The sequence below is a fragment of the Frigoribacterium sp. CFBP 8759 genome (assembly GCF_014841655.1).
Taxonomy (GTDB): domain Bacteria; phylum Actinomycetota; class Actinomycetes; order Actinomycetales; family Microbacteriaceae; genus Frigoribacterium.
The window spans coordinates 403380-458668 of the sequence record NZ_JACYUH010000003.1 but is presented as its reverse complement, the minus strand read 5'-3'; the positions used below and the strand labels follow the sequence as shown (position 1 = coordinate 458668).

57 protein-coding genes (1 of these 57 only partly in view) are annotated in these 55289 nt (G+C 73.8%); 23 read left to right on the top strand and 34 right to left on the bottom strand.

Features of this window, described 5'->3' with window-relative positions:
- From IFT79_RS12325 to IFT79_RS12315, 3 genes are all read right to left on the bottom strand, one after another.
- Window positions 1-314, bottom strand: the 5' portion of a protein-coding gene (locus IFT79_RS12325) for an OsmC family peroxiredoxin (RefSeq protein WP_056046752.1). 127 nt of this gene lie to the left of the window's left edge; the window shows 314 of its 441 coding nt (coding positions 1-314); it begins with the start codon at window positions 312-314; its stop codon lies beyond the left edge, outside the window.
- Window positions 315-401: 87 nt separating this feature from the next.
- Complete coding sequence (locus IFT79_RS12320) at window positions 402-887, bottom strand: MarR family winged helix-turn-helix transcriptional regulator (protein WP_173151509.1); 486 nt, start codon at window positions 885-887, stop codon at window positions 402-404.
- Between the two features lie 90 nt (window positions 888-977).
- Entirely contained in the window at window positions 978-1553 is a 576-nt protein-coding gene (locus tag IFT79_RS12315; RefSeq protein WP_082460336.1) for a CGNR zinc finger domain-containing protein, read from the bottom strand.
- A 92-nt stretch (window positions 1554-1645) separates the two neighbouring features.
- Between IFT79_RS12315 and IFT79_RS12310 the strand changes: the two genes are divergently transcribed.
- On the top strand, window positions 1646-2695 hold the full coding sequence (locus tag IFT79_RS12310; RefSeq protein WP_342211841.1) for a DMT family transporter: 1050 nt from the start codon (window positions 1646-1648) through the stop codon (window positions 2693-2695).
- Window positions 2696-2748: 53 nt separating this feature from the next.
- Window positions 2749-4254, top strand: coding sequence for a serine hydrolase (locus IFT79_RS12305; protein WP_192124455.1), 1506 nt, complete (start codon window positions 2749-2751; stop codon window positions 4252-4254).
- Window positions 4255-4302: 48 nt separating this feature from the next.
- On the opposite strand, the gene IFT79_RS12300 is transcribed toward IFT79_RS12305, so the two are convergent.
- The gene (locus IFT79_RS12300) at window positions 4303-4872 is read right to left on the bottom strand and encodes a manganese efflux pump MntP (RefSeq protein WP_192124453.1); all 570 of its coding nucleotides are present in this window, start codon (window positions 4870-4872) and stop codon (window positions 4303-4305) included.
- 206 nt (window positions 4873-5078) lie between these two features.
- A complete protein-coding gene (locus tag IFT79_RS12295; RefSeq protein ID WP_192124451.1) occupies window positions 5079-6008 on the bottom strand; it encodes an acetamidase/formamidase family protein in 930 nt (309 codons plus the stop codon).
- Between the two features lie 348 nt (window positions 6009-6356).
- On the opposite strand from IFT79_RS12295, the gene IFT79_RS12290 reads away from it, so the two are divergent.
- Together IFT79_RS12290 and IFT79_RS12285 are read left to right on the top strand one after the other, a co-directional pair.
- Window positions 6357-6902 (top strand): winged helix-turn-helix domain-containing protein, encoded by a 546-nt coding sequence (locus tag IFT79_RS12290; RefSeq protein WP_192124449.1) that lies wholly within the window; start codon window positions 6357-6359, stop codon window positions 6900-6902.
- Window positions 6899-8263 (top strand): MFS transporter, encoded by a 1365-nt coding sequence (locus IFT79_RS12285; protein WP_192124447.1) that lies wholly within the window; start codon window positions 6899-6901, stop codon window positions 8261-8263. Before IFT79_RS12290 ends, IFT79_RS12285 begins: the two co-directional genes overlap by 4 nt.
- Here IFT79_RS12285 and IFT79_RS12280 read toward each other — a convergent pair.
- From IFT79_RS12280 to IFT79_RS12265, 4 genes are all read right to left on the bottom strand, one after another.
- Entirely contained in the window at window positions 8250-9569 is a 1320-nt protein-coding gene (locus IFT79_RS12280) for a Y-family DNA polymerase (protein WP_192124445.1), read from the bottom strand. The two genes, IFT79_RS12285 and IFT79_RS12280, sit on opposite strands and share 14 nt — an antisense overlap.
- Complete coding sequence (locus IFT79_RS12275; RefSeq protein ID WP_143048573.1) at window positions 9562-9993, bottom strand: LexA family protein; 432 nt, start codon at window positions 9991-9993, stop codon at window positions 9562-9564. Before IFT79_RS12275 ends, IFT79_RS12280 begins: the two co-directional genes overlap by 8 nt.
- A gap of 727 nt (window positions 9994-10720) precedes the next feature.
- Window positions 10721-11953 carry a DUF2254 domain-containing protein gene (locus IFT79_RS12270; RefSeq protein WP_192124443.1) on the bottom strand — a complete coding sequence of 411 codons (1233 nt, stop codon included), beginning with the start codon at window positions 11951-11953 and terminating at the stop codon, window positions 10721-10723.
- 74 nt (window positions 11954-12027) lie between these two features.
- Complete coding sequence (locus IFT79_RS12265; protein WP_056046766.1) at window positions 12028-12630, bottom strand: TetR/AcrR family transcriptional regulator; 603 nt, start codon at window positions 12628-12630, stop codon at window positions 12028-12030.
- A gap of 62 nt (window positions 12631-12692) precedes the next feature.
- On the opposite strand from IFT79_RS12265, the gene IFT79_RS12260 reads away from it, so the two are divergent.
- Window positions 12693-13343 carry an NAD(P)-dependent oxidoreductase gene (locus IFT79_RS12260; RefSeq protein ID WP_056046768.1) on the top strand — a complete coding sequence of 217 codons (651 nt, stop codon included), beginning with the start codon at window positions 12693-12695 and terminating at the stop codon, window positions 13341-13343.
- A 24-nt stretch (window positions 13344-13367) separates the two neighbouring features.
- Here the strand turns inward: IFT79_RS12260 and IFT79_RS12255 are convergent, their stop codons facing one another.
- On the bottom strand, window positions 13368-13964 hold the full coding sequence (locus tag IFT79_RS12255; RefSeq protein ID WP_056046770.1) for a TetR/AcrR family transcriptional regulator: 597 nt from the start codon (window positions 13962-13964) through the stop codon (window positions 13368-13370).
- A 51-nt stretch (window positions 13965-14015) separates the two neighbouring features.
- Here IFT79_RS12255 and IFT79_RS12250 point away from each other — a divergent pair, with 51 nt between their 5' ends.
- The 4 genes from IFT79_RS12250 to IFT79_RS12235 all read left to right on the top strand — a co-directional run bounded on the left by IFT79_RS12250 (window position 14016) and on the right by IFT79_RS12235 (window position 18445).
- On the top strand, window positions 14016-14486 hold the full coding sequence (locus IFT79_RS12250; protein ID WP_056046772.1) for a GNAT family N-acetyltransferase: 471 nt from the start codon (window positions 14016-14018) through the stop codon (window positions 14484-14486).
- A 252-nt stretch (window positions 14487-14738) separates the two neighbouring features.
- Window positions 14739-15749, top strand: a complete 1011-nt coding sequence (locus tag IFT79_RS16945; protein ID WP_173151550.1) for a helix-turn-helix domain-containing protein — start codon at window positions 14739-14741, stop codon at window positions 15747-15749.
- Window positions 15750-15891: 142 nt separating this feature from the next.
- Window positions 15892-17469: an MFS transporter gene (locus tag IFT79_RS12240; RefSeq protein WP_342211840.1), complete on the top strand. Its 1578-nt coding sequence runs from the start codon at window positions 15892-15894 to the stop codon at window positions 17467-17469.
- Window positions 17462-18445 carry an alpha/beta hydrolase gene (locus IFT79_RS12235; RefSeq protein ID WP_199736218.1) on the top strand — a complete coding sequence of 328 codons (984 nt, stop codon included), beginning with the start codon at window positions 17462-17464 and terminating at the stop codon, window positions 18443-18445. The genes IFT79_RS12240 and IFT79_RS12235 overlap by 8 nt, the downstream gene beginning before the upstream one ends.
- A 60-nt stretch (window positions 18446-18505) precedes the next feature.
- Here IFT79_RS12235 and IFT79_RS16710 read toward each other — a convergent pair whose 3' ends face one another.
- The 3 genes from IFT79_RS16710 to IFT79_RS12220 form a co-directional block, all read right to left on the bottom strand.
- Window positions 18506-21967 carry an SdrD B-like domain-containing protein gene (locus IFT79_RS16710; protein WP_192124441.1) on the bottom strand — a complete coding sequence of 1154 codons (3462 nt, stop codon included), beginning with the start codon at window positions 21965-21967 and terminating at the stop codon, window positions 18506-18508.
- A 130-nt stretch (window positions 21968-22097) separates the two neighbouring features.
- The gene (locus IFT79_RS12225) at window positions 22098-23489 is read right to left on the bottom strand and encodes an LCP family protein (RefSeq protein ID WP_192124439.1); all 1392 of its coding nucleotides are present in this window, start codon (window positions 23487-23489) and stop codon (window positions 22098-22100) included.
- 112 nt (window positions 23490-23601) lie between these two features.
- Window positions 23602-23937, bottom strand: coding sequence for a hypothetical protein (locus tag IFT79_RS12220; RefSeq protein ID WP_123570612.1), 336 nt, complete (start codon window positions 23935-23937; stop codon window positions 23602-23604).
- Between the two features lie 155 nt (window positions 23938-24092).
- On the opposite strand from IFT79_RS12220, the gene IFT79_RS12215 reads away from it, so the two are divergent.
- Window positions 24093-24377, top strand: coding sequence for a hypothetical protein (locus tag IFT79_RS12215; protein ID WP_043595140.1), 285 nt, complete (start codon window positions 24093-24095; stop codon window positions 24375-24377).
- 153 nt (window positions 24378-24530) lie between these two features.
- Here the strand turns inward: IFT79_RS12215 and IFT79_RS12210 are convergent, their stop codons facing one another.
- From IFT79_RS12210 to IFT79_RS12195, 4 genes are read right to left on the bottom strand one after another with little or no spacing between them, the layout of a single operon-like run.
- Window positions 24531-25367 (bottom strand): galactosyltransferase-related protein, encoded by an 837-nt coding sequence (locus IFT79_RS12210; protein WP_192124436.1) that lies wholly within the window; start codon window positions 25365-25367, stop codon window positions 24531-24533.
- The gene (locus tag IFT79_RS16940) at window positions 25364-26530 is read right to left on the bottom strand and encodes a glycosyltransferase (RefSeq protein ID WP_192124434.1); all 1167 of its coding nucleotides are present in this window, start codon (window positions 26528-26530) and stop codon (window positions 25364-25366) included. Before IFT79_RS16940 ends, IFT79_RS12210 begins: the two co-directional genes overlap by 4 nt.
- Window positions 26527-27774 carry a glycosyltransferase gene (locus IFT79_RS12200; protein ID WP_192124432.1) on the bottom strand — a complete coding sequence of 416 codons (1248 nt, stop codon included), beginning with the start codon at window positions 27772-27774 and terminating at the stop codon, window positions 26527-26529. Before IFT79_RS12200 ends, IFT79_RS16940 begins: the two co-directional genes overlap by 4 nt.
- Entirely contained in the window at window positions 27771-28988 is a 1218-nt protein-coding gene (locus IFT79_RS12195; RefSeq protein ID WP_192124429.1) for a glycosyltransferase, read from the bottom strand. The genes IFT79_RS12200 and IFT79_RS12195 overlap by 4 nt, the downstream gene beginning before the upstream one ends.
- Window positions 28989-29196: 208 nt before the next feature.
- Here IFT79_RS12195 and IFT79_RS12190 point away from each other — a divergent pair, with 208 nt between their 5' ends.
- From IFT79_RS12190 to IFT79_RS12180, 3 genes are read left to right on the top strand one after another with little or no spacing between them, the layout of a single operon-like run.
- Complete coding sequence (locus tag IFT79_RS12190) at window positions 29197-30144, top strand: WcbI family polysaccharide biosynthesis putative acetyltransferase (protein ID WP_192124427.1); 948 nt, start codon at window positions 29197-29199, stop codon at window positions 30142-30144.
- Complete coding sequence (locus IFT79_RS12185) at window positions 30141-31379, top strand: hypothetical protein (RefSeq protein WP_192124425.1); 1239 nt, start codon at window positions 30141-30143, stop codon at window positions 31377-31379. Before IFT79_RS12190 ends, IFT79_RS12185 begins: the two co-directional genes overlap by 4 nt.
- Window positions 31376-32962: a glycosyltransferase family 2 protein gene (locus tag IFT79_RS12180; protein ID WP_342211839.1), complete on the top strand. Its 1587-nt coding sequence runs from the start codon at window positions 31376-31378 to the stop codon at window positions 32960-32962. Before IFT79_RS12185 ends, IFT79_RS12180 begins: the two co-directional genes overlap by 4 nt.
- 102 nt (window positions 32963-33064) lie before the next feature.
- Here the strand turns inward: IFT79_RS12180 and IFT79_RS12175 are convergent, their stop codons facing one another.
- Complete coding sequence (locus IFT79_RS12175; protein ID WP_192124423.1) at window positions 33065-33652, bottom strand: acetyltransferase; 588 nt, start codon at window positions 33650-33652, stop codon at window positions 33065-33067.
- A gap of 73 nt (window positions 33653-33725) precedes the next feature.
- Here IFT79_RS12175 and IFT79_RS12170 point away from each other — a divergent pair, with 73 nt between their 5' ends.
- From IFT79_RS12170 to IFT79_RS12155, 4 genes are read left to right on the top strand one after another with little or no spacing between them, the layout of a single operon-like run.
- Entirely contained in the window at window positions 33726-34448 is a 723-nt protein-coding gene (locus tag IFT79_RS12170) for a DUF805 domain-containing protein (protein WP_192124421.1), read from the top strand.
- 58 nt (window positions 34449-34506) lie between these two features.
- Window positions 34507-35103, top strand: a complete 597-nt coding sequence (locus IFT79_RS12165; RefSeq protein ID WP_192124419.1) for a hypothetical protein — start codon at window positions 34507-34509, stop codon at window positions 35101-35103.
- Window positions 35100-35366 (top strand): hypothetical protein, encoded by a 267-nt coding sequence (locus IFT79_RS12160; RefSeq protein ID WP_192124417.1) that lies wholly within the window; start codon window positions 35100-35102, stop codon window positions 35364-35366. The genes IFT79_RS12165 and IFT79_RS12160 overlap by 4 nt, the downstream gene beginning before the upstream one ends.
- Entirely contained in the window at window positions 35345-35866 is a 522-nt protein-coding gene (locus IFT79_RS12155) for a GNAT family N-acetyltransferase (RefSeq protein ID WP_192124415.1), read from the top strand. Before IFT79_RS12160 ends, IFT79_RS12155 begins: the two co-directional genes overlap by 22 nt.
- Window positions 35867-35877: 11 nt before the next feature.
- Here the strand turns inward: IFT79_RS12155 and IFT79_RS12150 are convergent, their stop codons facing one another.
- From IFT79_RS12150 to IFT79_RS12140, 3 genes are all read right to left on the bottom strand, one after another.
- Window positions 35878-36597, bottom strand: coding sequence for an acyl-CoA thioester hydrolase/BAAT C-terminal domain-containing protein (locus IFT79_RS12150; protein WP_056046797.1), 720 nt, complete (start codon window positions 36595-36597; stop codon window positions 35878-35880).
- Window positions 36598-36728: 131 nt separating this feature from the next.
- Window positions 36729-37679, bottom strand: a complete 951-nt coding sequence (locus tag IFT79_RS12145) for an alpha/beta fold hydrolase (protein ID WP_192124413.1) — start codon at window positions 37677-37679, stop codon at window positions 36729-36731.
- Window positions 37680-37907: 228 nt separating this feature from the next.
- On the bottom strand, window positions 37908-38537 hold the full coding sequence (locus IFT79_RS12140) for a maleylpyruvate isomerase N-terminal domain-containing protein (RefSeq protein ID WP_192124412.1): 630 nt from the start codon (window positions 38535-38537) through the stop codon (window positions 37908-37910).
- 77 nt (window positions 38538-38614) lie between these two features.
- Between IFT79_RS12140 and IFT79_RS12135 the strand changes: the two genes are divergently transcribed.
- Together IFT79_RS12135 and IFT79_RS12130 are read left to right on the top strand one after the other, a co-directional pair.
- Window positions 38615-39250 carry an SRPBCC family protein gene (locus IFT79_RS12135; protein ID WP_192124410.1) on the top strand — a complete coding sequence of 212 codons (636 nt, stop codon included), beginning with the start codon at window positions 38615-38617 and terminating at the stop codon, window positions 39248-39250.
- Window positions 39247-39930 carry a DUF4166 domain-containing protein gene (locus IFT79_RS12130; protein WP_192124408.1) on the top strand — a complete coding sequence of 228 codons (684 nt, stop codon included), beginning with the start codon at window positions 39247-39249 and terminating at the stop codon, window positions 39928-39930. The genes IFT79_RS12135 and IFT79_RS12130 overlap by 4 nt, the downstream gene beginning before the upstream one ends.
- A gap of 653 nt (window positions 39931-40583) precedes the next feature.
- On the opposite strand, the gene IFT79_RS12125 is transcribed toward IFT79_RS12130, so the two are convergent.
- The 3 genes from IFT79_RS12125 to IFT79_RS12115 all read right to left on the bottom strand — a co-directional run bounded on the left by IFT79_RS12125 (window position 40584) and on the right by IFT79_RS12115 (window position 42509).
- Window positions 40584-41270, bottom strand: a complete 687-nt coding sequence (locus IFT79_RS12125; RefSeq protein ID WP_192124405.1) for a DUF6518 family protein — start codon at window positions 41268-41270, stop codon at window positions 40584-40586.
- Between the two features lie 228 nt (window positions 41271-41498).
- Window positions 41499-42188: a DUF4232 domain-containing protein gene (locus IFT79_RS12120; RefSeq protein ID WP_192124403.1), complete on the bottom strand. Its 690-nt coding sequence runs from the start codon at window positions 42186-42188 to the stop codon at window positions 41499-41501.
- 144 nt (window positions 42189-42332) lie between these two features.
- The gene (locus tag IFT79_RS12115; RefSeq protein ID WP_192124401.1) at window positions 42333-42509 is read right to left on the bottom strand and encodes a CsbD family protein; all 177 of its coding nucleotides are present in this window, start codon (window positions 42507-42509) and stop codon (window positions 42333-42335) included.
- Between the two features lie 179 nt (window positions 42510-42688).
- Between IFT79_RS12115 and IFT79_RS12110 the strand changes: the two genes are divergently transcribed.
- Window positions 42689-43858: a LysM peptidoglycan-binding domain-containing protein gene (locus IFT79_RS12110; RefSeq protein WP_192124399.1), complete on the top strand. Its 1170-nt coding sequence runs from the start codon at window positions 42689-42691 to the stop codon at window positions 43856-43858.
- A 39-nt stretch (window positions 43859-43897) separates the two neighbouring features.
- A complete protein-coding gene (locus IFT79_RS12105; RefSeq protein WP_277959710.1) occupies window positions 43898-44602 on the top strand; it encodes an alpha/beta fold hydrolase in 705 nt (234 codons plus the stop codon).
- Here the strand turns inward: IFT79_RS12105 and IFT79_RS12100 are convergent.
- Complete coding sequence (locus IFT79_RS12100) at window positions 44589-46322, bottom strand: RecQ family ATP-dependent DNA helicase (RefSeq protein ID WP_192124395.1); 1734 nt, start codon at window positions 46320-46322, stop codon at window positions 44589-44591. The genes IFT79_RS12105 and IFT79_RS12100 overlap by 14 nt on opposite strands.
- A gap of 238 nt (window positions 46323-46560) precedes the next feature.
- Between IFT79_RS12100 and IFT79_RS12095 the strand changes: the two genes are divergently transcribed.
- The gene (locus IFT79_RS12095) at window positions 46561-46758 is read left to right on the top strand and encodes a hypothetical protein (protein ID WP_192124393.1); all 198 of its coding nucleotides are present in this window, start codon (window positions 46561-46563) and stop codon (window positions 46756-46758) included.
- A gap of 61 nt (window positions 46759-46819) precedes the next feature.
- Window positions 46820-47044 (top strand): hypothetical protein, encoded by a 225-nt coding sequence (locus IFT79_RS12090; RefSeq protein ID WP_159828029.1) that lies wholly within the window; start codon window positions 46820-46822, stop codon window positions 47042-47044.
- 18 nt (window positions 47045-47062) lie between these two features.
- On the opposite strand, the gene IFT79_RS12085 is transcribed toward IFT79_RS12090, so the two are convergent.
- From IFT79_RS12085 to IFT79_RS12045, 9 genes are all read right to left on the bottom strand, one after another.
- Entirely contained in the window at window positions 47063-47914 is an 852-nt protein-coding gene (locus tag IFT79_RS12085) for an alpha/beta fold hydrolase (protein WP_159828026.1), read from the bottom strand.
- Window positions 47915-48048: 134 nt separating this feature from the next.
- On the bottom strand, window positions 48049-49173 hold the full coding sequence (locus tag IFT79_RS12080; RefSeq protein ID WP_056046815.1) for an AI-2E family transporter: 1125 nt from the start codon (window positions 49171-49173) through the stop codon (window positions 48049-48051).
- Window positions 49174-49351: 178 nt separating this feature from the next.
- Window positions 49352-49951: a DUF3618 domain-containing protein gene (locus IFT79_RS12075; protein WP_192124391.1), complete on the bottom strand. Its 600-nt coding sequence runs from the start codon at window positions 49949-49951 to the stop codon at window positions 49352-49354.
- Window positions 49948-50382, bottom strand: a complete 435-nt coding sequence (locus IFT79_RS12070) for a phage holin family protein (protein WP_233568373.1) — start codon at window positions 50380-50382, stop codon at window positions 49948-49950. Before IFT79_RS12070 ends, IFT79_RS12075 begins: the two co-directional genes overlap by 4 nt.
- A complete protein-coding gene (locus tag IFT79_RS12065) occupies window positions 50379-51341 on the bottom strand; it encodes a hypothetical protein (protein WP_159828020.1) in 963 nt (320 codons plus the stop codon). Before IFT79_RS12065 ends, IFT79_RS12070 begins: the two co-directional genes overlap by 4 nt.
- A 240-nt stretch (window positions 51342-51581) precedes the next feature.
- On the bottom strand, window positions 51582-51737 hold the full coding sequence (locus tag IFT79_RS12060; protein ID WP_192124389.1) for a hypothetical protein: 156 nt from the start codon (window positions 51735-51737) through the stop codon (window positions 51582-51584).
- Window positions 51738-51773: 36 nt separating this feature from the next.
- Window positions 51774-52046: a hypothetical protein gene (locus tag IFT79_RS12055; protein ID WP_159828017.1), complete on the bottom strand. Its 273-nt coding sequence runs from the start codon at window positions 52044-52046 to the stop codon at window positions 51774-51776.
- Window positions 52047-52048: 2 nt separating this feature from the next.
- Window positions 52049-53209, bottom strand: a complete 1161-nt coding sequence (locus tag IFT79_RS12050; RefSeq protein WP_192124387.1) for an inorganic phosphate transporter — start codon at window positions 53207-53209, stop codon at window positions 52049-52051.
- A 437-nt stretch (window positions 53210-53646) separates the two neighbouring features.
- Window positions 53647-55236 (bottom strand): 3'-5' exonuclease, encoded by a 1590-nt coding sequence (locus IFT79_RS12045; RefSeq protein ID WP_192124385.1) that lies wholly within the window; start codon window positions 55234-55236, stop codon window positions 53647-53649.
- Window positions 55237-55289 lie beyond the last annotated feature (53 nt).

The following is a 55289-nucleotide window of genomic DNA, read 5'->3' as shown; positions in this document are numbered from 1 at the left end:
CGGACGGTGAGGGCGATGCCGGTGAGCTTGAAGCCGCCGGCCGAGTCCGGGCCGAGCGAGACGTCGGCCTTGACGTCGAGGGCCTCGACGGTGCCGCCGGCCTGGCCGAGGACGGCCGAGAACTGCATGGCGTAGCAGGCCGAGTGGGCCGCGGCGAGCAGCTCTTCGGGGCTGGTGGAGCCGTTGGCGTCGTCGGCGGCACGCTTGGGGAACGAGACGTCGTAGGTGCCGAGCTTCGAGCTCGAGAGCTCGACCTGACCTTCGCCGGTCTCGAGGCTGCCGTTCCAGGCGGTGCGTGAGGTGCGAGTGGGCATGTGGTGCCTTCTTTCGTGGAGGGGCCGACGTCGGGGTCGGCCCGGGGTGGGGTGTTCGGGGGTGTTCTAGTCGGTCGGTGAGGCGGGTCAGAGGTGCTGGTCGGTGAGGGCGGCCGTGTTCGCCCGGACGGCGGCGGCGAGCGCGGCGATGTCGGCTCGCAGCGTCTGCAGGTCGGTCAGCTCGAGACCGGTGGCGCCGCAGATCTGGTCGGCGAAGCCGGCGGCCTGCTCGCGGAGCGCGACCCCGGCGTCGGTCAGGGCGACGTCGACGGTGCGCTCGTCGGAGGCCGAGCGTGTGCGCGTGACCAGGCCGTGGGCCTCGAGCCGCTTGAGCAGGGGCGACAACGTGCCCGACTCGAGCTGCAGCTGGTGACCGAGCTCGGAGACCGTCGTCGGGCCGCCCTGCCAGAGGACCAGCAGCACGAGGTACTGCGGGTAGGTGAGGCCGAGCGGCGCGAGCAGGTCGCGGTACCGCGCCGTGACGGCACGCGAGGCGTTGTAGAGCGCGAAGCAGATCTGCTCGTCGAGCACGGGCGCCGGGCCCGGGGTCGTCGTCTCGGCTGCTGTCGTCATGTCGGCGACTGTAGCACGTCGCGCACGACTTGGTTGTGCACAACCAATGGCCCCCCCGCGTGACGCGGGACGGGCGGCGACGAACCCGCCTCAGTCGACGTCGAACCCGCCTCGGTCGACGTCGGCCCGGCGTTCCCGGAAGGCGATCATGTTGACGCGGTTGCCGCAGCGGACGCTGCAGAACCGCTTGGACCCGTTGCGCGACAGGTCGACGAAGACCCCGTCGCAGTCTTCCGCGGCACAGGCCCGCAGCCGGCCGGTCTCGTCGGTGCGGATGACGTCGACCAGCGCCAGGGCCGACTCGACGCGGATGCGGTCGGCGAGGGGCGCGTCGTCGCTCGTCGCGTGCAGGTGCCAGTCGAGGGCGTCGTGTCGCACGAGCCGGGGCGACGAGACGCTGTCGGCCAGCATGCGGTTGACCTCGGCGGCGAGCAGGTCGCGCTCGAGCGTCCAGATGCGTCGCAGTTCGGCCCGGACGCCCTGCACCGAGGCCAGTTCGGCGTCGTCCCGGTCGAAGCGGCCCGAGAAGGCGAACGAGTCGAGCAGGGCCGTCAGCTCGGCACGGGTCGAGAGCTCGTCGCCACCGGACCGACTCGCGCCGGCACCGGTGTTGACCAGGGCGACGTTGAACTCGAGGACGTCTTCGGTGTCAGGGGCGAAATGCAAGTTGACTCCTTGTCAGAGGCGGTCCTACGCTCGCTACAGAGACGGCGAGTCAGCACCCATTGTGCACGACGGCCCTGACACAAGGAGTCCTCGTGAGCACCGGTGCGACCACGACCACGATCGCGACGACACCCCTCGCCGCGGGGCGCCCCGCCTCGACCACCGCCGGCCTGCTCGTCGCCCTGCTGGCCGCCGCCTCGTTCGGATTCTCGGGCCCGTTCGTCAAGCCGTTGCTCGAGTCGGGCTGGAGTCCCGTGGCCGCCGTCACGGTCCGCGCCCTGATCGGCGGGGTCGTGCTCGCCCCCGTCGCCCTCTTCGCCCTCCGGGGCCGCCTGGGTCCGATCTGGCGTGCCCGGTGGCGCGTGCTCGGCATGGCGGTGGTCGGGGTCGCCGGCACCCAGGTCTTCTACTTCGCCGCGGTGGTGCGCATCCCGGTCGGCACGGCGATCCTCGTCGAGTACCTCGCTCCGCTGCTGCTCGTCGGTGTGGCCTGGGCGACCTCGCGACGCGTCCCGCAGGCCGTCGTGCTCGTGGGCTCCGTGATCGCCTTCGCGGGCCTCCTGCTGGTCGTCGCCCCGAGCGGAGGCGTGGCCCTCGACCCCGTCGGGCTCGCCCTGGCGGGGGCGGCGATGGTCTGCTGCGCCGCCTACTTCGTGCTCGCCGCCCGGCCGAGCGGCGACCTGCCCCCGGTCGCCCTGGCGGCCTCGGGCCTGCTCGTCGGCGCCGGGCTGCTGGGACTGCTGGGACTGACCGGCCTCGTGCCGTTCACGACCTCCGCGGCCGACGTGCCCCTGTTCGACGCGATCGTGCCGTGGTGGGTGCCGATGCTCGTGGTCGGCGTCGTCGCCACCGCGGTCGCGTACGCCACGAGCATCACGGCGAGCAGCATGCTCGGCTCCCGCCTGGCGTCGTTCGTCGGCCTGCTCGAGGTGGCGGCCGCCGCGCTCTACGCCTGGCTGCTGCTCGGCGAGGCCTTGACCCCGCTGCAACTCGGCGGCGGCCTGCTGATCGTGGTCGGCATCGGCTTCGTCCGGGCCGAACGCACCCGCGAGGCCGTGGTCGTGGCCGACGCCGTGGCCGAGACGCCCCTCGGCGACGCGGTGGCCGAGCCGCCCGTCGTCGACACGACCCGGGCCTCCTGACCCTCTCGACCCGACCTGACCCGCGCCTCCGGGGCCGGGCATAGGGTCGAGGGGTGACTCCGACGACGCTGCCGCGCAGCACGCCCTCCGCCCAGAACGTCGACGCGGCGGGCATCGCCGCGTTCGTCGACGCCCTCGAGACCACGGCCGGCGTCGAGCCGCACAGCATCATGCTGCTGCGCCACGGGCAGGTCGTCGCCGAGGGCTGGTGGGCTCCGTACTCGGCCGACCGCGCCCACCTGCTCTACTCGCTGAGCAAGAGCTTCACGTCGTCGGCCGTCGGGTTCGCCGTGGCCGAGGGCCTGATGGGGCTCGACGACACCGTGCTCGGCCACTTCCCCGAACTCGACGACGAGGTCACCGACCCGCGCAGCCGCTCGATGCTCGTGCGCCACGTGCTCGCGATGGCCAGCGGTCACCGCGCCGAGACCCTCGACCGTGCGCTCGCCGTCGACCCGGTCGACGTCGTCCGGGGCTTCCTGCTCACGCCGCCCGACGACGAGCCCGGCACCGTCTTCGCCTACAACCAGCCCTGCACCTTCGCCGCCGGCGCGATCGTGCAGCGCGTCACGGGCCAGCCGCTGAGCGAGTACCTGCGACCACGCCTGCTCGACCCGCTCGGCATCGGCGAGGTCGGGTGGCAGCGCGACGCGTCCGGCCGCGAGCTCGGCTTCAGCGGACTGCACGCCACCACCCACGCGATCGCCGCCCTCGGCCAGCTCCACCTGCAGCAGGGCGAGTGGGACGGCGTGCAGCTGCTGCCGCGCGAGTGGGTCGCCGAGGCCACGCGCTCGCACGTCTCGAACGCGGGCGAGTCGAACCCCGACTGGGCGCAGGGCTACGGGTTCCAGTTCTGGATGGCCCGCCACGGCTTTCGCGGCGACGGCGCCTACGGGCAGTTCGCCGTCGTGTTGCCCGAGCACGACGTCGTGCTCGCCCTGACCGGCCAGTCGCTCGACATGCAGGCCGTGCTCGACGCGGCGTGGGCGCACCTGCTTCCCGCCTTCGGCACGGACGCGGCGCGCGCCGGCGACGCCCCGGCCGACGCCGCCCTGGCGTCGCGCCTCGCCGACCTGGCACTGTCCGGGGTCGCCGGTCCCACCGAGCACGACGCCGCACCCGTCCGGCCGGCGGACGAGGAGGCGCGGGACGGCGACCAGGACTCCCCCGGCACCGACCGGCTCGTGTCGTTCACCGCGGCCGACGGCAACGACCAGCCCGACCTCACCCTGGTCGACCTGCGCGCCTCGGCCGACGCCGCGACGACGCTCACGCTCGTCGAGGGCGACTCCCGCCTCGTGGTCCGGGTCGAGGCCGAGGACTGGGTCGTCACCGACGGCTCGGTCGGCGGGGCCGGCTCAGGCGCCGGCTCCGCCGCGCCGGTCGCGGCGAGTGCCACCCGGTCGGCCGACCTGCTGCACGTCGACCTCGTCTTCCTCGAGACGCCGCACCGCCTGCACTTCACGCTCGACGAGTCGGACGGGACCTTCACGGCCTTGTGGGAGACCCAGCCGCTCCACGCACCCGCGCTGGCGCAGCTGCGCATGCCGCGCGACTGACGCGACCCGCGCCTCCGAGGCGCCGACCCGGCTGGGTCGGCGCACGACTCAGCCGAGGACGCCCGTGTGCTCGAGCACGATGTTCACGCCGATGAGGATGAGGATCACGCCACCGGCGATCTCGGCCGGCTTGCCGAACCTCGCACCCACCCGGCGCCCGACGAGCACGCCGACGAAGGTCAGGACGGTGGTGGTCACACCGATCAGCAGGACCGCCCAGCCGATCGAGACCGGCAGGAACGCCAGGGTCACCCCGACCGCGAGGGCGTCGATGCTCGTGGCGATCGCGAGCACGGCGAGTTCGCGGAGGTTCAGCCGGTCGGTGTCCTTCTCGTCGTCCTCGCCCGACGAGAACGCCTCGTAGAGCATCTTGCCGCCGATCAGGGCGAGCAGTCCGAAGGCGACCCAGTGGTCGAACGGCGCGATGTACTGCGCGAACGTCGAGCCGAGCAGCCAGCCCAGCAGCGGCATCAGCGCCTGGAACGCGCCGAACGTCACGGCGATGACGACGGCATGACGAGCGTTGAACCGCGTCATGTGCAGGCCCTTGCCGAGGGCGACGGCGAAGGCGTCGGCGGACACGCCCAGCGCGATGAGGAAGAGGGCCCAGAACGACATGGGGGCAGCGCCTTTCGAGACGGTCGGGTGGAGACACCGCTGTCTCGGAACCTGACGATCCTGCCATGCTCGACGCGCCTCCTCGGCCGGAAAAGCCCTGATCAGAGGTATTCGGCGCGCCGAATCCGTGGTGTCGGCGAACCGTCGCGCGGGGCGTCGCGCGCCGAATGCCTCCCCCGGCCGACGGTCAGGAGGCGCGGCGCGGCTCAGGCGGGGACGAGCACGTCGCGGGGCAGCACGGCGTGCACGCCCCAGGTGCGGTTGGCGACCTGGGTGACGCGCAGGTCGACGACCGTGCTGGCGAAGGCCAGCGCCGTGGCGGCGTCGAGCGAGTAGAGCTGACGCATCCACTCGACCATCGCGGCGAGTGCGTCGCCGCTGGCGACGTTGAGGTCGGCGTCGAAGCCGAAGGTGATGCGCGCCTCGGGGGTCTCGGCGTGGATCGTCGAGAGCGGGCGGTCCGTGGCGAGGCCGACCCGCGCCTCCGTCGTCATGCCGGTCTCGATCGCGGTGCCACCGACCTCGCCGTCGCCCTGGGCCGCGTGCCCGTCGCCGAGGTAGAGCAGGGCGTCGTCGACCGCCACCGGCAGCCAGAGGGTCGTGCCCGCGACGAGGTCACGGCAGTCGATGTTGCCGCCCACGGAGGTGCGGGGCGGGATGGTCGAGTGCTCTCCGGCCTCGGCGGGGGCGAGTCCCATGACGCCGAGGAAGGGCGCGATCCGTCGACGCAGGCCCCGGCTCTCGGTGGCCGTGCCGGCGTCGCGGTCGATGCTCCAGAGCAGCCAGGCGGCCTCGGCGTCGACCAGGCCGAGGTGGCGGGTGATCGGGGTGTCGGCGGCCGCGGCGACCGTGAAGCCCCAGTCGTCGGGGGTGAGCGCGAGCAGGTCGAGCTGGAGCATGTCACCCGGTCGTGCCCCGCGGACGGCGATCGGACCGGTCAGGGCGTGACCCCGCCGCGTCGGGAACAGGTACGGGGTGACCTCGCCGGGCACGGTCTGCGGCTCGAGGTGGCCCGATGCGTCGAGCGAGCGCACGACGACCGTGTCACCGGGGTCGATCGTCAGCACGGGGGCGTGGTCGCGCGAGAAGACCTCGTGGGCGGTGTCGGTGCGGGGGTCGAGGCGGTGGGTCGTCATCGTCCGAGCGTAGGCCGCGACGCCGACACCGACACCCCGCCGGACGTGCCGCGCCCAGGGGCCGTCGGTACGATGGAGCCCTGTTCCGCCCAGACCCCGCCCCACCTGCTCACAGAGAGACCGACGCCCCCATGGTCCTGTTCTTCCACGTCCTCATCATCGCCATCTCGGTCGTCGGCGCCGGCCTCATCTCGGCCGCTCTCGTGGGGCTCGCGACCTCGAAGTAGCGCGAACCCCCTCGGCGTCCCTCACCCGGATGGAGGTCGTCGACCATCCGGTCGGCGGTGGCGGCGACGACCCCCAAAGACCCGTTTGACGGTCGGATGCCTCGGCCTGCACGATGGCCGCATGTCCGCACTCGACGAACTCCGCGCCACGGCCCACCCGATCCGCCTGCGCCTCCTGTCGCTCCTGACCGGCGTCGCGATGAGCGCCGCCGAAGCCGGTCGCGAGCTCGGGCTGTCGCAGGCGACGGCGAGCTACCACCTGCGCGTGCTCGAGCGCGTGGGTCTCGTCGAGGTCGTCGAGGTGGTCACGATCCGCGGCGGCGAGGCCAAGCGCTACCGGCACCTGTCGTCGGCGCAGCCGTTCCCCGTCGTCCCGCCCTCCGTCGACGGGACCGACGACGACACCGACGCCGACACCGACGCCGAACGCGCCCGCTACGTCGACGCCCTGGCCGACGAGCTGCGTCGCCGCTCCCCGCGGCGGGCGGATGGCCCCCAGATCTCGACCGACGCCGAGCTCTGGGTCGACCCCGAGACCTGGCAGCGGGTCGTGCGCCACGTGGGTCACGCCTCCGCCCTCCTGCACGCGGCCGCGCAGCGCCCCCGGACGCCCGGCACGAACCCGGTGTCGATGACGGCCGCCCTGTTCCCGATGAGGCGACCGTGACCGGGGACGCAGGAGGCGCCTCCTCGGTCCGCCGGGCCCCTCACGACCGCCGGGGTCCCCTCGCGCACGGCCCGTTCCGCTGGCTGCTCGCGGCTCGGACGACGGGCGTGCTCGGCAACGCCGTCGCCCCGATCGCCCTCGCGTTCGCCGTGCTCGACCTGACCGGGTCGGCGGCCGACCTCGGCCTGGTCGTCGCGGCCCGGTCGATCGCCAACGTCGCGGTGCTGCTCTTCGGCGGCGTGATCGCCGACCGGCTGCGGCGCGACGTCGTGCTCGTCGGGACGTCGCTCGCCGCCGCCGGGACGCAGGCCGTCGTCGCCTCGCTCGTCGTCTCGGGGTCGGCGACGATCCCGCTGCTCGTCGTGCTGAGCGTGCTGAACGGGGCGGTCGCGGCCGTGAGCCTGCCCGCGGCGGCGGCCCTCGTGCCCGAGACGGTGCCCGACGCCCTGCTGCGGCCCGCCAACGCACTGCTGCGCCTCGGCCTCAACGGCGGCAGCGTCGTCGGGGCGTCGGCGGGGGCGGGGATCGTGGCGGTGGTCGGTCCGGGCTGGGGCCTCGCCGTCGACGCGGCGGGCTTCGCCCTCGCGGGCGTGCTGTACTCGCGGCTTCGGCTGCGGCTGCCCGTCCGGCCCGGCAGCCCGTCGCGCGGCGGGGTCGGCTCCGGCGCGGGCGCGGGCGCGGGGGCGGGGGCGGGCGCTGGGGCGGGCGCTGGCTCAGGCCCGGGCTCGGGCCCGTCGGTGATCGCCGATCTGCGCGAGGGGTGGCAGGAGTTCACCCGGCGCTCGTGGGTCTGGATCGTGGTGGCGCAGTTCGCGGTGCTGAACGCCGCGTTCGTGGGGGCGACGACGGTGCTGGGCCCCGTCGTGGCGGACGGGTCGTTCGGGCGGGCGGCCTGGGGGTTGGTCGTCGCGGCCCAGACGGTCGGCCTCGGCCTCGGAGCCGTCGTCGCCCTGCGCTGGCGGCCCCGGCACGGCCTCGCCGTGGGCGTGGGGCTGATGGCCGTGACGGCGGTGCCGGTGGCGACGCTCGGACTGGCTCCGGTGGTGCCCGCGCTGGTGGTGGCCTTCCTGCTGGGCGGCGTCGCCCTCGAGATCTTCGCCATCTCGTGGGACCAGTCGTTGCAGAGCCACGTGCCCCGCGCCTCCCTGGCCCGGGTCTACTCGTACGACATGGTCGGCTCGTTCGTGGCCGTGCCGCTCGGCGAGGTGTTCGCGGGGCCGGCGGCGCAGCACGTCGGCACGCGACCGACGCTGATCGTCTGCGCCGCGATCATCGTGGCGGCGACCCTCGCGGCCGTGTCGACGCCGGGCGTCCGCCGACTGACGACCGACGAGGTGCGCCCACGGGTCACCGAGCCCTGACGGTCGCCAACTCGTCCCAGTGGGTGGTGGCGCGGGGCGACACCATGTCGCGCTTCATCGACCACCCGCGACGGTGGCGGAGACCCGCGATGCCGAGCCCCAGGGTGTCCTCGCCGAACTTGCCGGCGATGCGGTCGATGACCGCGCCGTAGGCGGGCGGTGCCGCGTCGGCCTCGCCGAAGACGTCGAGGCTCGCGTGTTCGTCACGGGGGGTGAGCTCCATCAGGGTGACGCCCGCCCGGACGTAGCGCTTGCCGGGTTCGAGCTGCGGCCCGAGGGCGGCGATGGCCGAGCGGTACAGCAGGGCGGCGTCGTCGGTGGGCTCGGGGAACGCCACCGACACCGAGTGGTTCGTGTGGGCGGCGCTGTCGGAGAACGGCGAGGTCGCGGTGAAGCACCGCATCATGCGCGTCAACGACCCCTGCCCGCGCAACCGGGCCGCGGCTCGCTGCGTGTAGACCGACAGGACCTCTTCGAGCTCGGTGACGGTCGTGATGGGCACCGCGAACGACCGCGAGTGGTAGATCTGCTCACGGTCGGGCTGCACCTGCTCGATCGGCAGGCAGTCGACGCCTCGTAGCTCGTGGACCACCCGGGCCTGCACGACGCCGAAGCGCGTGCGGATGCGGGCGGCGTCGGCGTCGCGGAGGTCGGCCGCGGTGTGGATGCCGAGCGGCGCGAGCTTCTTCGCCGTCCGGCGACCGATGCCCCAGACGTCGCCGACGTCGACGCTCGCGAGGATCGCCGTCTGCTGCTCGGGGGCGTAGCTGCCCAGGTGGCAGACGCCGGCGAGGGCGGCGTTCTGTTTGGACCCCCGGTTGGCGAGTTTGGCCAGGGTCTTGGTCGGGGCGATGCCGATGCTGACGGGCAGCCCGATGAGCTTGCGCAGGGCGCGGCGGATCTCGCGGGCCTGGTCGATCGTGTCGTCGAGCGAACCGGTCAGCTCGATGAACGACTCGTCGATCGAGTACACCTCTTGGTCGCTGGTGTACCGACTCAGGATCTCGGCCGACCGCGCCGACATGTCGCCGTAGAGCTCGTAGTTGCTCGACACCGCGACCACGCCCTGCATCGCCGCGATCGGGGCGATGCTGTGCCACGGTGCCGCCATGTCGACGTTCAGCGCCTTCGCCTCTTGCGAACGGGCGATGACGCAGCCGTCGTTGTTCGACAGCACGACCACCGGCCGCCCCTCGAGGGCCGGGTTGAAGACGCGCTCGCACGACACGTAGAAGTTGTTGGCGTCGACGATGGCGACGCTGCGCTCGGACGCGGTCGACCGGGATGTCGTAGCGGACTCAGACACGGTGCAGGCACCTCGTCACGACGCCCCAGATCGTCGCCTCGTCGAGCTCGGACAGCACGATCTCGGGGTAGGCCGGGTTCTCGGGGCTGAGCACCATCCGCCCCTGCCGGTACGAGAGGCGCTTGACGGTGAGCTCGGCGTTGACGACCGCGACGACCACGTGGCCGTCGTGGGCGTCGAGCCCCCGGTCGACGACGAGCTCGTCACCGTCGAAGATGCCGGCGCCGGTCATGCTGTCGCCGCTGACCCGCACCAGGAACGTCGCGGTGGGGTCGCGCATCAGGTGCCGGTTGAGGTCGACCGGCCCGTTGTAGTAGCCCTGCGCCGGAGAGGGGAAACCGGCGTGGACGGCTTCGGCGGCCTGCTGCGGCAACAGGTGGTCGGGACGTTCGTCGCCCCCGACGGGGCCGATGACGGCGGTCACCGTGTGCCCTCGCACCCGGCACGGGGGTCGCCGAGGAGGCGCACGCCGGTTCGCACGGACGACTGCCGGTGGTCTCTCATCACGCCTCCCACCGAGGACGCTACGTCAGACCACCGACACCGCGCTCCGCGCCGGGACGGCCGCCCCGCCGCGACCGCCGACCCCGCGGGTGCCGCACCACCGCGACCACCGACCCCACGAGTGCCGCGCCACCGGCACGACGTCCCGCCCCGGCACCTCGGGCCACCCCCCGCCGCCCCGGCACTCCGGCACCCCGCCCTGCGCGTCGCCACGCGGTGCGGTGCGGTGCGGGCAATTCCTGCCTCGTGCTGCGACGTTCCGCGGCGGCCCCGAGCCTCCGGGCCCGGGTATTCGCGCTGCGGCACCATCCCGGAGTTGCCGACGCGGATCATGGTGACGCGCGGTCCCGACCGGAGCCGAGCCCGCCCGCACCCCCGGCACGCCCCGCCGCCACCCTGGCGCCCCGCTCAACCCGCCCTGCGCGTCGCCTCGCGGTGCGGGCAATTCCTGCCTGGTGTCGCACCGAGCTGCGCGAGCCCCGGGACTCGGGGCCCGGGATTCGGCGCTGCGGCACCAGCCCGGAGTTGCCGACACGAGTGCGTGACGACCCGAGCGCACGGCACGGTCACGACGCGACGTGCACGTCCGCACTGCCGAGCCCCGCCCCCCGGCACGCAGGCGCGTGCGGTCGTCGGCGGCGGGAGCCTCAGCCGGCGAGGGCGTCCCGGAGGGCGGTCCCGTGATCGACCAGTCGACCGGCGCGGGCCGACGGGGCCACCTCGTCGAGCCGCTCGACGAGGCGCAGCGCGGCCGCCAGCACGGCCGGTTGGTCGGGGGCGTAGGTGCGGACGGTGTGGAACAGCGAGTCGACGAGCGCCTCCACGGACGGCCACGTGACGAGGACGGCGGGTGCACCCCGGTCGTCCAGCAGCGCCGTGACGGGCTCGCCCCGACGCCACAGCGGGACGAGCACTCCGGCCGACATGTCGAGCGCGCTCACCGCGGTGTAGGGGTCGTTGCTCCCCGAGGCGAGACCTCGCACCGCGATCTCGACGAGTTGCTGCAGGGCGAACCCGACGTCCTGGTGAGGCGTCCGGGCGGGCCCCAGGGTGGTCGCCCGTCGCAGTTCACGGACCGTGTCGGACCCCGGGGAGGCGCTGGTCACCGCGAGCGTGTCCCCCACGATCACGTACCGGCCGGGCATCGCGACGACGTCGACGACGAGGCCTTCGCGCACGGCGACGCGTCGGAGCGCCTCCCACGCGACCGTCTGCACGTAGCCGTCGGCGTCGGCACGGACGACGGCCGCGTCGGCCGGGAGCGGACCGTCCGCCGAGGACCGGACCCGCGCCTCCTGGCTGACGTCGTCGGCGGGGCTCGTGGGGTAGACGACGTCGGTCACGGCCCGGAGGTCGTCGAGCACGCGCGCCTGCAACGAGGTGATCTGCACCGAACCGGCGATGTGGTGGATGAAGAAGACCAGCACCCCCACGTCGAACACGCTGAGCAGGACCGCGACGTGGACGGCGATCACCGGGACGAACGCGCTGGTGTCGTCGACCTCGGTGTGGACGGTGCGCATCACGACGATGCAGTAGAGGAAGGTCGAGGTGAAGGTCGCCAGCACGAACTGGTTGGCACGGTCGGCCATGAAGTTGCGGACGAGTCGCGGGCCGTAGGTCGACGACGTCGTGGCGAGCACCGAGATCGTGATCGAGAACGACGTCCCGGCCACGGTCAGCATCGACGTCCCGATGCCCGAGAGCAACGACCGTCCCCCGGAGGCGCTGAGGGCACCCAGCAGCGGCAGCCCCTCGGTCACCGTCGTCGGCAGGGACCTGTCGACCGTCACCAACACCTCGGCGAGGACGACGGCGACGAGCCCGAACACGGCGGGCAGGAACCAGAACGACTCCCGCACGCGGGTCAACGACAGCATGCCGCCGAGCGTAGACGGTGCCTCCCGCCGGGCACCGCCGGAGGGGAGGACGCCGCCACCGACGCCCCCGCCGATCAGCGGGTCGTGACCACGCGCCGTCCGAGGTCGGAGTCGAGCATCGTGTCCATGGCCGTGCCCACCAGGCGGTCCCCGAGGGGGCGCTCGATGCGGCCGGAGGCGACCAGCGAGGCGATCCCCTGCATCGTCGCCGCGAAGAGCATCTTGAAGTGGTCGCGCGACTCGTCACCGGACGCCTCGGACTCCGTCGGCCCCAGGGCTCCGTCGAGGACGGCGAAGAGGGTGCCCGCCGCCTCGTGCACGGCCTCGGGCTTCGTCGTCACCTTGGTCTGGAACATGAGCTCCATCAGCGCGGCATCGTCGACGGCGAAGTCGACGTAGGCCCGGGCGACGCGATGGAGGCGTTCCGTCCGACCTCCCCCGCCGTCGAGCGCGCGTCGGACCGCGGTGGTGAGCCGCTCGAACCCGGCTCCGGCGAGCGCGTCGAGCAGCGCCTGCCGATCGACGAAGTGGCTCCGGGGGGCACCGTGACTGACCCCGGCCCGACGGGCGAGGTCGCGGAGCGAGAGGCCGTCGACGCCGGACTCGCGCACGACCTCGATCGCCTCGTCCAGCAGCACGGCGCGCAGGTTCCCGTGGTGGAAGGGCCGCTGCGTCATGCCTCGATCCTAATCCCCGACTAGTCATTGACTAGATACTAGACACCGCCTAGATTGAGGCCATGACGACTCCACGCACCCTCCTCGTGCTCGGCGCCACGGGGCAGACCGGGCAGCACTTCACGCGACTGGCACTCGACGCCGGGCATCGACTCCGCGCTCTCGCGCGGACGCCCGGCAAGCTCGCGATCGAGCACGACGACCTCGAGGTCGTCCAGGGCTCCCTCGACGACGACCTCGACCTCGACGCCCTGCTCGGCGGCGTCGACGCCGTCGTGATGATGGTCGGGGACGCGGCCGCCCAACGCGAGCGGCAGGTGAACGCGACCTTCGTCCGAGCGCTCGTCCCCGCCATGCGCCGCAGCGGCACGCGGCGACTCCTGTACCAGGCCGGGGGCCTGAGCGCGGCACCGGGCAAGCCCCTCGCACCGGTGCTGCGGATCGTCCGCAGCACGATCGCCCGCGCGTACATCGGCCAGCACGAGGACAACGAGGCCGTCATGCGCTACCTCGACCAGGACGCCCGTGACGTCGAGTGGATGGTCCACCGGGCCGGCATCGGCTCCGACGGCCCGTCCAAGGGCGAACTGCACCGCTCCTCCTCGTTCATCAGCATCGGCACGTTCGCCGACTGCGCCGCCTACGACCTGCGGCTGCTCTTCGATGATTCGGCCGTCCACACCTGCGACGGCAGCCGCTACCGGCGGGGCTGATCGACCACCGGTGCGGCTGATCGACTACCGCGGGGCGCTGGTCCGCAGGGCGGCGGCGAGGACGACCTCGAGAGCCTGCACCTGGCGCGCCGCGGTCCAGCGGCCGGGGTCGCCGGTCGCCAGGCTCGAGACCCCCTCCACCGCCGCGACGAGGGCCGCCGCCCGGGTGCCCGCCTCGTCGTGGCCCCCGGGATCACCGACCCCGAGCAGTCGCGTCAGACGGTCGGCGAAGGCGCGGCTGGCGAGGGCGTGCCGCTCGGCCAGGACGGGATCGTCGAGCGCCGCGGCCAGGAAGCCGACCCACACGCGGGCCTCGGCGAGACGCTCGTCGTCGGTCGGCAGGGTGCCCAGGACGACGGCGCGTACGGCGGCCACCGCGTCGCCGGCATCGCCCTCGAGCGCGTCCGAGCGCTCGCGGGTGCGCTCGTGGAGCACGTCCCGGGCGTGGAGCAGCAGGGCCTGCTTGTCCCGGAAGGTGTGCAGGACGAGGCCCGTGGTGCAGCCCGCCCGTTCGGCGACCGCGCGGAGGGTGAGCCCCGTCGGCCCGCGCTCGGCGAGGGTCGTGAACACGGCGTCCGAGAGACGCCTCCGGGTGTCGTCCACGTCACGCGTCCTGCTCATCCCGTGATCGTAACGCATGTTACCGTAACGGTTGTCACGAAAGGACGACCCATGCGCTGGACGATCACCCGGACCCCCTTCGACCACCCCGACGCCGACGGCCTCCGCCGCGCACAGCGGGTCGAACTCGACGCCCGGTACGGCAGCGACGACCACGAGCCGGGCACGCCGCCGTCGGCGGCCGACGTCCCGGTGTTCCTCGTCGCCCGCGCGGACGACGGCCGGCCGATCGCCTGCGGTGGCCTGCGCCCTCTCGCCGACACGGTGGTCGGCCCGGCCACGGTCGAGGTCAAACGCATGTACGTCTCGCCCGAGGCGCGGGGATCGGGGGTCGCGACCGCCGTCCTCCGAGCCCTCGAGGACGCCGCACGCGACCTGGGCTCCCGCCGGATCGTGCTCGAGACGGGCATCCTCCAGCCGGACGCCATCCGCTTCTACGAACGCGAGGGCTACGAGAGCATCCCGCTCTTCGGCTCGTACGCCGGGTCGGCCGAGTCGGTCTGCTTCGCCCGCGACGTCTGAGCCGCGGCCGCGGCACCCCGTCGACCCGCAGGCGCCCTGCCGACCCGCGGGCGCCCTCCCGACCCGCGGCGGGGCATCCCCCTCGGGGCGGGGCACGTCTTCTGGGGTAGGGACAGCCGCCGGCGGATGCGGCATCGTGTCCGTCAGACCTCCCGTCGGCGATTCGTGACGAAACCTGCTCGACCCTCGTCCCCATTGCTGAGGCCACGTCCCACCAGCGTGCGACCCGGAGAGGAGGACCAGGAGATCACCGTGCCCAGCACCTACATGCCCGCGACCGGACCGGCGCCCGACGAGCGCGCACCGGACGAGCGCGCACCCGACGAGTTCCGTCGGGACGCCTGGTCGAGCGACGACGTCGAGGAGGCGCGCGACAGTCTGCAGACGGTCCTCGCCGGCCGGGACTTCCGCGCCCGCGTCGACTCGGAGCCGTTCGCGTTCCGCTTCGCCTCCGCCGGCGACGCCCGTCTGGCCCTGCAGACCGGCACCTTCACCGGTCACCTGCAGGGCACGATCCCGTGGTCGCGGGACTACGTCGTGTCCTGGTTCCAACAGGGCTCCGTGACCATCGACCACCCCACCGGGCAACTCACCAGCGTGGGCACCCGGCCGTTCCTGACCCCGACCGAGACGTCCTTCTCGTTCGTCATGACGCCCCACCGGCACGGCATCGTCCACATCGACGGCGCCTTCTTCGAGGAGGTCGCCACCGAACGCCACGGCGGGCCGGCGCAACGGATCGTCTTCGACTACGCCGCCGTGCCGAGCGACGTCGCCCTCGCCGCCTGGCAGCGCACCCTCGGCGCCGCCACCCCGACGATCGTCGACCCGCGGACCCCTCCCCTCGCCCGCCACGGCGCCCAGACGGCGATCGTCAGGACGCTGCTGGACGTGTTCCCGTGGCGAGCGGTCGACGTCCCCGACACCCTGCGCACCGAGCGGACGAAACGCCTGCGACTCGCCGCCGAGTACGTCCACGCCTACGCCGATCAGGCGATCTCGTCGGCGGACATCGCCACGGCAGCCGGCATGCACACCCGGACCCTGCAGCAACTGATGAACGAGCACCTGGGCTCCAGTCCGTCGAAGTACCTGAGACACGTCCGCCTCGACCGGGTGCGCCAGGACCTCGTCGCGGGCGACCCGGGGACGACCCTCGTCTCGGAGGTCGCCGGCCGCTGGGGCTTCGGGAACATGGGCCGGTTCTCGGCCGCGTACCTGGCCCGCTTCGGCGAGCACCCGAAGGACACCCTCGCGCGCTGAGCGGTCGGAGGCGTGGGTTCCGTCATCGCCGGCGGTCCGTGTATCGTCTCCCTCACTGAGGTAAAAGGCGTCGCGATCCGCGACGCACCCGCACGCGGCATCGGACGATCCGCCACTTCTTCCCTCGAAGGAGTGCGCCCTCGTGTCGCCCAGCCCCCACCTCATCCGCCGCGCCGGCCTCCGCACCGGCGACGCGCCTCCTCGCCTCTCGGACGCCTGGATCGCCCTCGCCGGGTTGTCCGCGGTGTTCCTGTTCGAGATGCTCGACAACTCGGTGCTGAACGTCGCGCTGCCGACGATCGGCCGCGAGCTGGACGCTTCGACGACGGGGCTGCAGTGGGTGTCCGCCGCCTACTCGGTCGCCTTCGGCGGGCTCATGCTGCTGTTCGGCGCCGTCGCCGACCGCGTCGGCCGCCGCCGCGTGATGATGACGGGACTCGTCCTGCTGGCCGCGGCGAGCCTCGCCACCGCGGCGGTCACGACGACCGGGGAACTCGTCGCCGTTCGCGTGCTCATGGGGGTCGCGGCCGCGATGACCACACCGGGGTCGATGGCGCTGGCGTTCCGCCTCTTCGACGACGAGGGCCTGCGCGTCCGCGCGCTGACCGTCATCTCGACCGCGGGGCTCGTCGGACTCGCCGTCGGACCGACGGTCGGCGGGTTCGTGCTGGCCGTCGCCCCGTGGCAGGTGCTGCTGCTCGCCGACGCGCCGATCGCCGTCCTGGCCCTGGTCGGCATCGGGCTCGGTGTCGCCCGGGACGACCCCGCGGGGCTCCGACGCGACCCGGTCGACGTCGCCGGAGCGCTGCTCGGCACGGCGACCGTGTCCACCGCCCTCGTGACGCCGACCGTCCTCGTGGAGTCGGGTGGCACCTCCGGGTGGGGGTGGCTCGGCGTCGCCGTGACCGTCGTCGGCGCCGTCGGGTTCGTGGCCCGGGAGCGGTCCGCCCGGCACCCGGTGGTCGACCTCTCGCTGCTCGCCCGTCCGTTGGTGTCGAGCGGCCTCGCGTTCAAGGCGGCGTCGGGCCTCGCCGTCGCCGGGCTCTCGTACCTGGTGACGCTCCAGCTGCAGTTCGCCTGGGGCTGGCCGCCGGCCCTGGCCGCCGTGGGGACGCTTCCGCAGGTCGTCGTGCTGCTCGCCGGCGGGCGCCTCGTCGGGCCGTTCGTCCGGCGGGTCGGTCTGGCCCGGGCGGCGGGGATCAGCGCGGCGTCGGTCGTCGCGGGCCTCGCGGTCTTCGGCGCCCTGGGTCGCCACGGGTACGTGTGGGTGCTCGTCGCGCTCGTGCTGGTCGCGGCGGGGATGCGCGTGGTCGGGGTCGTCGCGGGCGCCTCGGTGCTCACCGGCCTGCCCGCCGACCGCACCTCGGTCGGTGCCGCCCTGGTCGACACGTCGAGCGAGCTCGCGAGCGGTGCCGCCGTCACCGTGGCCGGGACGGTCGTCGCCGTGCTCGTCGGCGGCAGCATCACCACGACCACCTGGACGGCCGCACGTCTGGCCACGTTCCAGGACGCCCTGACGGTCGCGGCCCTCGGGCTCGCCGTCGTCGCCGCCGCGCTCGTCGCGGTCGGGACGACCCGTGCGCGGGCCGCCGACGGCAGGGCCGACAGCGGTCGCACCGACCCCGGCCGCGGCGACCCCGGCCGCACCGAACCCGCCCCCGGACCGCTCTCGACCCCGACCCGTTCCACCACCACCACCGAGGAGACCTCCCGTGCCTGACACCACCGCCCTGCCCCGTCCGCCGTTCGACCCCGAGTTCGCGCCCTTCCTGGAGGCGATGGACGCCCGCGGCCGCTTCCGCCTCGAGACCGGGATGCTGCCCCGGATGCGACAGCTCGAGACGACGGAGGCGCAGCTCGACGAAGGACTGCACGCCCGCGGTCTCGAGAGGCGCAGCATCACCGTCCCCGGGCACCTCGGCGACCCGATCGACCTCGCGGTCGTCCAGCGGATCGGCCGCACCGGGCCGGCGGCCTGCGCCTACGCGATCCACGGGGGCGGCATGATGTTCGGCCACCACCTCGGCAACCTCGACTCGTACGACGACTGGCTGCTCGTGCACGACGTCGTCCTCGTCAGCCCCGACTACCGCCTCGCGCCCGAGCACCCCGACCCCTACCCGGTCGAGGACTGCTACGCCGGTCTCGTCTGGGTCGCCGAGCACGCCGACGAGCTCGGCGTCGACCCCGACCGCATGGTCGTCGTCGGTCAGAGCGCCGGGGGCGGGCTCGCCGCGGGCACCGCCCTCCTGGCCCGTGATCGACGAGGCCCGGCCCTTCTCGGGCAGGTGCTCGTCAGCCCCATGCTCGACGACCGCGACGCGACCGTCTCCGCCCGGCAGTTCGACGGGGTGGGCGTCGCCGACCGGGAGATGACCCGGTTCGGCTGGGACGCCTACCTCGGCGACCGTCGTGGTGACGACGACGGTGTGTCGATCTACGCCGCTCCCGGCCGCGCGACCGACCTCACGGACCTGCCACCGGCCTACGTCGACTGCGGCAGCACGGAGGTGTTCCGCGACGAAGCCGTCGCCTACGCGGGGGCGCTCTGGGCGGCCGGGGTGCAGGCCGAGCTCCACGTGTGGCCGGGGGCCTTCCACGGCTCCGCGAGCATGCTGCCGCAGGCGACCCTGTCGCGCCGAGCCGTCGCGGCCCTGCGGGACTGGACCGGGCGCCTCCTCGGCTCTGCCGCCTGATCGGGGCCGAGATGGAGCCCGGTCACGATCAGGGGGCGCCGCGGCGGCGACGGGACACGCTCAGGAGTCCCGCCGCCGCGCGGCGAGGGCGAGGAGCGCACCGAGACCGAGGAGGCCGAGCACCGCGATGCCGAGGACGGCCGGTTCGCTGCCCGTGAAGGCGAGCAGACGGTCACCCCGTGACGCTCCGGGCCCGGTCGACGGGTCCGAGGTCGTGCCCGCGGCACCGACGGCATCGACGGGTGCCCCCGGGTCGACCGGGGCACCCGGGTCGACGGGGGCACCCGGGTCGACCGGCACACCGGGATCGACCGGCTCCCCCGGGTCGACGGCCGGCAGGAGGCCCGCGTCGATGCCGAGGTCCCGGTCGACCCCGACGAGCTCGTCGCCCTCGAGGACGGTCGAGAGCGCCACCGTCGCGGTTCCGTCGAGCCCGGCGTCGGAGTCGACGGTGTCGTCCTCGCCCTGGTGGCGTGCGGTCCAGGCCCGGTCGGGCAGCGAGGAGAAGGCGACGGTGTACTCCCCCGGGCGGAGCCCGTCGACGACGTACGTGCCCGCGAGGTCGGTCCTGGTGCGCCGCTCGACCCGACGGCCCCGGTCGTCGGTGCCGGTGAGGGTCACCGGGAGGAACGGGATGCCGGCCTCGGCAGGCCCCTGGAGCCCGTCGGCGTCCGCGTCGTCCCACACGCGGTCGCCGACGGCTCCGGCGACGACGGTGATGGCGGCCCGGTTCGAGAACGCGGCGAGCGCGAGGTTCGTCGCGCGCAGGCCGAACCGGTTGGTGACGACGTCCCCGTCACGTGCCTCCGTCGTCGTCGCGGCGAGGTCGTGCGTGACGACCTCGCCGACGTCGACGGCCGTGGTCCGCTGGATGCGGACGGCGGTGACGTCCTCGAGCGCCACCTGGTCGCCGCCCGTCCCGATGCGGGACGCGTCGAACCAGGCGGTGTCGCCCCCGGGGGCGTTGCTCGGGTCGTCGCCGTCCAAGGAGATGCCGCCCGGGGCGGCGGTCGTGTAGCGGACGCGTTCACCGGCGTCGGGGTCGACCTCGACCGGGGCGGCGAGGTCGACCTGCCCACCGCTGGCCCCGACGGTGGGCAGGACGTCGATCAGGTCGACGGCCGCGATGGGGACGGAGTCGGTGTTGCGGTACTCGAGCGTCCAGACGAGGTCGTCGCCGACGACGACGGTGGGCTCCTTCGCGGTCTTCTGGACGCCGATGCCGCTCGAGGACTCGACGCGGACGCCTCGGAGTGCCGTGCGGAGCCCTTCGGGCGACAGGTCGTCGTCGGCGGCGACGTGGGCGGTGTTGTTCACGGACCCCGGCGGGGCCGTCCCGGACACGTCGAGCCGGTACGTGAGGGGCGCGATCGGACGGTTGGGGACGACGTCCTCGAGGGTCCAGACGATCGTCTCGTGGAGCTCACCGTCGATCGTCGTGGTCTCGACGCTCGTCGGTTCGAGGGAGCTCGAGCCACGCTGGTACGTCGTGTGCTCGGGCAGGACGTCGGTCACCGTGAGGGCCTGGGGGCGGCCCCCCTCCGTCGCGTTCGTGAGCGTCGGGTAGAGGGCGTAGTCCATGCTCGTGCCGGCGACGACGAACGCGGTCTTGTCGGGGGTGGTCTCGGCGGTGGTGCCGGGGTCGACGACCTTCTTCACGACCCGGGCCCTGACCTGCGTGACGATGACGCTGTCGGCCAGCGGCCCGACACCGTTGGCCGCGGGCGCCGTGTCGTGGACCCAGGCGCTCGTGCCGTCGAAGAACGAGCCGAAGTCGTGGACGCGGGTGTCGTTCGGGGCGGCCTGCACCTCGAAGTAGCTGAAGAGGTTGCCGGCCCGCCCGCCGGCGACCGTCCCGACGGCGCGGATCTTCCCGATCGCGTCGACACCGCCGGGTACGTCGTCGGGGCTGTCGTACCACGGGCCGTCGGAGTCGTCGCACGTGGCGTCCCGACCGACGGTGGGGTCGGAGAAGGAGAACGCCGCGTACTCGATGCGGACGCCGTCGTTCCACCCGTTGGTGGTGGCGTGCTCGCCGAACAGCGTCGTCAGCTGCTGGAAGCGGTTGTCGTAGACGTCGCAGGCGATCGCCCCGACGTAGTCCGAGACGCCCCTGTTGGCCAGGGAGACCTGGGAGCGGAGGCGCGTCCCGGGGGTGACGTAGGGGTCTCCCGACTTCGCGGAGCCGACGGCGGTGGAGCCGTCGGCCCGGGTCTGGCCGAGGTGCTTGAAGCCCCCTCCCGGGACGAAGAACGACAGGTTGCGGTCGACCGAGTTGTTCGCCAGCGGCTCGGTCGAGCCCGGGAAGTTGGACGCACCGCTGATGCCCGTGGTCTGCAGCGGGGTGAAGGTGTTGGTCGCGATGAGGGACTGGCCCGCGTCGAGGGCGGGAACCCAGATGCTGATGTACCCGCTGATCACGTAGGGCTTGACGCCCCCCTGGATCGGCTGGCCGGTGGCGCTCTGCGAGGGGATGCCCCTCGACGGCGTGATGTCGGTGTCGGTGCCCGTGATGGTCACCTCGACGGGCTGCCCCGGAGCGGACTGCGTGCACTCGAAGCGGCCGGAGTGCAGCACCGTCGTGGACCTCCCCCCGCTGCCGCCGGGGAGGACCGGGAAGGTGCGCCCGTCGTTGAGCCCGCAGGCGGCCCGCCCGTCGTGACCGAAGAGGACCGCGGGGGACGGCAGGTCGCCGAACATCCGGGAGACGTCGTCCTGGAAGGTGAAGGTGCCGCTCGAGCGTTCGTAGCCGAGGAGCCCCTGCCCGGGGACCACGGGCTCCCACGCGACGGTCACGGGGTACTGGAGGACCGTCCCCTCCGTTCCGTCGGGGCCGACGACACCGGGGTGGAAGGTGGAGTTCGCGACGGATTTCGCGAGGTCGAAGCGCGGTGCCGCGGAGACCGTCGTCGCCACGGATGTGACGGGCCCTGCCGGTTCGGCGACGCCGTCACCGGTCACGGTGCCCGTGATGGCGACCGTGCCGCCGCCGGCCCGGGAGTCGATGGTCAGGACGACCGGGGTCGCGAGGACCTGCCCCTCGCCGACGGTGCCGACGTTGCAGGTGAGTTCGGGGCCGACGATCGCGGAGCCGTCGACCTCGCAGGTGTTCGGCATCCCGGCCCACGTGGTGCCGTCGGGTGCGGTCACGGTGAACCGCTCGTTCGTCACCGAGCCGCCGTTGGCGCTGACGGTGACGCGGTAGGTGATGGCGTCGAAGGTGCGGACGATGCCGTTGGAGGCGCCGGCGTCGGCACCGGGGCCCTCGGCGGGCGTGAAGGGGCCGCTGCCGTCGGCGCGGCGTTCGATGTCGAGGTCGACGGTCGCGGTCGAGGCGGCGGTAGCCGGGGCCGACGTCGGAGCAGCCGGCTCCGTGGCGGTGGGCGTCGCCGCGGCCGGTGTCGCTGCGACCGGTGTCGCTGCGACCGGTGTCGCCGCGGCCGGTGTCGCCGCGAAGGCCGCGGTGACCATGGCCAGGGCCACCGTCGCACCGACCCCTCGGATCGATGTGGTCGTCTTCATCGTGTGGCCCCTTCGCCGATCGTCGACACGCCACCCGGAAGGTGACATGTCCGAGTTCACATGTCGGTTGCCATGCTAGGGCGCGTCGAAGGCAGGGGGAACCCCCGGAAGAAGGTGACTCGACCGCTCGTCAGTCGCGCTTGGCGCAGGTGACCTGGTCGGCGGACTGGCCCGAGACGTTCCCGGGCAGGGCCGCCGAGGTCGGTGCGGGCGTCGGCGCCGGGGTCGCTCCGGCGCCCGGGACGACGTCGACCGCCCCGTCGGTCGCCTCGCGCGACGGCTCGCCCCCGGCACCCGTGGACGGAGACGCCGACACACCCGGCGCGGCCGGGGCGGCCGGGTCGAGCACCGCCGACCGTCCGAGGCTGTCCGCCGAGAGGGTCAGCGGCAGGTTGCGCTGCAGGGCGTCGTCCAGCACCGCGGCCGCCGACTCGTCGACCAGCACGCGGTTGCGGTCGGCGGGGTCGTCCACCGCCGGGTACTGCACGAAGACCATGTTCGACAGCCCGACCGTGTTCACGGCGAGGGCGAGCTTGGCGAGGGTCGACGCGTCGGCCAGCGTGTCGCTCAGCGTCATGTTCGCGAACGCCACCCTCGCGATCGCCAACACCTTGGTCGGGTCGGTCAGCGTCCCCGCCGACACCGTCTGCCGGGCGAGCGCCGAGAGGAACGTCTGTTGGTTGCTGATCCGCCCGAGGTCGCTCGAGTCGCCGACCCCGTAGCGCGAGCGGAGGAAGGCTCCGGCCTCGGCCCCCGACAACGTCCGCGTGCCGGCCGGGAGGTCGAGCGCGGGCTGGACCTCGGTGTCGCGGATCGGCGTCGCCAGGCACACCTCGACGCCGCCGATGGCGTCGGCCATCGACACGACCCCCTCGAACGTGATCGATCCCGCGTAGTCGATCTGCAGTCCGGTCAGCTGTCCGATCGTCTGGGCCACGCACGACAGCCCGTTCTTCGGTCCGCCACGTCCCAGCGCGGTGTTCAGCATCGCGCCCGAGGTCGCCGGGCTGACCGTGCCGTCGTCGTTCGGGCAGGCCGGCATCGGCACGATGAGGTCGCGCGGGAAGCTCACGACCGCCATGTTCGTGTGGTCCTCGGAGATGTGCACGAGCACCGTGGAGTCGTTCTTGCCCGCCCCCGAGCTGGCCTGCTGGTTGGCGGCGTCGTCGAACCCGGTGCCCAGCCCCTCGCGGGTGTCGGTGCCGATCAGCAGCAGGTTCACCTCACCGGTCTGCGCCGTCAGCTGCGGCACCGGCGAGGCGGACGACCCGTCGGGTCCGGCGAGCTGCACCGTGGGCCTCGCGCCCTGCAGCACCTGCCACGTGGCGATGGCCGCGATCGAGGTCGTGCTGACGAGGACCACGGCCAGCGCGGCCGCCGTCACCTTCGCCGCGAACGCCACGGGGTGCCCACGGCGGAGGCGACCGTGGCGGGCGATCCCGCCCTGCCGCACCGCGCCTCCTCGATCGGCGGGGTCGTCGTGGCCGTCGGGGGCCCGCTCGGTGCGTCCGTCGTCGGTCATGCGCGCCCCCTCGGCGAGAGAGGGCTCGGGAGACCCTCGTCGGGACGAAGCATAGGAGGCGCGGGCCGGGAAACCCCGGAGGTCGCCCCGTCGGCGTCCCCGGCCGTCGCGGTCAGGCGGTCTCGCCGAGCGTGGCCGGCGCGACGGCGGGGAGGACGTCCTCGGTCCAGTCGACCCTCAGGGAGCCGGACCCCGACCCCGACCAGCCACGCAACTCGGCGCCGACCGTGTCGCGGAACGTGGCCGCCTCGTCCTGGTCGCCCACGACGACGTCGAGCCGCAGCCGCGCCAACTGCTCGGTGACGCGGACCGGCAGGCCCCAGGCCTGCAGCACGAGCACCTCGGACGCGGCGCTCAACGCCGGGAAGTGCCGCCGGAGCTTCTGCTCGACGACGTGCAGCACGGCCACCTCGTCGGTGGGGCGGATCACTCCGGTCAGCGAGATCATGCCTGATGGTCCGCCCGGGAGGTTACGGCAGTGTGGCCGCCCGCTGTGAAAGCACCCGGGTCTCGCTTCCTCCCTCGCGGCGGCTTGTCCCCCGGCCGGTCCCCCGCGGCCACGACCGTGTTGGCAGATCGGCCCCGGGTGGGCATGATCGTCACATGGCGAAAAAGCTCAAGACGGCCCACCGCGACCTCGTCGAGGCGCTCGACCACCACCGCAAGGTCATGCAAGAGAAACCGCTGTCGAGCAAGCGTGCCGGTCGGGCGACCGCCAAGCTGCGACTCGCCGTCTCGGCCTACTCGGCGGTCGTCGCCGACAAGACGGGCCAGCCCGACCCGTTCGTCGACTACGACGCCCTCGACCCGGCCACCGTCGCGTCCCTCGCCGCCGAACGCGACGCCATCGCCCACAAGAAGTCGTCCGACCAGGGCACGCTCGACTGACCCGGCCGCGCCGCGCCTCCGCGGGGTGGTGTCGCACCGCCGACTGGACGTCGCACCGCCCACTTCGACGGTGCGATGCTCAGTCGGCGGTGCGATCCCGGCCCGTGACTCGGGGCGGGCTACTCGACTCGGGGCGGGTCAGCCCGGGGCGGGTCAGCTCGGGACGGCCGCGCCCTCGACGAGGGTCCAGCCGCCGTCGGCCGCCCGGCGCACCGCGCCGGCCCGCTCGAACGCGTCGAGCCAGCCACCCATCGGCCACTCGCCCCACCGCTCGGCGAAGAGGCCGCCGTTGCGCACGACGTCGGACAGGTGGCGCCACGGCGGTGACGACGTCGGGTGGTACTGATGGTACGCGTGGGCGCCGCCGACCCAGACGAGCGGGACGTCGAGCGAGCGAGCGGTGAACGCGAAGTCGGTGTCCTCGCCGCCGTAGCCCTCGTATCGCTCGTCGAAGCCGCCGAGCCGCGCCCAGGCGTCCGGCGTCACCGCGAACGACAGCGACCAGAACAGCGGATAGTCCGCGGCGCCCGCGACGAGCGTCGTCCCTGCAGGAGGCGCGGGTCGCGCCGCGTGCGGAGCGGTCGCCCCCTCGAGCCCCTCGCCGGTGCCGAGCACGAACCCCTCGGGCAGGTAGGTGACGGGTCCGCTCAGGAGAGCCCCCGGGTGGTCGAGCGCCGCCTGCTCGTAGTGGCGGAAGAGGTCGGGGCCGGGGACGCAGTCGGCGTCGAGGAACACGATGAGCGTGGCGCCGTGACCGACGGCCGCGTCGGCTCCGCGGTTGCGTCCGGCGGCGAGGCGCAGGCCGTCGGGACCCGGCGGGACGTGCAGGGTCGTGACCCCGGCCAGGGCGGGCACGTCGGGGGCGGGGGTCTCGTCGAGCCAGACGACCACGTGGCCGGCGTCGGGTGCCACCTGCCGGACGAACCGCAGCTGGTTGGCGACGTGCTTCATGCGGGTGGCGGACGCGAGGGTCACCACCACGACGGTCACGAGGCGACCCCCGCGAGGTCGGTGCCGACGGCGAGGTCGGTGCCGACGGCGGGATCGGTGCCGACGGCGGGCTCGGCGCGCGCGGGGCCGACGCCGTGCGCGCCCCGACCGGCCACCTCGGCGACCACCGCGGCGGCGCGGGCGGCAGCCCCCTCGACCTGCCACGCCGACCAGTCGGGCCGCAGCCCCCGGGCGCGCTCGACCACCGACGGCCACTCGTCGTCGGCGGGCCAGGACGGCGCCACGACGGCGAGACCGGCCCGGTCGAGCGCCCGGGCGGTCGTGAGCTGTTCGTCGAAGGGTCGGGTCTGCGGCACGACCACGGCACGTGCGCCGAGGGCGGCGAGGTCGGCGACGGTGTTCTGGCCGGCCCAGGTCACGATCACCTCGGCCGAGGTCATGGCCTCCCACGGATCGTCGACCCAGGTGTCGAGCCCGAGGGCCGACCAGGTCGTGCCGGGCGTGGCCCGAGCCGCGCGGGCGACCGCGGCCGAGAGGTCCCCGTGGTCGCTGCCGCCGGCACCGCCCACGAAGAGGACGCTGCCGGGCACGACGGCCGACCCGCGGTCCGAGGCCCCGCGCCCGTCCTGCCGCGAGATCCCGCCGACCCAGCGCACCTTCTCGGCGACCCGGTCGAGCGCCGACGAGTCGTGCGTCCCGGCAGGCCAGGGAGCGATCACGCGCGACGCGGCGTCGTACGCGAGTCGATGGGGTTCGTCGGTGCGGTCGCCGGGTTGCGAGACCACGACGACCTCGACGCCCAGCAGCCGCACGAAGAGCGTCACCTCGACCGAGACGTCGACGACCATCGCGTCGAAGGGGCGCCCGCCGGCCGCGGCCCCGGCGATCTCCCCGGCGATGCGGCCCAGGCGGGAGGCGTGCCCGGGGTGCCCCACCGGGGCCCAGTGCAGCAGGCCGCCCACGGTCGGCGAGGCGTCGGCGGGGTGACGGACCACGCCGTCCGGGCCCGTGGTCGGGGCGTCGTCGCGCTCGAGTTCGACCCAGGTGGTGTCGTCCGGCAGGTCGACAGGGGCGCTCAGCGAGCTGAAGACGACGACGTCGGCGTCGAGGTGCGGCCGGACGGCCGAGAAGCGGGTGCGGTGCCCGGCGCCGTGGTGGTGCACGTACCAGCCGACGAGGGGGCGGGCGACCGTCGAGGTCACGCCGTCACGACCCGTCGGCCCGTGCCGGCCGGGCGCACGGCCGACAGGCCGCCGGCGAGGGACGAGGAGGCACGGTGCCGGCCACCCACGCCGGTCGCCTCCGTCGCGGCCACGGCGGACGTGCCCGGCACGCGCTCGTCCGAGGCCACGACGTCGGCGTACAGCCGCTCGAGGACGGCGGCCCGGGCTCGCAGCGAGAACCGGTCGACGGCGTCCTGCCGCACGGTGCGGCGGGCGTCGACGTCCGTCCCGACCCGACGCAGCAGGTCGTCGGCGGCACGCGCCATGCCGTCGAGGTCGCCGGCGGGGACCAGGGCGGCCCCGACCGAACCCGCCACGACCTCGGGGACTCCCCCGACGGCGAACGAGACGACCGGCGTGCCGGTGACCAGCGCCTCCGCGATGACGAGGCCGAAGGGCTCCTCCCACACGGGCGTGACGAGGGCGCAGCCGCTGTGGCCGACGAGGGCCGCGAGCTCGGGCTGGCGCAGTTCGCCGACGTAGTGGGCGGTGGCTCCGAGGTGCGGGGCGACCTCGGTCTCGAAGTAGTCGACGTCGCCGATGCGGCCGGCGATCACGAGGCGGCGCCCGGCGCGACGGGCGACCTCGAGGGCGAGGTGCAGCCCCTTCTCGGGGACGATGCGTCCCGACCAGACGAGGTCGTCGCCCCCCGGTCCGAAGCCCCAGCGCTCGGTGTCGACGCCGTTCGGCAGGACGCTCGCCTCGACGCCCTCCCTCGCCCAGGCGGCGGCGGTGTGGCCGCTGACGGCGACGAAGCGGCTGCGCGGCCCGGTGGACGAGCGGTGCGCGGCGAGCATGGCGGGCAGGGTCGGCGTGTGCAGGGTGCTGACCATCGGCACGCCGATGCGGTCGGCCCGGGCGAGCGGGGCGCCGTGCAGGCTGTGGTTGTCGACGAGGTCGTAGTCGTCGGCGTGGTCGGCGACGAACTGCAGGGCGCGTTCGAGCGCCGGCAGCGCGCGCTCGAGGTAGCCGACGGGGTAGGTCGTGTCGGTCGCCTCGGCCGGGTCGTCGAAGACCACGGCGGGCAGGACGAACTCGGGCGGGCTCTGGTCGAGGTGGTCGGACCCCTCGGTGGCGATCAGCGAGACGCGGTGGCCGCGCTCGCGCAGGGTGCGCACCTGGTGGTGGACCGACGACTCGAGGCCGCCGGCGAACGGCTCGCGGATCGGGTAGCGCAGGGGCGCCACGACGACGATGCGCAGGGGACGGGAGGCGCGGGTCACGCCGTCACCGCCGCGACCGTCGCGAGGGCGCGCTCGTACACCGCGAGGTGCGCGGCGGCCACGTCGTGGCGTTGTCGTCGCCGCACGGACCGACGTTGCCGCTGCAGGGCGGCGCGGTGCGGGGTGCCGCGGCGCGAGGCCGGCACCCGGGCCGGGGCGTCGTGTGCGTCGGCGGTCTCGTCGACGGCGTGCGGGCTGACCAGGGCGATGACGGCCGCGGCCAGCGACGCGGGGTCGTCGAGGTCGAAGGAGGCGGTGGTCCCACGGTCGGGGTGCTGCGCCGCGGCGTGGCCGACGCGGGGCGCCGCGACCGGGACGGCCAGGTCCCAGCACAGCTCGACCCAGCCCGAGTGCGTGCCGTGGCGGTACGGCAGCACCGAGACGTCCAGGTCGGCGAGCGACCGCTCGAGCCGGGCGTCGGTCAGGCGCGGGTGCTCGGCGAGGGTCGCCGACGGGCCGGCGGCCCGGACGAGCTCGCGGATGCGCTCGGCCTGCTCGGGGTCGCGCACGCGCTCGTTCAGGTCGACCCGCGCCTCCACGACGGCACCGGTGGCGCGCAGGGCGTCGACCGCCGCGAGCAGGGTGCGGACGGTCTCGACGCCCGCGACGTTGGGGCGCAGGTCGCGGAGGTGGACCCCGACGACGACCGTGTCACCAGGTGTGCCGACCGGCAGCTCGACTTCGGGGTCGACGATGGCCGGATGCGCGATGACGGTCGGGCGACGACCCCACCGGGCCTCGACCTCGTCGGCGGCCGCGTCGGTGAGGGTGATCAACTCGTCGGCGGCCGGGATCAGCACGTCGAGGTGCTCGACGTGGGGCGCCTGGTCGACGAGCTGCGGGTTCGTCAGGTCGTGCACCGTGTACACGAGCGGCAGGCGCAGGTCGCGCAGGGCCTCGACGACGGCGACGAGGTGGTCGGTCGGGTACGACTCGGTGCCGAAGTGCACGTGCAGCAGGTCGATCTCGTCGGCGTGGGCGCGGAGCCAGTCGGCGTCCAGCACCACCGGGGGCCACCAGCGGTCCGGCTCGGCGGGGTCGGGCAGCGGGTCGGCGAGGTGGACGACGCGGCCGGAGGCGTCGTCGGGGTCGAGCAACGAGCGGACGTACGGGTGGCCGGCCGGGACGGAGGCCACGCGGAGGGGCGCGACGACGACGGTCTCGTCGGACGCGGGGGCCGTGGTCGACGGCGACGTCGGGGCGTGATGGGTCATCGGGGCCTCCTCGGCGTGATCAGGTCGCTCGCCGTGGCGGACCGGCGCGAGGCCTGTCTCGCGGGACGACGAGCACCCGCGACGATGCGGGTGAGGTGTGCCGGGGCTGGCGGCGGGAAAGGATGACGCGACCGGGGAAGTCGCTGTTGACTCAACATAGGCCCGCGCGACCCCCTTTGTCCGTTCCGAGCGCGGGCCGGAGGGAAGCATGTCCGAACAGCGAACCGAACCCGACGGCCGCACCCGTCACTACGGCGACTTCTACGGTCTGAGCGAGCCGGAGGGCGACGGGTCGATCGCCCTCGTGGTGGGCAACTGCCAGGCCGAGTCGCTGCGGATCTTCCTCGACGGCGGGGGCCTCACGACCGTCCGGATGCCGCCCGTGCACGAGCTCACGGCCGCCGACCTGCCGCAGCTCGGCCGGTGGCTCGGCCGGGCCGGGCTGCTGGTCTCGCAACCGGTGCGCGACGACTACCACGACCTCCCGCTCGGCACGGCCCAGCTGGCCGCGATGCTGCCCCGGGAGGCGCGGGTCGTCCGGGTGCCCGTCGTCCGGTTCGCGGGCCTCTACCCCGCGCACGTCATCGTGCGCCCGCCGAGCGACGTCTCGCTCGTGCCGCCCGTGGTCGAGTACCACGACGTCCGGCTGATCGCCGAGGCCGCCGGGCGGCCCCTCCCGGGAGGCGCCCTGACGCCCGCCGTCGTCCGGTCGGTCGCCGAGCAGTCGCTGGCCGAGCTGCGGAAGCGCGAGGTCGCCCACGACAGCGTCGTCGCGTCGGACCTGTTCGAGGTCGGCGCGGGCGCCGACGGGGCCGGCACGCCGCGCTTCGACCAGATGCGCACCCTGAACCATCCCGGCAACCCGGTCTGGACGGCCCTCGCCTCGCGCGTCCGCGAGCGCCTCGGCCTGCCCGAGCACGTCGTCGACCCGGGCCGACCCGTGCTCTCGAGCGTTCACGCCCCGCGCGAGCAGGCGGTGATCGACGCCTGGGGCCTCGACGACGAGGCGACCGACCACTGGGTCGTCGGCGGTGAGCGCGTCGACGCCGACGAGGTCCGCCGGGCACACCTCGCCTGGTACGCCGAGCACCCGGACGCGGTCGAGGCCGCGCTGGCCCGGCACGCCGACACGTTCGCGTTGTGGGGTGCGGCGTGAGCGGCGGGGCGGTCGATCCCTCGACCCGCGAGGCGACCGCGCGCGACTCGGCCCGGTCGACCGCGCGGGACGGTGCGGCGGCCACGATCGACCTCGTCGAGCTGCCCGTGGTGGTCACGCACCACGATCCGCAGCACGGCGTCGCGACCTACGCGGCCCAGATCGCCGCGACGGTCGAGGCCCGCACCGGTCGGCACCTCGCCCTCGACGTCGCCGACCTCCTCGACGTGCCGGACGTCGAGGAGGGCGACGACGCGCGCCCGGCCGACAGCGTCGACGTCGGTGTCCCGCGGGCCCACCTGCAGTTCACCGACCGGCTCTGGGGCCCCTCGCCGTCCGCCGCGGCCGACGTCGTCGAGCACCTGGCCGACACGACGGCGCTCACGGTCACCCTGCACGACCTGCCGCAGCCGTCGGACGGCGAGCGCAACCTGAGGAGGCGCGGTGAGGCCTACGGTCGCGTGGTGGCCGCCGCGCGAGGCGTCGTGGTCAACAGCGACCACGAGCGCTCCCTGTTGCGCGAGTGGGTCGGCTTCGACGGCCCGGTCGAGGTGATCCCCTTGCCGGTCGACCGGCACCCCCTGCCGCCGGAGCGGACCGGGCCGGACGGGCTCCCCGGGCCCGCCGGGCCGGCCTGGCTCCCCGAGCCGGACGGCGACGTCGCGGTCATCGGCTTCTTCTACCCGGGCAAGGGGCACGCCGAGGTGGTGGCGGCCGTGGCCGGACTCGCGGCCGCGCGGCTCGACGCCGCCGGCGACCGGGGCGGCAGCGGGGCGACGCGACCGGACGCGCGGGCGACCGGCGTCGTGGCGCTCGGCCGCGCCTCCTCAGGGCACGAGGCCGAGCTGCAGCAGCTGGTCGACGAGGCGGCAGCGCTCGGCGTGCCGTTCGGCGCGACGGGCTACCTCGACGACGCGACGCTGCTCGACCGCGCCCGGCGCGCGTCGGTGCCCGTGGCGGCGCACCAGCACGTGTCGGCCTCCGGATCGATCGCGACCTGGATCGCGGCCGGGCGACGACCGCTCGTGCCCGACACGAGGTACTCGCGCGAGATGGCCGCCCTCCGGCCGGGCACGCTCACGCTCTACCCCGACGGCGGTCTGGCGACGGCGATCGCGACCGCCCTGGCCGACCCGGCGTCGACCTGGCTCGACGACGACGCCCGGACCCTGCCCGGCCTCGACGAGGTGGCCGACGCCTACGCGGCGTGGTGGGCCGAGGGGGTGCGCTGGTGAGCCGCGACGCCGGGTCGCCGGTGTCCGACGCGACCGACACCGCGCCTCCTGCGGGCGGACGGTTCGTCGTCGGCAACGCGTGGGACGCCCTCGACGGGGTGTGGCCCGACCTGCCGCCGCTCGTGTCGGTGGTCGTCGTGCACTACCGGCAGCAGGCCGAGCTCGACCGGACGCTGGCGGCGCTCGCGCGTCAGAGCTACCCGGCCGAACGGCTCGAGGTGATCGTCGTCGACGACGGATCGCCGACGCCACCCACCGTGCCCGAGGGGGTGCGGCTGATCGTGCAGGAGGACCTCGGGTTCCGGCTCTCGGCCGCCCGCAACGTCGGCGTCGCCGCGTCGTCGGGGTCGGTGCTGTGCTTCGTCGACGCCGACACGTCACCCGAGCCGGACTACGTGCTGCGGCTGACCCGGCTGCCGGCGCTCGCCCCCGAGGCGGTGACGGTCGGCCAGCGGAAGCACGCGGACTTCGCCGGGGTGCTGGGTGGTGACGGCGGGGTCGGTGACGGCGTGGCCGTGCCGGTGCCGGTGTCGGAGCCGGTCGAGGTGGCCGGGCCGGCCCACGAGCTGGAGCAGCCGCGCTGGTTGCAGCAGGCGTACGGCTGGTCGGCCGACCTGCTGCACGCCGACGACCGGTCGTACCGCCACCTGATCGGGGCGGTCACCTGCTGCACCCGCTGGTTCTTCGACCAGGTCGGCGGCTTCGACGAATCGTTCACGAGCTACGGCGGCGAGGACTGGGAGTGGGCCCACCGCGCGTGGCTCGCCGGCGGCGTGTTCGCGCACGTGCCGGGCGCCGTGGCATGGCACGACGGGCCGGACTGGGCGGGACGGGCGACGGGTGGCGGCGGCGGGTCGGCGGGGTCGGCGGACTCGGCGGACCCAGCGGACTCGGCGCCTTCGGCGGCGTCGGCGGTCGCTCGCGAGGACCAGGAGGCGCGGCGTCAGGCCGAGAAGAACGGCGAGACCCTGCGCCTCGCCGATCTGATCGCCGTGCGCGGCTCGCGCGGGTTCGGAGTGCGCAGTCGCGCGGTGGACGTCTGCGTCGACCTGGTCGCCGCCGTCGGGACCTCGATCTCGGCCGGAGCAGCGTTCGTCGCGGTGGACAGCGTGCTGGCGGCGATGCCGGACGTGACGGTCGTGGTGCCGGACGACGTGGCCCCGGTCTTCGAAGCGGACCAGCGGGTGCGGGGCCGCTCGTCGGACGCTGCCGCCGCGGCGCTGGCCGGTGCCCGGGTGCTCGTGACGCTCGACGGGCCCGTGCGGGTGCTGCCCGCGGTGGAGGCCGGCGGCTCGGACGACGGCCGGGTGCAAGCCCTGGCCGCTGCGGTCGGCCTCGGGGACGACGTCGCGCGCGACCTGCGGACGGCGACGGACGCGGTGGGCGTCGGGTCGCTCGGCACGCTCGAGTTGGGGGACCCGTCGGGCCGCGTGCTCGTGACGGTCGAGTCGCGTCGCGCCGCCCTGCGCGCCCGACGCTGGGGGGCGGGCGTCGCGTTCGTCTCGCACCGCGCCTCCGTGGACTGGCTGACGCCCGTCACGGGCGAGCCGAGCGTCGCCGCCTACCTCGGCGGCTGGGGCTGATCCCGGGCTCACACCCGTCCGCGTGCCGCGTGCCGCGTCGAACGGTCCCGTTCCGTCGTTCGTCGACCGACGAAGGACGGTTCGGGACCACTCGATCGTGGTTCAGGGGGTGGGTGCGACCAGGGTGAGCCAGCCCTCGTCGACGACGTAGCCGAGGGTGGCGTTCGCGGCGACGATGGCGGGGTTGTCGGCCGAACCTCCGGTGCGGAAGCGGAGCACGCCGGCGTCGAGGAGGGCCAGCACCGACGCGGCCTTGACCGCCGCGGCGAGGCCTCGACCGCGGTGATCGGGGTGCACGACGGTGACGTCCGTCTCGGCGGTGGGACCGTCGAGGTCGACGGCGGTCAGGCCGACGAGGCGACCCGTCGACGTGAGGGCACCCCAGGCCCGGCGGGTCGGTCCGGGTGTCGCCGACGACCGGTCGAAGGGCTCGTGCCGTGTGGCCACGCTGCCCGGGTAGCCGTCGAGGGTCTGCGCGTCGAGAGCGAGGACGTCGTCGACGTCGTGCGGACCGAGCTCGCGGGTCGTGACGTCGGCGACCCTGCCGGACGCGAGGGCGCGGAGGCGGTCACGGTCGACGCGGTCGCCGTCGAGCCGGGCACCGAACGACCGGGCCGCGACGGTCCACCCGGCGCGGAGGAGCGCGGCGGCCTCGGGCGAATCGTCACGGAGGACGGCCGGTGTCTTCACGGTCCGATGGTACGACGCCCCCGCTCGGTAGGGTGGTCGGGTCGCGGTGGGCGGCGCGGACGAGGGGGATCTCATGAGCGACCAGAACGACGGAGCGGACCAGCGGGGCGGACAGCCGCAGCAGCCGCAGCAGCCGCCCTACGGGCAGCCCTCCTACGGGCAGCCGACGTCCCCGCCCTACGGGCAGCAGTCGCCTCCGCCCTACGGGCAGCAGCCGCCCTACGGGCAGCCGACGCCTCCGCCGTACGGGCAGCAGCCCTACGGCCACCCGCAGCAGCAGCCCGGGTATGGACAGCCCTCGTATGCACAGCCCTCGTACGGACAGCCGCCGCAGGGGTCGCCCTCCGCCCCGGGTGGTGCGGTCCCCCTCTGGGCGCCGCTGTACGGGGCGGGCCCGGTCGTCGCGGTGAAGCGGTTCTTCCTCAAGTACGCCGACTTCACGGGGCGCGCGAGCCGCAGCGAGTACTGGTGGGTGGTCCTCGCGAACACGGTCCTCTACTTCGTCCTCGGCATCGTCGGGTTCCTCGCGGGCCTCCCGGGGAGCACGACCGACTACGACGGCACCCTCGAACCCGGACCCGGTTTCATCCCCTTCGGCTTCGTCTTCGCGATCCTCTTCTTCGGGACGATCGTGCCGTTCCTCTCCCTCGGAGCGCGGCGACTCCACGACATCGACCTCAGCGGGTGGTTGCTGCTCATCAACCTCGTCCCGTACCTCGGCGGATTCGTCATCTTCATCCTGTCGCTGCTCGGCCCGAAGCCCGGCGGCGCCCGGTTCGACCGGCCCCGGGCCTGACGGCACCCCAGCCCGGGCGCGGTGACGGCGGCGGACGCGTCACGGTAGTTTCTCGACCATGAGCGCTCCCGACGCCCGCGTGCCCGACGACCGACGTGCCCTCGTCCAGCCGGAGCTGCGCCCCGGCGAGCACCTGCTCTGGTCGGGCGGCCCGGACGAGAGCGTGACCTTCGGTCGCAACGACCTGTTCCTCGTGCCGTTCAGCCTGCTGTGGTGCGGGTTCGCGATCTTCTGGGAGGTCTCCGCGCTGCGCGACGGGGCGTCGTGGTTCTTCGTCGCCTTCGGTGGGGTCTTCGTCGCGATCGGCCTCTTCTTCGTGGTCGGCAGGTTCCTGCTCAAGCGGGCCCGGAAGGCGAAGACGGGTTACGCGGTCACCGACCAGAGGTCGTTCCTGGTCGTCGGGTCGACCGTCCACCAGGCGCCGGCGAAGCAGCAGAACCAGGAGGTCTCGTGGTCCCGGGCCCGCACCCACGTCAGCGTCGACTGGACGGACTCGATCACGGGGAACACCGCGTTCGGCGCACGGCAGCGTGGCCTGACCAACACGGGCCTCGACGGCGTCATGGCCCCGCTGCCGATGACCTTCGTGGACGTGCGCGACGGCGAGGCGCTGCTGCGCGCGCTCGACGAGGCCGGGCGTCCGGAGGCGCGGTGAGGGCCGTCCGCGGATTCCTCCGTCGACGAGAGGCGGACGTCGACGAACCCCGCCGCAGTCAGGCCTGGCGGGACCTCGTCGACCGGGTGCTCGTCGGGCTCAACGCACTCGATCTCTACGGACTGGAGCCCGGCACGGAGGACGGCGCCCCGTGGGGCGAGCACGAACCCGAGGCCGTCCCGATGACGACGGCGACGACGACGACGGCATCGGGCCGCGTCTCCGGCGGTACCGTGAACCCGTGTCCTCCCACCTCCGCCTGATCGAGCCGCGAGACGCCCCCGAGTTGGCCCGGGCGTTGACGCGCAACCGTGAGTTCCTGGCGCCCTGGGACCCCGTGCGCGGTGACGCCTACTTCACGCCCGAGGGGCAGCTGTCGGTGATCTCGTCGCTGCTGGCGCAACGATCCCGGGGTGAGGCGCAGCCGTTCGTCATCGTCGACGAGGGTGCCGTGCTGGGCCGACTGACCCTCAGCGGGATCGCCCGCGGCCCTTTCCGGTCCTGTGACCTGGGCTACTGGCTGTCGGAGGACCGCAACGGGCGCGGCATCATGACCTCGGCCGTCGGCGAGGCCGTCGACTGGGCGTTCGGCGACGCCGGCCTCCACCGTGTCCAGGCGGGGACGCTCCGTCACAACGTCGCCTCACAGCGGGTCCTGCAGAAGGCCGGTTTCGAGCAGTACGGCATCGCGCCGTCCTACCTCGAGATCGCGGGCCGCTGGCAGGACCACGTCCTCTTCCAGCGGGTCGACGACTCGACGTGAAGCCGAGCACGTCAGCGCGATGCCGCGAGCATCGCGGTGATCGCACGCCACGCGCGTGTCCCCAGCTCCCGGTCCGCGACCTCCGTGCCCCCACGTCGCATGGCCATGCCGCCCTGCACCAACGACTCCCCGGGCAGGATCGCTCGGTGCCCGGCGAGGGCACCAGCCACCACGACGGTGTCGGCGCCGTGGTCTGCGCGGCGACACCGGATGTTCTCCGCGTACAGCGAGCTCGACCACACCTGGTCGTCGCCCCCTGCGACGACGACGACCTCGGCAATGCGCTCCACCTCGATCGCCGCCGCCGCCACCCGGTCTGCGAACGCCTTTCGGGACCGCTCGTACACGGGGGAGAACCGAGGAGGTTCCTCCGTCCCCCGATACTCCTGGTCGATCGGTACGAACGGTATGGGCGCCCCACCCCATGTCCAGTGCGAGTGTTCGGCACCGGCCGGGTCGTACCCCGCCCACACGACGTCCGACGGGGCGAACGCGAACACACCGGACACCCCGGGCGCGCGGGCGGCCGTCGCGAGGGCGGCCTCCGCCCCGAACGACGTCCCGACGATCCAGACCCGGTCGCATTCCCTGGCGAGGGCGTCCAAACGGTCCACGAAGGTCTCCAGCGGGACGTCCCACGGCCCGGCGCTCTGACCCTCGCCTCCGAACCACCGGATCGACTCAGCCAATGCGCCGTGCGCCGCAAAGAGCCTGGCGCGCTCGCCGTCCACCCGTCCACTCGACCCCGCGAGCACGAGGACGCCGTCGCCCGACGGTTGGGCCGGTAACCAACGCACCCCTTCGGGCCGTGCGAGGTCGGCCCGACGCATGCCGGGCACGGCGGGCAGAGCAGACGAAGTCGTCACCGCCGGGCGAACCCGTCGAGTGCGGCACTGAGCACCTCGACCTGACGCGGGCCGCCGTGCCCCTCGTCCTCGACCACGGTGAGGGTGCTCGCCGGCCAGGCACGGTGCAGGAGCCACGGCGTGATCGCCGGCCCGCTGACGTCACGACGACCGTGCACCAACGCGGCGGGGACCTGGGCGATCCGTGGCAGCCGCGCCATGATCGACCGTTCGCCCGGGAGGAAGCCGTCGTTGCTCCAGTAGTGGGTGACGAGCGTGGCGAACGCCTCTCGCCGGCCGGGTCCCAGATGCCCCCGCCCGCGGGACCCGGGATCGTCGAGGCTGACATGGACGCTCTCCCACCGGTCCCAACTCGCCGCGGCCGCCGCACGATCGGCCGCGTCGTCGGAAGCCAGCCGTCTCGCGTAGGCGTCGACCGGTCTCTCGTCGTCGCGCCTCCTGCTCTCGCGCTCGAACACGGCCCAGTCCTCGGGGAAGAGCCGTCCGACCCCCTCGGTGATCCAGTCGACCTCGTCGCGACTCGTGGTCGTGACCGCCATGAGCGCCAGGGCTCGGACGCGGTCCGGGTGCTCCTCGGCGTAGGCCAGCGCGAGCGTCGTGCCCCACGACACCCCGCCGACGACCCAGCTGTCGATGCCGAGACCTTCACGGACCTCCTCGAGGTCGGCGACGAGTCGCGGCGTCGTGTGCCGTGCGAGGTGGGCCAGGTCGTCGACGACGTTCGGGGTGCTGCGCCCAGAACCGCGCTGGTCGATGCCGACGAGCCGATAGGCCCGGGGATCGAACGACCGTCGGTAGCCGCCCTGACCGAGCGACCCGCCGGGCCCGCCGTGCAACCAGAGGGCGGGGACGCCGTCGGGACGCCCCGACTCCTCGACGTAGAGCGAGGCGCCGTCGGTCGTCTCGAGGAAGGCCGTCCGGTAGGGGTCGTGGGGCGGGTGGCTCATGCGGCCACCGTAGTCACCAGCTCACCGCGAGCGCGACGGCCCCCCGCGTGGCCCAGGCCGTCGCCCCGTCGGCAACTCCGGGTCGCTGTCGCAGCCGCTCCCCTCCCGCGCGGAAGCCGGCACCCCGCCGCAGCACGAGCCCGGAATTGCCGGAGCCAGAGCCCGAGCCGGAGGCCCCGGGGGCGTTGTCGAGGGATGGGAGGCACCCGCGGCAGACCGGTAGCCCAGTCAGAGCACCGTGTAGCCGGCGGCGAGCGCCGAGCGACCCGTCAGGGCCGTCAGGAGGCGCGGCGCGTCAGCCCACGGAGCATCGGCCACGAGGGCCCCGAGCACCACCAGCGCCTGACGACCCGCGACCTCGGGCGCCTGCCCGTCGAGCCCGGCGGCCGCCCTGAGGTCGCCCGTGTGCACCACGAGCTCGACGACGCGCGTCGGGAGGTACGCCTCGAGCCGCCATTCGCCGACCGGCGTCTCCACCCGCGCGTCCGCGGTCCGTGCGGCCACCACGCCGGTCACCCGTCGCACGACGGCGTCGACGCTCTCGGGCAGGTGGGCGCCGAGGTCCCGTCCTGCCTGCCGCCCCCGCTCAGCGACCTCGTCCGGGACGGCACGGCCGCACCGGACCGCCCGGTAGTAGTCGACGGTCCGGTGGCCGGAATCCGACGACCCGGGCCGCAGGTACTGCTCGACCGTGAGCAGGGCCCGCGACGTGTGGCCGACGAGGTCGCGGTGGTTCCACTCGCCGAGGGCCGGGGCGTCCCAGAGGCCCGGCGGCCGGTCCAGCTCGTGCACCGTCTCGGCGAACCATCGCGCCGCCGCCCCGAACGCGTCGCGGACCGTCGCGAAGCTCTCGCCCATGGGGTGAGCCTGGATCCGGCCGTGACCTGCGTCGCGGCGTGTCCACCCGGCCGTCACCATGCCCTAGCCTCGCCATCGTGGGGAAACGTCAGATCTACGTCGAGACCGTGATCGACGCCGACCTCGACCGGGTCTGGGCCGCCACCCAGGACCCCGCCCAGCACGTCCGCTGGGACGTCCGCTTCTCGAGCATCACCCCCGGGCCGCCGGACGCCGACGGGTCGACCCCGTTCCGCTACGTCCGCCGCACGCCCGTCCACACCGTCCGGGGCACGGGCGTCAGCATCGGCGAGCGCCACGGCCGGGACGGTTCGCGCACGTCCGCCCTGCGCTTCGCGACCGACGACGTCCTCTCGCCGATCCGGGCCGGTCGCGGGTACTGGCGCTACGTGCCCACCGCCGACGGACGGACGCGCTTCGTGACCGGCTACGACTACGACCCGGGTTGGGGCCCGCTCGACCTGGTCGTGCGTCCGCTGCTCGGTTGGGCGACGGCGTACAGCTTCGACCGCCTGCGCCTGTGGCTCGAGTCCGGCCGCGAACCCGAGCGGTGGCCGCTCGCCTGCGCTCTCGCGTTCTGGCGTCCGGACCGCCCCCGCGCCTCCCGCACCCTGCGTGCGCCCGCCGGCGGCACGCGCGCGGGCGACCACCTGAAGGAGGCGCCGGTCACCCTGGCCGCGCTGCACGACCCCGCGAGGCGGTCACCCCGATGACGTCGATCTTCGAGCAGGCCCTCGGCGAGGACTTCACGCGTCTGCACCCGATGATGCAGCGACGTTTCGGCGTGGGTCTCGACTCGGGCGAGGCCTGCGTGGGCCGGGGGGTCATGTCGTCGATCCGGCGGGGCCCGTGGTGGACGGTCCCGTTCTTGCAGATCGGGCGGTTGCGCAACATCCTGGTGCCCGACGTCGGCCATGACGTGCCCTTCGTCATCGAGAACTACCCGTACCGCGACGCACTCGCACGCGAGACGGTCACCTTCGTCCGCTCGTACTCGGTGCCGCGCCGCCGCGCGGGAAGACGGCCGGTCCGATTCGACGCGACGATGGTGCTCGACCGTGGGCGGGTACTCGACTACCTCGGCACGCACCAGCACCTCGCGGTCGACCTCGACCTGTCGGTCGACGACCGCGGCGGCCTCGTGCTGCGATCCGGGGCGCAGCGCTTCCACGAGGGCCCCGTCTCGTTCCGCTTCCCGATGCTGTTCAGCGGTCGGGCCGAGTTGCACGAGTGGTGGTCCGACGACGACGAGTCGTTCCACGTCGACCTCGAGGTGCACAACCACCGCCTGGGGTTCCTCTTCGGCTACCGCGGCGCCTTCACCTGCGAGTGGGTCGCCGCCTCCGATGCGCCCGCCCGGCTCAAGCCGCGACGCACCGAGGCGCGTCTCTAGGCCCGGAAGTGGAGCGTGCGTCCCATCCCCCCTGTCGGCAAGTCCTGGCTCCCGTCACGCCCGCACGCGTCCCACGCCGATCCACGCACCCCACCGCGGCACCGGCCAGGAATTGCCGACACCGCCACCGCCAGCACCACTGACCCAGGCACCGGCACCGGCACCGGCACCGGCCCCAGCGTCAGACCCCGTCGGCAAGTCCTGGCTCCCGTCACGGCCGCACCCGTCCCACGCCGATCCCGACACCCCGCCGCAGCACCAGCCAGGAATCGCCGACACCGCGACCGCCAGCACCACTGACCCAGGCACCGGCACCGGCATCAACCCCTGTCGACAAGTCCTGGCTCCCGTCACGCCCGCACCCGTCGCACGCCGATCCACGCCCCCCGCCGCGGCACCTGCCAGGAATTGCCGACACCGCGACACGGGCACCCGCCACGGCACCGGACCCAGCGTCAGACCCCGTCGGCAAGTCCTGGCTCTCGTCACGGCCGCACCCCTCCACGCCGATCGCGAAACCCCGCCGCAGCACCAGCCAGGAATCGCCGACACCGCGACGCCGCGACACCGGCACGGCGTCGGTCGCCGGCGTCGGCATCGGCGGCCACCGGGGAGGGGCGGGTCGAGTCCCGGCGGGGGCACGACCCGGCCGGTCACATCAGCAGGCGAGGCAGGGCCGTGTACGCGACGACGAACACGATCGACAGGGCCACAACCGACCCCGCCGTGGCGACGGGCACCCACGTCGGGACGGACGACCGTGTCCGCACCGTGCCCCAGGCGAGGAAGCCCGCGCCGACGACCAGTTGGAGCACCCAGTAGATCGCGCCCGGTCCCTGGTCGAGGACGATGAGCCCGTAGAACCCCTCCCCCACGAGCACCGTCGAGAGCGGCACGACCGCCAGGGTGCGCCGGGTCGGCGACGACGCGCGGAGGATCGCGGCGCTGACGCCGATCACCGGGCCCACGAGGAGCCCGAGGATCGTGAAGACGTTCTGGAACGGCTCGTCGTAAGGGAAGCCGCGCCATCCCGACACGACCCGGTAGCCCTCGACCAGCAGCACGAACGCCACGGCACCCAGGACGGCCGACAGGGCCGGACGGGCCCGCACGGTCAGGACCAGCGCGAAGACGAGGATCGACCAGCCGCCGGACGAGTTCGCGAAACCACCGAGCCATTCGGGCAGGACGCCCTGTGCCGGGCTCGTCAGTCCGCCGAGCACCAGGGCTCCGGCCGCCACCGCGGCGACCCGACCGATGCCGTGGACGATCGTCGCAGCCCGGGCCCCCTGCCGTCGGGCGGTCGGCGGGGCGGGGCGGTCGAGTCGGGTCCCGGTCATGGCAGCTCTCCTTCGAGGAGGTGCCAGCGTACGAACGCCCGGCCTCGGCACGCGTCCTCCGCGGGTCGCAGGCCGTGCGGCGCGAGGATGACCTCGCCCGTCGAGACGTCCGTGGACGTCGGGCCGTCGGACCGTCGGCCGCGGAAGGACGATCCCCATCCGCCCGGCCGCGATGCCGGCCGGACCCGCGTGCCGCCGAGCCCGCGTGCCGGCCGAGCCAGCGTGCCGTCAGAAGGTGGCCAGGGCGCTCACCCTCATCTGCTGCACCCGGGCGTTCGCACACGCCTCGAAGCTCGACCCCGAGGCGGGGACGAAGATCGACTCGAGCGAGCCCGGCGGGTAGACGCGGAACCCGTCCGTCGCCTGCGGGCGGCACTCGGACGCGTCGTAGTTCCCCGTCTGGGCGATCTGCACGATCGTCTGCACCTCGGCACCGGGGGCGAGCGCGTGGGCCTCGTGCGGCGTCGAGCGGTCGAGCGCGGCCGAGGCGCCGATCTGGGTGCCGTTCCCGTCCCCGACGAACGAGACGCCGGGCCAGCCCTGGAGGGTGCAGGAGCGCTGACCGCCGTTGGTCAGGATGATCGCGACGCCGTAGCTGCCGGCCGCACCCCCGCCTCCGTCGGCGATCTCGGCGGTGAGTTCGCCCACCGTGCACCTCGAGGCCGCGTCACCCGGGGCACCGTCGCCCAGGTCGCCGCCACCGCCGGACGCCCCGTCGGGACCCGGCGTCGCCGTGGGAGAGGAGGCGCTGGTCGGCGAGTCGGTCGCCGACGAGCCGGTCGTCGGTGAGGCCGTGACGGTCACGGTGGGGGCCGCCGTCGTCTCGGGGCCGCCCGGGGCCGAACAGCCCGAGAGCACGACGGCGAAGGACGCCACGACGACCGCGGCGGGGACGAGAGAACGGATCGGACGCTTCATGCCTCCACCGAAGCACGCTCGGCCGGTTTCTTGCACACTCTGCACTTTTACCCGCTCGTTCCCCGGTCTCCGTCGGGACGACGAAGGGCCCGACATCCGCGGATGCCGGGCCCTTCGTGGTGCCGACCGGGGTCGGCGGGACGATCAGTTCTTGCCGAGGTCGTCCTTGGCCTTCTCGGTCTCGAGACGCTCGTCGCCCATGTGCTGGTCCTTGTGACCCTGCTTCGTGAGCTCTTCGTCGTCCGTGCGCTTGCCGACGGCCTCTTCGGCCTTGCCGGCGGCCTTCTGGACGAAATCTTTTGCCTTGTCACCAACGGACATGACGTACCTCCTGGTTGTCGGTCGACCGGACTGACCCGGTACACCCGTGACGGTAGGCCGGGTGTCCGCGGGCCGCCGGGGTTCACAGGCTGTTCCAGGTTCGTACCCGGACCGGGACCCGACCGATCGGTCTCGACCCGGTCCACGCCGTCGCCTAGGATCGTCGCCGAGGGGGCACCATGGCACGACACACACCGGGGGCGGGCGACGACGAGGGAGTCACGCCCGGTCACGAACCCTTCGCGCCCCCCGCGTCCGACGACGACGCCGTCACGGTCGACGCGACGGACGCTGCCGGACCCCGACTCGTCGCCTGGTCGCACCCCGGCACCTCGGGTTCGGCCACCACGAGCGGCGCCGCGAGCGCGGCCTCGGCCGACCCGGTCGGCGCGACCGTCGACGACCAGGACGACGAACCCGCCCCCCGGTCCGGCCGCCGCCGCCTCGCCGTCATCGGCGGCGTCGTCGCCGCCGCGGCCCTCGTCGCCGTGGCCGTGAGCGCGGTCCTGTTCACGAACGGCTCCGCCCCGCTCGCGGCCGGGGCACCGACCGGGTCCGCGAGCCCGACCACGATCGCCCGCACCTCGACACCCACCCCGAGTGCCTCCCCGTCGCCGATGCCGACCGCCCCCGCCACGCCCTCGCCCCGGGCGGCCACCCCGCCGCCCGAGGACGCTGCAGTGCCGGCGCCGTTCATCACCCCGGTGCCCGCGGGCACGGTCGTCGCCGAGTCCGACGTGGCGTCCCCCAAGGGCAGCATCCACTTCCACTACCGGGTGGTCGCCACCGGCGACGGCACCTACACGACCGACGTGACCGACTTCACCTCGAGCCTGCCCGTGCCGGTGGGGGTGTCGTTCTACCAGGTCGCTCCGTCCGTCGGCGACGGCATCACCTTCGGAGGCGACGGGGGTTCCGAGATCGGGGGGCCCACCGCGACCCCGGCATCGGCGTCCTGGAGCTTCGGAGCGGTCACCCAGCCGTCGTACCTCTCGACCCTCGTCGTCCACTCGACCAGCACCTCCCCGGACGTCCCCGTCGAGATCTCGGCCGGGAAGGTGCTCGCCGTCGCCCCGGTCGCCTGGTCGGTGCCGCCGCGTGGGACGAACATCGCCCCGGTCGACTCGGGTGCGGTGGCCTTCGCCACGGGAGCGCTCGAGGCGACCACGGCGTCCGGTTCGCCCAAGCGGTACACCGTCGCGCCCGACGACCTCATCGACGCCGTCGCCCGGCGCTTCGGCATCTCGGTCTCGGCGCTCCTCTACATGAACCAGGGCCTCCAGGTCATCGACGACGCGCAGCACCTGTTCGCGGGCACGACGCTCGTCCTCGACCCCGACAGCGTCTGAGCCGGGACGTCCCGCACGACGACGCCTAGGGTCGGGGTGGTGCCCCGCCTCCCCGTGCTCGTCCGTCACGCCGTGTGGTGGGTGCAGGACTACGCCTACGCCGCCGTCTGGCAGGTGAGGGCCGTCACGAGTCCTCGCGACCCGGAGCGCTACCTCGGCGGCACCGGTCGGCCCGTGCTCGTCGTCCCCGGCGTGTGGGAGACCTGGGCCTTCCTCCGACCGATGATCGAACGCCTGCACGCCGAGGGCCACCCCGTGCACGTGCTCGACGACCTGCGGTGGAACAGCCGCCCGGTCGAGGCCACCGCCCGCGACGTCGCCGCCTACCTGCTCGCACACGGACTCACCGACGTGGTGATCGTCGCCCACAGCAAGGGCGGCCTGATCGGCAAGTACGTCATGGCGCTGCTCGACGAGACCCGCCGCGTGCGGTCGATGGTCGCCGTCTGCTCGCCGTTCTCGGGGTCGCGCTACGCCACCTGGCTGGTGCTGCCCGCCCTCCGGGCCTTCTCCCCCCGCGACGCGACGACGATGCGGCTCGCACGGGACGAGTCGGTCAACGGCCGCATCACCTCGGTCTTCGGCGAGTTCGACCCCCACATCCCCGAGGGCAGCGAACTGCCCGGCGCCGTCAACGTGCGCCTCCACGCGGGCGGGCACTTCCGGGTGCTGGCCCACCCCCGGACGATCGCCACCGTCCTCGCCGCCGCCGGCGAGCCCGTCGAGCGGGTCAGGCCGGCGTGAGCAGGTCGTGCGCGAGCACGTCGGCGACGGCCAGCACCTTGTAGCCCTCGCTCTCGAAGAACACCGTCATGCGGTCGGCGTCCGTGCTCATCACGGTGCCCTCGCCCCAGGTCGCGTGCACGACGCGGGCGTCGGGCGCGAACGCAGGAGGCGCGGTGTCGGTGACGTCGTCCTGCTCGCCTCCGCGCGCCTCCCGGGGGTCGCCTGCCCTCTCGGCGGCCCGGCAGCCGTCGCAGTTGCCGCACCGCTCGGGCGAGTCCTCGCCGAAGTAGCCGAGCAGGAAGTGCCGACGGCAGCCGGGCGCCTCGGCGAAGGTGCGCATCATCTCGATGCGCGAGCGCTCGACCCGGTCGCGGGTCTCGGCGACCCCGCGCGCCGCCTCGGCGGCACTGCGGGCGTCGAAGCCGTCGACCGGCTCGAACCCCTTCGACGACTCGGACAGGGCACCGCCCTCGAGCAGCAGGTCGATGAGGCGCGAGACCGTGCGCGCGCCGAGGGCCAGCTGGTCCGACACCTCCGATCGCCGGACGGGCCGACCCGCCGCCGAGAGCGCAGTGAAGACCCCCCGAAGGTCTGCTCGCCCGGGCAGGCCCGAAGCGAAGAACGAGCGAAGCGAGAGGTCTTCGGGGCGGTAGTGCAGGGTCGCGGTGGCGGGGTCGCCGTCGCGCCCGGCCCGGCCGATCTCCTGGTAGTACGAGTCGAGCGAGTCGGGCACGTCGGCGTGCACGACGAACCGGACGTCGGGCTTGTCGATCCCCATGCCGAACGCGCTCGTGGCCACCACCACGTCGACCTCTCCGGCATGGAACCGCTCGTGCAGTTCGCCCCGCTCGGCCGAGCGCTGGCCGCCGTGGTATCCCACGACCGTGCGGTCGGGGCAGCGCTCGGCGATCGCGGCGGCGTAGTGCTCGGTCGCCTTGCGGGTGGCGACGTAGACGATGCCCGGCGTCGTCGAGGCGGCCACCTGCTCGACCACGGCGCGGGCCTTCTCGTCGTCGTCCTCATGCCGCACGACCTCGAGGGAGAGGGTGGGCCGGTCGAAGCCGTGGCTCAGCACGAGCGGGTCGTCGAGGCGGAGGCGTTCGACGATCTCGTCCCGCACCGGGCCCGACCCGGTCGCCGTGAGGGCCAGCACGGTGGGTCCCCCGAGACGCTCGACGACCTCGCCGAGGTGCAGGTAGTCGGGCCGGAAGTCGTGCCCCCACGACGAGACGCAGTGCGCCTCGTCGACGACGAAGAGGGCGACCCCGGCATCGCCCAGGCGGTCGACGGTCTCGTCCCGGGCGAGCTGCTCGGGGGCGAGGAAGACGTACGTGACCTCTCCGGCGGCGAGGCGCTCCCAGCCCTCGTCGTTCTCCGCGTCGGTGTGGCCCGAGTTGATCGCGACGGCGGGCGGGGCGTCGGGGCGTCCGACGAGTCCCGCGACCTGGTCCGCCTGCAACGCGATCAACGGCGAGACGACGACCGTGGGCCCGTCGAGCACGGCGCCGGCCACCTGGTAGATCGCCGATTTGCCGAATCCCGTGGGCATGACCGCGAGGGTGTCCCGGCCTGCGACCACCGCCTCCAGGGCCTCGAGCTGGGCGGGGTGCAGGTCGGTCCAACCGAAGAGGTCGGCGGCGGCACGGGTGATGTCGTCGGTGCGGGCGGTGCTCGTGCGGGCGGTGCTCGTGCGGGCGGTGCTCGTGCGGGTGCGTGCGGGGCGCGTCGTCGTGCTCATGTGGTCCTCGTTCCGGTGGGGCAGAGGTCCATCCCAGGCACGTGCGGGGCGACACGCGCAGGGCTGCCAGGCGATGCCCGGCCCTGCGTACCCCACCCGCCGCGGGTCGCGCATGCTACCCCTCGGTGGGCCCGTCGCGCCTCCCGTCGCACCTCCCGCGGACCGGCCCCGCGCCGCACGTCACGGGCGGAGGCGCGGGTCCAGCCGTCGCGGACCCCGTGGGCGTAGCGTCCGGTGCATGAGCGACGAGAAGCAGACCGAACCCGTCATGGACGGGGCCACCGAGGCGACCGACCACGAGAAGCTGAGCGGCCTGATCGAACAGGTCAAGGCCGACCACGGCGACGAGGGCGCGGCCTCGATGGCCGACCACCTCCGCGACCGCATGGACGAGACCGCGCAGGCCGACGAGAGCCCGGCAGACGCCGAGGAGTGAGTCCCGGGGCTCCACCGCGAGGTGGAGCCCTCCGGCCCCGGTCGTGACCTAGCGTCGAGGGATGTACTCCAACGGCTTCTCCCTCGTCGGTGTCCTCTACCCCGTCTTCTTCGTGGTGGTGTTCGCCTTGGCCGTCACGCTGGCCGTGCTCCTGATCAGGACCCTGCTCTGGGTGATCCGAGCACTGACGGCCTACACGCGAGAACGAGAACTCCGCATCGACCTGCTGCTCGCCGGTGACGACGACCCGGCCGGCCCGCCGGCACCCGGCGGTCCCGCGATCTGACGACCAGGAGGCGCGGGTTCAGTTCCCGACGCCCGCGACGACCTCGCGGACGAGGTCGGCCACCAGCCCGGGCCGTTCGAGTCCCGGCAGATGGGCGACGCCGGGCAGCACCCGACCCGGTCCCTGCCCGAGACGTCGAGCCGTCTCGGCGTAGAACGGCTCGTCGGCGGGGATGTCGAGCGCGCCCCAGGTCGCCAGGACCGGCGTCGCGACCTCGCCGAGGCGGCTCCACGTGTCGAGCCCGGCGTCTCCGGCCCCGTCCGGTGCGGCGACCTCGAGGATGCGGGCGTTCATCCGCTCGAAGAGTTCGCGGGGGGCACCCGTGACGCGGCCGCTCCGCGCCGCAGGACCGTCGAGCCAGAGGTGGGCCAGCAGACGGACCTGCGCCTCGACGTCGCCGCTGCCGGACGCCTCGTCGAGGGCCTCCATCAGCGGACCCGACGCCGGGTCGGGGGTCCAGTCGAACGGGGTGTCGTCGTCGGTCATGCCGCTGACCGCGGCACCGATCAGCAGCACGCCCGCCACGCGCTCGGGTGCGGTCACGGCCAGGTCGAGGGCGAGCGCACCGCCCATCGAGTTCCCGACGACGAACGCCCGCCCGAGGCCCAGCCGGTCGAGCAGCTCCACGAGGTCGGCCAGGTGCGTGGCGCCGCCGTCGGCCGCGGAGGCCGGGCTCTCGCCGAACCCGCGGCGGTCGTGGGCCACCAGGTCGAGACCGTCGGCCGCGAGTTCGTCGGCGACGCCCGTCCAGCTCCGGCGGTCGGCGACGCCGGCGTGCAACAGCACCACGGTCGGGCCGTCGCCCCGCCACCGGGTGGCCGCCAGGGCGGTGCCGTCCGACAGGGTCACGTCCGCGCGTTCGCCGCTCATGTCCGCCACGGTAGCGCCCCGCCGTGCCCTTGCCCAGACCCGCATGCCGCCGCTCGGACGGCCTGACGGCCTGACGGCCTGACGGCCTGGCGGCCCGACGGCCCGGACGACCCGACGGTCTGGACCCGGACCGTCTAGACCCGCTGCTGGCGCGGCACGACGACCCGCTCGAAGACGACCACTCCGGCCGTCGCGATCGGGATCGCCACGAGGGCACCGAGGATGCCGCCGAGCGCCCCTCCCCCGAAGGCCGCCACGATGACGAGGGCGCCGGGCACCGCCACGGCCTTGGACATCACCCGTGGGGTCAGCACGTAGGCCTCGACCTGGGCGTAGACGAGCAGCACGATGCCGACGACGATCGCGGTGACCGGCGAGACGGTGATCGTGGCGGCGATGATGATCGCATAGGCCACGACCGTGCCGACCACGGGGATCAGTGCGCCCAGGAACGCGAGGGTGGCGAAGAGCACCGGCACCGGTCCGCCGGCGATCGTCAGCACGATGAAGACGAACACGGCGTTGACGGCGGCGAGCGCCACCTGCCCGGCGACGTAGCGGCCGACCGACAGGAAGATCTCGTCCGAGATGCTCATGACGTTCTCGCGGTGGCTGCGGGGCACGGCGCGACTGAGCGAGCGCAGCATCTGCGGGAGGGTGATCGCGAAGTAGAGGGTGAGGATCGCGACCACGATCACCGCGGTGATGGCGTTGGTGATCCCCTGGCCGACGGCGAGCAGGCCTCCGCCGAGGGCGAGCAACTGGTCGGGGTCGAGCAGGTACGAGGTGACGGCGCCGACCGCGTCGTCGACGTCGACGTCGAACCCGACGGTCTCGACGGCCTGCTGCACCCAGGGCTGGCGCGAGAGCTCCTGCAGGGCGGCGGGGGCCGTCTGCACGACGTGCCCGATCTGCTCGATCAGCGCGGGCACGACGGCCGCGACGATGCCCACGACGACCCCGACGACCAGCACGACGGCGACGACGACGCCGACCCAGCGCGGGGCGCCGGCGCGCGCGAGGCGTCGGACGACCGGTTCGAAGGCGAGCGCGAGGAAGAACGCGAGGCCGATGTAGACGAGGATCGTCGACAGGGCCATGAGGGCGACGATGATGCCGACGCCGAGCCCTCCGCCGAGGGTCGCGATGAGGCCGAACCGGAAGGCGCCGGGGCGCTGCATCGGGCTGGGGGGTGTGGCGGTCTGCGTGGCCGTACCGGCCGATCGACGCACGAGACGGGCGCGGGGTGACGAGGGCATCCGACCATCCTGACCTGCTCAAGCCGATCGAGGCCACGCCGACCCCGGTCGGCCGGGGTCCGAGTCGCACGATCACTCCATCGGCAGGGAGCTCCTCCGCCCGGTCACGTGCGAAGGCCCGCCCCGACTCTCGTCGGGACGGGCCTGTCTGCGTCCGTCGGGACGCGGGCCCGAGGGGTCAGGCCCCCTGCACGTTCTCCTTCGACTGCTGGGCGCTGTCCTTCACGTCGCCCGCGGCGCTCGAGGCGTCGTCCTTCACGGTCGAGGCGGCGTCCTGCGCCGTGCCCTTGACCGAGGCGAACGCCTCCTGGGCGGGCTCCTTCAGGTTCGACGCCACGTCCTGCGCCGCACCCTTCACCGAGTCGAGTGCCGGGCCCGCTGCGTCCTTGGCGTCGGAGACGAGCTCCTTCTCCTTGTCCGAGGCGGGGATCAGCGACGACACGAGCCAGCCGGCTCCGAAGGCGATGAGGCCGACGGCGAGCGGGTTGCCCTTCGCCTTGCGCACGGCCGCCGACGAGGCGTCCGAGACGCTGCCCGCGGCGTCGTGACCGGCGCCCGAGGTCGTCGAGGCCGCATCGTGCGCCGCACCCATGACCGACTCCTTGACGCCCGAGAAGCGGCTCTTCACCTTCTCGGTCTGACGATGCGCGATGCTCGACGGGTTCACCTTGTCGGCGAGCGCGTCGACGTCGTTGCCGAGTCCGGCGCGCGTGCGCTCGATCTCGGCGCGGATCTCGTCGGGCGTGCGGCTGCTGCCGTTCTGGTCGGTGGTGCTCATGCGGTGCCTCCAGGCGTGACGGTCTCGGGGATCTTCTTGAGGGAGTCGACCGTCTTCGGTGCCCCCTTGATGCTCTTCAGTTCTTTCCTCCCGCGCAGGAACAGCACGAGGGCGACGATCGCGTAGACGACCGCGATGATCAGCGACGACCAGCCGAGGCCGATCAGCACGCCGAGGCCCCACATGGCGGCCAGCGAGACGAACAGCAGGGCGAAGAGGCCGGTGAGACCCGCTCCGCCGAACATGCCCGCACCCTTGCCGGCTTTCTTGGCCGACTCGGTGAGCTCGGCCTTGGCCAGCTCGACCTCTTGGCGGAAGAGGGTCGAGATGTCACCGGTCACGCCGGAGAGCAGGTCGCCGAGCGACGTGGTCGCGGCCTTCTCCTCCGGGGCGGGAGGCGTCGCCACGGGCTCGCGGAACGGGTCGCTCACGCGCGCGTCCCCGACGTGCCGGGCCACGTCGTGGGCACGCTGGAGTCGGGCGTCGACGTGCCGACGCCGGGGACGTCGCCCTCGGTGACGACGTCGTACTCACCGGCCACGGGGCCGACGTCACCGACGAGACGGCTCGGCGCGGCGGCGGACGCAGGAGGCGCGGGCCGGCTCGCCGCACCTCCGGCGTCTCCGGTCGTGGCGGCGTGCTCGTCCCCGGCCTCGGCCGTCAGCGACTTGACGACGCGTCCGGCGAGCAGGCCGGAGACCGCGGCGATGGCGATGAACGTGCCGGGCTTGCGCGCCGCGTACGACTTCACGTCGTCGAGCAGGCTGCCCGGGTCGCGACCCTCGAGCCAGCCGGCGACGCCGTGGGCGCGACCGGACAGGTTGCGGACCAGCTCGCCCGCGATGCCGCTGTCGGCGGAGTCGGCCATCGAGCCGAGCTGGTCGCCGACCTGGCGGAGGCCGGCCGCGGCCTTCTCCTGCTGGGCGCCGGCCTGCTCCTTGAGCTCGCCCGTCGCCTGGCCGAAGAGCTGCTTGGCCTGGCCGCCGGCCTCGGAAGCGACCTTGGAGACCTGCTCCTTGGCACTGCCGGCGACGTCGGAGGCCGCGGACTTCGCGTCGTCCGCGACCCCGGCCGCCTCGTCCTTCGCGGCGCCTGCCTTGGCCTTCGCGGTGTCGGCGGCGCCGGTGCCGGTGCCGGCGTCGGTGCCGGTGTGGTCGTGCCCGAGGTGCTCCTCGACGACCGGGGCCGCGGTCGCGCTGAAGTCGCTCGCCGTCGCGTCGGGGTCGGTGATGTCGGCGTACGCGCCGACCTGGTCGCCCAGGTCGGTCACGGCGTCGTCGCGGCGCAGGTGGTCGTGCCCGGAGGCGGCGCCGCGAAGCGGCTGCCCCTCGGAGGTGGTGTCGTAGACCGGGGTGGACGGGTCTCCGTCGTAGCGTTCGTCGTCGCTCATGTCGTGCCTCTCGGATCGTCGGCGACCGTCCGGGTGACGGTCGTGATCGGGGTACGACCTGTCACTCTGTCCCTCTCCCGGGGGGCGGTGACCGCACATGGTGAAAACGCGACGGGGGGTTGACACGGGCTGGCCGGCAGGGTCGTGATCGGGACGGATCGTGTCGGGGAAACGCGACATGCCGCCCACGTTCGCACGTGAGCGGCATGTCGTGACCTGTCGGGGCCGGAGCCCGGGCGACTAGCTGTCCTTGCCGTCCGAGACCTCGCTGTCGTCGCTCTGCTCGGAGTCGTCGACGAGGCCCTGCTTCGACCCGTCGGCAAGGTCTTCGGTGTACTTCTTGTCGTCTTCGGTCATGTCGGTCGAACCGTCGGGGATGCCGTTTTCGTTGGTCATGCCCGCACCATACTCGCCGGCCCGCCGACCGGGCCGTCAGTGGAACTGGGGGACGATCAGCCACAGTCCGACGAGCACGGCAGCGATCCCCACGGCGAAGCACAGCCCGCCGGCGACCGTGGCGCCCAGCGGTCTCGACCGCGGCGGGTCCGCGCTCGGGACGGCGACACCGGCCCCGCCGTCGGACTCGACGGCGCCGTCCGCGAACAGACGGACCCCCGTCGCGAACGCGGTGACGATGACGGCGGTGGCGGCGAGCGCGGTCGCGAAGACCACGACGAAGGCGCCCCAGTCGACTCCCAAGAACATGGTCACTCCCCTCGTCCGCGGCTCGCGCCGACCCGTTCGGCGGCCGGGGCCTCGTCGCTGTCGTTGACGGTCTCGTGGGTCACCGGGTGCCGTCGGGCGAGGAGGGCGAAGGCGAGCCCACCGGCCAGGGCGAGCACCGCGACCACCACCAGGCCCGCCGTGCTCGAACTGGCCAGCCAGGCCGAGAGCCCTCCGACCAGCGCGGCGGCCGGCAGGGTCACCACCCAGGCCGAGGCGATCCTGCCGACGACGCCCCAGTGCACCGTGGCGAGCTTCTTGCCCAGCCCTGCCCCGACGATGGACCCCGACGTCACCTGGGTCGTCGACAGGGCGAACCCGAGGTGGGACGAGATCAGGATGGTCGCGGCCGAGCTCGTCTCGGCCGCGAACCCCTGCGGGGCCTGGACGTCGGTGATGCGCTTGCCCACGGTGCGCATGATGCGCCAGCCCCCGAGGTAGGTGCCGAGCGCGATGGCGAGGCCACAGGCGAGGACCACCCAGAGCTGCGGGGCGCTGCCGGCTCCCTGGTAGCCGGCGGCGATCAGGGTCAGCGTGATGACGCCCATCGTCTTCTGGGCGTCGTTCGTGCCGTGGGCGAGTGAGACCAGGGAGGCGCTGATCGTCTGCCCGTGCCGGAAGCCGGCGGTGGACCCCCGCAGGGTGGCCTGCCGCGTGATCCGGTAGGCCACGTAGGTGGCGACGAGGGCGACCACGCCCGCCACGACGGGCGAGATCAGGGCCGGCAGCACGACCTTCGACAGGACCACGGCGAAGTCGACGGCCCCCACGCCGGCACCGATGACCGCGGCCCCGATCAGGCCGCCGAAGAGGGCGTGCGACGAGCTGGACGGCAGCCCGAGGTACCAGGTGGCGAGGTTCCAGATGACGGCTCCCACGAGACCGGCGAAGATCATGACCGGTGTCACCTGGACCCCGCCGTCTCCCTCGCGGATGATGCCGTTCGAGACGGTGCTCGCGACCTCGGTCGAGAGGAAGGCACCCACCAGGTTGAGGACGGCCGAGATGAGGACGGCGACCTTCGGCTTGAGGGCGCCGGTGGCGACCGAGGTGGCCATGGCGTTGGCCGTGTCGTGGAAGCCGTTCGTGAAGTCGAAGACCAGCGCGATCACGACCACGAGCACCACGGTGACGAACACGTCCATCGGTACCGCCCTCCGGGACCCTCGCCGGTCACCGACCGATGACCGCGGCACGATGGCCCCGGTGCGACGCTAGGCCTCGTGGACGCGCTCGAAGATGAACGCCGAAGGAATCTTGCACATCATGCAAATGGACCGGAGGGCTCGGTGCCCACCACCGTCGGGACCGGCCGTTCCGCTAGGCGCAGCCCCGCGAGGCGCGTACGGTGGGCGCAGGCAGCCCCAGCTCCCGGTCGCCGTCCTCCCGCAGCTCGGGAGGTGGTCCGACCGGAGGCACCGAGCACCCCGACCCGACGGACCCCATGGCACGCACCACCCTCCCCGAGACCGCACCCGAGCAAGTGACCGAGTGGCCGTCGCTCGACAGCGACGACCACCTCACGGACGATCCCACCCTCTAAGGAGCGATCCCCCACGGGGCATCCCGCGCCTCCTCGGCGTCAGGCCGCCGTGCGTGACCGACGCGAGCGGGCCAGCACGAACGGCAACTGCGTCTCGTCGACCACGGGCACCCCGTAACGGAGGGCCTTGCGGACCTTGCCCGATGCGCAGGCGACGTCCGCGGCGACGACCAGCGACGTCTCGGTCGTGACCGCCGGCCAGACGACCAACCCGGCACGTTCGAGCGTCCGCACGAGGGCGTCCCTCTCCTGGCTGAGCGATCCGGTCAGGGCGACGTGCGCGCCGGGTGCCAGCGGCCCGACGTCGGGCCGGGCCAGGGACGGCGTCCGGGGCTCCGGTGCCGCTCCGAGGGACTCGTCGAGCCCCTCGATGACCTCGAACTCGTCGAGCTCGTCGTCCTCCGCCGGACGGGGCGCGCGCTCGAGCACCGACGGTACGAGAGCCGCGTCGCGCCGGTGCGGGGCGATGCCGAGCATCTCGGCGACCGCGTCCACCTGCCGCCGTTCGTCGTCCGAGAGCACGTCGTGCGCCCAGACGGTCGAGACGAGTGAGGCGAAGTAGCGGTCGTGCACGAGCGCACGGGACAGGTCGTCGAGGTCGAGCTCGACGGCGAGGGTCGCGAGGTTCCCGGCCTCGTCCCTCGAGAGGTAGCCGTCGGACAGTGCCTTGTCGAGCATCGCCGCGTACTGGTCCTGACGACGGTCGAGGCCGAGCTGGGGCAGCAGCTCGGTCGCCCGCTCGAGGAAGCGGGGCTCGGTGGGCGCCGGCTCGACGGACAGGCCGTAGACGTCGCGATCGAGGTCGAGGTCGACGGGACCCGCGAGGTGCGTGCCGCCCGCGGGGCTCGCCGGGGGCACCGCCGCCGGAGCCATGGGCCCCACGGCGCCGGACGCCGAGAGGACGGCGGAGGGGGCGGGCGCGAGGTCGCGCACCCGGGCGACACGGCGCCGGGCCCGCCAGGCCGCGCGGCCGGGGACGTGGCCTCCGTCGTCGGCGCCACCCGCGCCTCCTGCGTACCGGGGGTGCGGCGTGGACCGCGGGGTCTCGGCCGTCGGCCACTGCTGCAGGGCGGCGTAGCGGCCCCAGTCCTGCCACCAGGCCGACTGGGCGTCACCCATGCGCAGGTAGGCGGACAGCAGCTGGGCGGTCGCCGCCGCGTCGCCGAGCGACTCGTGGGCGACGGAGAGGTCGACGTCGATGGCCGCGCAGCAGTCGGCGAGCGTGCGGCCGGCGCCGGGCAGGTACGTGGGGGCGAGCTTCATCGTGCAGAGTGCGCCCGACCCGTCGGTCCCGAGCGGCGACACCAACCCGAGGCGCGCGAACTCGGCGGCCAGGAACTGCGCCTCGAAGCGGGCGTTGTGCGCGACGACGACGCGTCCGCGCAGGCGGTCGCAGAGGTCGTCGACGACGTGCTCGAACCGGGGTGCCCCGCGGACGTCCGCGCTGCGGAGCCCGTGGACGTGGATGGGCCCGAGGTCCCGCGAGGGGTCGACGACGGTCTCGAACGACGCCTCGACCTCACCGTGGACGTCGAGGTGCACGATGCCGATCTCGATCACCCGATGGTGTCGCCCGGGCCAGAGACCCGTCGTCTCGACGTCGATGACCGCGTAGCCGCCGTGAACCATGTCATCCCTTTCGTCGGGGCGAGCCTGGCAGGTTGCCCGATGGGCATCCAGCC

Bases quoted from the DNA above. Each gene is read 5' to 3' on its own strand.
- IFT79_RS12125 (WP_192124405.1), bottom strand. From the start codon at position 41,270: ATGACCGGGACCCGACTCGACCGCCCCGCCCCGCCGACCGCCCGACGG.
- IFT79_RS12270 (WP_192124443.1), bottom strand. From the start codon at position 11,953: ATGCTGTCGTTGACCCGCGTGCGGGAGTCGTTCTGGTTCCTGCCCGCC.
- IFT79_RS12300 (WP_192124453.1), bottom strand. From the start codon at position 4,872: ATGTCGTTCTGGGCCCTCTTCCTCATCGCGCTGGGCGTGTCCGCCGAC.
- IFT79_RS12255 (WP_056046770.1), bottom strand. From the start codon at position 13,964: ATGAGCAGGACGCGTGACGTGGACGACACCCGGAGGCGTCTCTCGGAC.
- IFT79_RS12055 (WP_159828017.1), bottom strand. From the start codon at position 52,046: ATGTTCTTGGGAGTCGACTGGGGCGCCTTCGTCGTGGTCTTCGCGACC.
- IFT79_RS12130 (WP_192124408.1), top strand. From the start codon at position 39,247: ATGACGTCGATCTTCGAGCAGGCCCTCGGCGAGGACTTCACGCGTCTG.
- IFT79_RS12060 (WP_192124389.1), bottom strand. From the start codon at position 51,737: ATGACCAACGAAAACGGCATCCCCGACGGTTCGACCGACATGACCGAA.
- IFT79_RS12215 (WP_043595140.1), top strand. From the start codon at position 24,093: ATGGCGAAAAAGCTCAAGACGGCCCACCGCGACCTCGTCGAGGCGCTC.
- IFT79_RS12170 (WP_192124421.1), top strand. From the start codon at position 33,726: ATGAGCGACCAGAACGACGGAGCGGACCAGCGGGGCGGACAGCCGCAG.
- IFT79_RS12265 (WP_056046766.1), bottom strand. From the start codon at position 12,630: ATGACGCAGCGGCCCTTCCACCACGGGAACCTGCGCGCCGTGCTGCTG.
- IFT79_RS12095 (WP_192124393.1), top strand. From the start codon at position 46,561: ATGAGCGACGAGAAGCAGACCGAACCCGTCATGGACGGGGCCACCGAG.
- IFT79_RS12145 (WP_192124413.1), bottom strand. From the start codon at position 37,679: ATGAGCCACCCGCCCCACGACCCCTACCGGACGGCCTTCCTCGAGACG.
- IFT79_RS12220 (WP_123570612.1), bottom strand. From the start codon at position 23,937: ATGATCTCGCTGACCGGAGTGATCCGCCCCACCGACGAGGTGGCCGTG.
- IFT79_RS12110 (WP_192124399.1), top strand. From the start codon at position 42,689: ATGGCACGACACACACCGGGGGCGGGCGACGACGAGGGAGTCACGCCC.
- IFT79_RS12075 (WP_192124391.1), bottom strand. From the start codon at position 49,951: ATGAGCACCACCGACCAGAACGGCAGCAGCCGCACGCCCGACGAGATC.
- IFT79_RS12250 (WP_056046772.1), top strand. From the start codon at position 14,016: ATGCGCTGGACGATCACCCGGACCCCCTTCGACCACCCCGACGCCGAC.
- IFT79_RS12085 (WP_159828026.1), bottom strand. From the start codon at position 47,914: ATGAGCGGCGAACGCGCGGACGTGACCCTGTCGGACGGCACCGCCCTG.
- IFT79_RS12260 (WP_056046768.1), top strand. From the start codon at position 12,693: ATGACGACTCCACGCACCCTCCTCGTGCTCGGCGCCACGGGGCAGACC.
- IFT79_RS12320 (WP_173151509.1), bottom strand. From the start codon at position 887: ATGACGACAGCAGCCGAGACGACGACCCCGGGCCCGGCGCCCGTGCTC.
- IFT79_RS12120 (WP_192124403.1), bottom strand. From the start codon at position 42,188: ATGAAGCGTCCGATCCGTTCTCTCGTCCCCGCCGCGGTCGTCGTGGCG.
- IFT79_RS12080 (WP_056046815.1), bottom strand. From the start codon at position 49,173: ATGCCCTCGTCACCCCGCGCCCGTCTCGTGCGTCGATCGGCCGGTACG.
- IFT79_RS12165 (WP_192124419.1), top strand. From the start codon at position 34,507: ATGAGCGCTCCCGACGCCCGCGTGCCCGACGACCGACGTGCCCTCGTC.
- IFT79_RS12100 (WP_192124395.1), bottom strand. From the start codon at position 46,322: ATGAGCACGACGACGCGCCCCGCACGCACCCGCACGAGCACCGCCCGC.
- IFT79_RS12115 (WP_192124401.1), bottom strand. From the start codon at position 42,509: ATGTCCGTTGGTGACAAGGCAAAAGATTTCGTCCAGAAGGCCGCCGGC.
- IFT79_RS12090 (WP_159828029.1), top strand. From the start codon at position 46,820: ATGTACTCCAACGGCTTCTCCCTCGTCGGTGTCCTCTACCCCGTCTTC.
- IFT79_RS12295 (WP_192124451.1), bottom strand. From the start codon at position 6,008: ATGACGACCCACCGCCTCGACCCCCGCACCGACACCGCCCACGAGGTC.
- IFT79_RS12065 (WP_159828020.1), bottom strand. From the start codon at position 51,341: ATGAGCGACGACGAACGCTACGACGGAGACCCGTCCACCCCGGTCTAC.
- IFT79_RS12045 (WP_192124385.1), bottom strand. From the start codon at position 55,236: ATGGTTCACGGCGGCTACGCGGTCATCGACGTCGAGACGACGGGTCTC.
- IFT79_RS12140 (WP_192124412.1), bottom strand. From the start codon at position 38,537: ATGGGCGAGAGCTTCGCGACGGTCCGCGACGCGTTCGGGGCGGCGGCG.
- IFT79_RS16710 (WP_192124441.1), bottom strand. From the start codon at position 21,967: ATGAAGACGACCACATCGATCCGAGGGGTCGGTGCGACGGTGGCCCTG.
- IFT79_RS12195 (WP_192124429.1), bottom strand. From the start codon at position 28,988: ATGACCCATCACGCCCCGACGTCGCCGTCGACCACGGCCCCCGCGTCC.
- IFT79_RS12050 (WP_192124387.1), bottom strand. From the start codon at position 53,209: ATGGACGTGTTCGTCACCGTGGTGCTCGTGGTCGTGATCGCGCTGGTC.
- IFT79_RS12290 (WP_192124449.1), top strand. From the start codon at position 6,357: ATGTCCGCACTCGACGAACTCCGCGCCACGGCCCACCCGATCCGCCTG.
- IFT79_RS12190 (WP_192124427.1), top strand. From the start codon at position 29,197: ATGTCCGAACAGCGAACCGAACCCGACGGCCGCACCCGTCACTACGGC.
- IFT79_RS12225 (WP_192124439.1), bottom strand. From the start codon at position 23,489: ATGACCGACGACGGACGCACCGAGCGGGCCCCCGACGGCCACGACGAC.